This is a genomic window from Microbacterium maritypicum MF109 (assembly GCF_000455825.1).
Taxonomy (GTDB): domain Bacteria; phylum Actinomycetota; class Actinomycetes; order Actinomycetales; family Microbacteriaceae; genus Microbacterium; species Microbacterium maritypicum_A.
The window spans coordinates 1-57,671 of sequence record NZ_ATAO01000035.1; the positions used below are offsets into that span (position 1 = coordinate 1).

Genomic DNA, 57,671 nt, shown 5'->3' on the forward strand with positions numbered 1-57,671 from the left:
CTTCGACATCGCCGCCTGACGACGACGCCCGCCTGACGACGACGCCGGCCTGATCACGCGGTGCCTGATGACGCGGTGCCTGATGACGCGGTGCCTGATGACGTCGATGCGTGACGTCGGCGCCTGTGCTCTCGAGGCTCAGCGATGCCTGCGGACTCAGGCCCTGCGGACTCCGGCCCCGTCGCCACCGGTCGCACCGACTCCGGCTCTGCGCAGACGGTCGGCGACCAGAATGCCGAGGGCCGTGCCGCCCACGCAGCTCGCGATGGTCACGGCAAAGAACGCGATCTGGGCGAAGAACGACATCGACCCGAGATCGAACCATGCCCACGCGGAGATCGGGTACACGATGCCGACCGTGACCGCACCGAGATAGTGCATCCACGTGCCCCAGTAGCGCCAGAGCACGAAGAGGAACGGCAGCTCCGTGAATGCCGCCCACCAGAGATTGGTCAGCACGGTGCGGAAACCATACCCGGAGAACGGCACCATGACGAGGCCGGCGATCAGGGCAACGAGCAGGCCGACGAGTGGGCGACGCAGCAGCCGCAGCGCGATCACCGACGGCAGCAGCCAGAGACCGGCGAGCGCCATGCCCACGAACGGGAGCGGCCCGGTCAGCACGGTCGAGAACCAGTTCATCGGTGCGAGCAGCACCGCTCCGGCGACGCCGAGTGCCGCGCAGGTCAGCAGGATGGCGGTAGGGAAGCGGAACCGTCCGCCGGTGCGGGGCGTCCGGCCCGCGGCATCCGCGCTCACGCCAGGGGCTCCGCGGCAGCTTCGCGGGCGGCCTTCGACGCGGGGGAGGCCGCACCGATCTTCCAGTATCCGCAGAAGCTCACGGCGTTCTTGTCCACCCCGCGCTCGCCGACGAGGTGTTTGCGGGCACCCGATGCGAGCGCCTGCTCACCCGCCGCGTACGCATGGAACGGGGCCTCCGGCAGCGCGGTGCGGCCGAGCGTCTCCAGCGCGAGGGAGCCGGGGGCGACATCGTGCGGGCGCACGATCCACACCACCTCGATGCCGGCGGGGCGGGCGAACTCCAGCGCATCCTCCTCGCTCGGCGTCTCGACGATCGCGATGCCGACGGCGTCGAACGGCAGCGAGGCGCAGATCGAGGAGATCGCGGGCAGGGCGGTCTCATCGCCGACCAGCACGACACGATCCGTTCCGCGCTGCGGATTGAAGGTGAGGCCCTCGTCGATGATCAGCACGTGCTCGCCCGGCCGGCAGGCCTCGGCCCACCGAGACGCCGGGCCGGCCGTTCCGTCGGCCGCCGAGCCGTGCAGCACGAAATCCACGTCGATCTCGGCGCCGGCGTCAGCCGTGGCCGATCGATATGCCCGCACGCTGTAGTTGCGCATCACCGGACGTTCGCCGTCGGGGATGCGCAGGAACTTCAGGTAGCCGAACATCTTGTTGGCCTTCGCCGGCACCCGGTCGAGGCCCGCGTCGCCGCCGATGGGCAGGAACAGCCGGAACCACTGGTCGAACCCCATCGGGCGGAACTTCTCGATCTCGCCGCCGCCGAGGGTCACCCTGATCCAGTGCGCCGACAGGCGTTCCGTACGCAGCACCACCAGGTGGATGAGCTCGGTGGTCTCGGGCTTGACCATCTTGCTGAATGCCATCGGGTGCCTTTCAGGGAAGCTGCCAGGGGAAGAAGGCGACGAAGATGGCCGCGGATGCCAGCAGGGTCGCGATGGTGAAGACGGTGTCGCGTGTGCGGAACGGGACGAGGTGCCGCTCGGTGCGGGTGGGATGCGCACCGAACGCGCGCGAGTCCATCGCCAGCGCCACCCGCTCGGCGTGACGGATCGCGCCGGCGAGAAGCGGCACGATGTAGCCCCACCCGCGGGCGATGCGGGCGAACGGTCCGCGTCCGCCGTGGTAACCGCGCACCCGGTGGGCCGCCCGGATCACGGCGAGCTCATGCCCGAACCGCGGCACGAACCGGAACGCTGCCAGTGCCGTGTAGCCGATCCGGTACGGCACCCGCAGCTGCTGCACACTGGCGCGCACGAGGTCGGGCCCACTGGTCGTGAGCCCGCCGACGAGCGCGAGAGCGACGATCGATCCGAGCCGCAGCGCCGTCGCGAAGCCGATCAGGAGCGCTCCGCTGTAGAGGGTCCAGTCGCCGATCCGCAAGACGGGGGAACTGCCCGCGACGAGTCCGGTGTCGACCCACACGGAGAACCCGATGCCCACCAGGAGCATGCCGGCCGGGAGCCCGAGCAGCAGGAGAGCGAGGAGCCGAACCGTGAGACGCGCCCCGACCAGGATCAGCGCGTAGGCGAGAATCAGGAAAGCGGCGGGCGTCGCGAGGTCGCGCACGAACACGAGCAGGACCATCGCCGGCGCGAACCCGGCGACCTTCGCGAGCGGATTCAACGCATACAGGAACTGCCGCCGCGACGTCGCCGTGATACGTGCGTACGGATCGAAGGTCGTCGCGGTCACGCGGTCGCCCCGAGCCCGGCCGAGGCCAGCACGCGCTGCAGCGGGGGCAGGCGCAGCCCCGCGTCGGCGAACAGCCGCTCGTCCTGCAGCAGGGTCGCAGTCGGACCGGCCGCACGCACGCGCCCGTCGGCGAGGACCACCACATGACTTGTGTGCTCGGCCACGAGCTGGAGGTCGTGCGTGACGATCACGATGGTCGTGCCTTCAGCGCGCAGGCTCTGCAGCAGGTCGAGCAGCTCGGCGGCTCTGGCGCGATCCTGTCCGAACGTGGGCTCGTCGAGCGCCAGCACCCGCGGGCGGGTGATCAGGGCCGTCCCCACCGACAGTCTTCGCTTCTCGCCGCCGGAGAGCAGGAACGGATGCACGCCCGCCTTGTGCTCGAGGCCGAAGCGGGCCAGCATCTCGCCGACCCTGGTCGAGATCTCGTCATCCGGTACGTGCCGCAGCCGCAGTCCGTGGGCCAGCTCGTCGAACACCGTGGGGGCGATGAACTGGTGCTCGGGATTCTGGAAGACGAACCCGATGCGCGCGGCGAGGTCGCGCGGCGATGCGGTGCCCGGATCGATCCCGTCGACCCGCACCTGGCCACGAGGCGGTGGCACGACCCCTGCGAGCGCCTGGATCAGCGTCGTCTTGCCCGCGCCGTTCGCACCGACGATCGCCGTGAGGCTGCCCGGTTCGAGATCGAGATCGATCCCGTGCAGGATCTCGGTGCGGCGTCGGCGCACGGTCAGCCCGCGAGCGCGGATGATCGGCTCGACACGTGCCGTCGCCTCGCCGGAGGGTGGAGAGATCTCGTCGGCTGCGCGCCGAGGGGTGGAGGGCGAGACGTCCTCACGATCGAGCGCTGCGGCGAGCTCCTGCGGCGACAGCGGCAGGAGGGCGAGCGAGAATCCCCGTTCCCGAAGGCGGAGTGCCGCCAGGGTGACAGCGGGAAGCCACACTCCCATCCGGACCAGCTCATCCGCGTGGTCGCGGATGACTTCGGCCGCCGGCCCGTCGAAGGCGACCCGGCCGTCGCCGTCGAGCACGATCGCGCGCGTGACGAAAGCCATCGCCGCGTCGAGGTTGTGCTCCACGAGCAGGATCGCGCGGTCGCCGGTCGCGACGACCTCCGAGAGGGCGGCGTACACGTCGTCGATGCCCTGGGGATCGAGGTTCGCCGTCGGCTCGTCGAGCACGATGAGCGGAGAGCCCATCGCCAGGGCTCCGGCGATCGCGAGTCGCTGCCTTCCGCCGCCGGAGAGGTGGTCGGGGTTCTCGTCGCGCCGTTCCCAGAGTCCGACCCGACGCAGTGCCTCCTCGACGCGACTTTCGACCACGTCGAGCGGAAGCCGCAGGTTCTCGGGGCCGAACGCGACCTCGTCGTAGACGCTGCCGGTGACGATCTGCGCATCGGGATCCTGGAAGACCATCGCGACGTGTGTGCTCAGCGTGGCCGTCTGCGCGCTGGCAGTGTCGATGCCCCCGGCTTCGACGGTGCCGACCAGCGTCGCGGGGAGGGCGTGGGGGATCAGTCCGTTGAGCGCGAGGGTGAGCGTCGACTTGCCGGAACCGGAGGGACCGAGCAGGAGCACGACCTCTCCGGCATCGATGTCGAACGTCACGTCGCGCGGCGAGGGGTGCGCCGCATCGGCGTGGGTGAGGGAGAGGTCACGCACGCGGAGCAGGGGCGCGGATGGGCGCACGGCGAAGTCCCGGGTCGGCGGATCGTACGCTTCTAACTTAGCTGAGCCTTACCTGATTCTCCATGCGGGTCGAGCGCCTATCGACGGGCGACGCCCGCGCGACTGAGCGCGGAGCCGATCGCGAGGCCGACCGCGGTCCACGCGATCGGTCCGAGCACCGAGATCGCGAGGTAGAGGATCTGCGCCCACAGCGGCATGACCGCGAGGTGGGCGGCGAAGAACACCACGACGGCCACGAACATCCCGATGATCGCCGCCGAGATGAAGAACCGCCACGGCCCCCAGGAGCGATAGCGGGTGAGGGCGGCCACCCCCTCCTGGATCAGGCCGAACAGCAGTGCCGTGCCGATGAAGCGCAGCGCCCACGCCGGGTTGAAGGCGCTCGCGATCAGCGCGGCGAACACATGAGTGATCAGCGCGACGAGCGGAAGGCGCAGCACCTCCTGCGCGATGATGCCCGGCAGCACGTGCGAGCCGAGCACCAGGCCGTAGAGGAACAGCAGGGGGCTCGCCAGCAGCACCGGCGTCACCCATCCGGCGATGCCCGCGAGGATGCCCGTCGCGACTCCGATCGCCGCGCAGACGAGCAGTACTCGGGTCGACAGGACGGAGGTACGGGCCACCTCTCCAGCTTACTGTCGACCTATCGGGAGGGCGGCCGTGGATAACCCTGGTCGATCGGCGAATGCCGACTGGTCGATCGACCAGATCTCGCGTCGATCGCTGAGGGCGGGACTATGTTGGCCGCGGTGCAGCAACGCGGTTGCACCGTGATCATCGGGAGCACCACATGGGTCGAACACCCCTCCGGATGGCAGCGGCCGCCACCCTGGCCACGCTGTTCATCGCATCGACAGCAACCACCGGCTACGCCGCGACGGAGGAGGTGACGCACCCCGTCCCCGTCGCAGGAACCCCCGGACATTACATCGTCGTGATGAAGTCGGATCCGCTCGCCACCTATGAGGGCGACGTGAAGGGACTGAAAGCCACCAAGCCCGCGGAAGGCGAGCAGCTCGAGACGCAGTCGCAGGATTCGCAGCGCTACGTCGAGCACCTCCAGACCGAGCAGACCGACCTCGTCAGCGACATCGGCGTGACCCCCGACACGACGTATCAGGTGGTGCTGAACGGGTTCAGCGCCGACCTCAGCGGCGAACAGGTCGATGCGCTCCGTGCCTCGAAGGACGTGCTCGGTGTCTACCCCGACGAGATCCGCCACCCCGATGCGCAGACCTCGACCGACTACCTCGGTCTCGGCGACGACCGCAAGGGCCGCGGAGGCGTGTGGCAGCAGACCGGAGGAGTCGAGAAGGCCGGAGAAGGCGTCGTCGTCGGTGTGATCGACACCGGCATCGCCCCCGAGCACCCCTCCTTCGAGGGCAAGAAGATCAAGAAGCAGAAGCAGCAGAACACTCGCAACAAGGGTGGTCAGCCCTACACCGACGGCACCTACGTCTACTTCGACAAGTCCGACGGCGGCCAGTTCCAGGCCGCGATGGTCGAGGGCCAGGACTGGGACAAGAGCGACTACTCCTCGAAGCTCATCGGCGGACAGTACTTCTACGCCGGAGCCGAGGCCGCCGGGTTCGACTTCCAGTACGACTACCTCTCGCCGCGTGACGGCGACGGCCACGGCTCGCACACCGCGAGCACTGCCGCGGGCAACTTCAAGGTCAAGGCCAGCATCGAGAACGTCGATTTCGGGACGGTCTCGGGAGTCGCACCGGCCGCGAAGATCTCGGCCTACAAGGCCTGCTACGTCGGCCCCGACACGTCGACCAAGGACGATGACATCTGCGCGCAGAGCGACCTCATCGCCGCGATCGATCAGGCTGTCGCCGACGGCGTCGACGTGATCAACTACTCCATCGGCGGCGGCGCCGCCAGCACTGTGATGGCCCCGGAGGACCTCGCATTCTTCAACGCCGCAGCTGCCGGCGTCTTCGTCGCGACCAGCGCCGGCAACGACGGCCCCGCCCCGGTCACGGCTGACCACGCATCGCCCTGGTACACGACCGTCGCCGCCTCGACCATCCCGACCTGGGAGGGCACCGTGCAGTTCGACGGGTTCGCGCAGGCCGGAGCCTCGGTGAGCGTGCCGTTCGGTCAGAGGGTCACCGGCCCGTCCATCGCCGCCGTCGATGCCTCCGCAGCAGGAGCGAAGGATCCGCAGCTCTGCCTGCCCGGCACCCTCGATCCGGCCAAGGTCGCCGGACACATCGTGGTCTGCGACCGTGGCGGCAACGCCCGCGCCGAGAAGTCGCAGGTCGTGAAGGATGCCGGGGGCATGGGCATGGTCCTCGTGAACGTGCCCGGTGGCGCCGACTCGCTCGACAACGACTTCCACTCGGTGCCGACCGTGCACCTGAACGCGGTGCACCGCGCCGCGGTGCTCGCGTACGTGCAGGGCGGCGTGGATCGTCCGATCACGCTCGTCGGGGAGAACACCACGGGCGTCACCACCCCGACGCCGCAGATCGCAGGCTTCTCGAGCCGTGGACCGATGCTGGCAGACGGCAGCGACGTGATGAAGCCGGACATCGCGGCTCCCGGCGTCGCGATCCTCGCGGCGACCGAGAACGCTCCGGGCGAGAAGCCGACCTTCGGCATCCTCTCCGGCACGTCCATGGCCTCGCCGCACGTCGCGGGTCTCGCGGCCCTGTACCTCGGTGAGCGCCCGAAGGCGACGCCCGCTGAGATCAAGTCGGCGATGATGACCACCGCCTACGACACGGTGCTGCCCGACGGATCGAAGAACACGAACCCGTTCGAGCAGGGTGCGGGTCAGGTCGATCCGAAGCGGTACCTGAACCCGGGTCTGCTCTACCTCAATGGTGTGAAGGACTGGGCGGCGTTCCTCGACGGGAAGGGGCTGTCGGACTTCCCCGGCATCGATCCCATCGACGGCAGCGATCTGAACCAGGCGTCGATCTCGATCGGCTCGCTGACCAGCGCGCAGACCGTCACCCGCACGGTCACCTCGACCGAGAAGGGCACGTTCACCGCCAAGGCCTCCGTGCCGGGAGTGAACATCAAGGTCACGCCGCAGCAGCTGAAGTTCGATCGCCCCGGTCAGACGAAGACCTTCACGGTCACGTTCGACAACGCGAGCGCTCCGGTGGAGCAGTGGGCCACGGGTTCGCTGACCTGGACGAGTGCGAAGAACTCGGTGCGCTCTCCGATCGCGCTGTTCCCGGTCACGGCCGATGCTCCGGCCGAGGTCACGGGCAGTGGTGTCGACGGCAGTACGTCGGTGGACATCACCCCCGGTCTCACCGGAGATCTGGCGCTCGGACTCTCAGGTCTGACTCCGTTCGAGCTGCTCGCCGATGCGGACAACCCGGTCGAGGGTCACTCGGGTGACGAGAAGTCGGGTGATGCGAACAAGGACGTGTCGTGGATCGTGAACGTGCCGGAGGGTACGACGCTCTCGCGGTTCGACCTCGACTCTTCCGATGACAAGGGCAGCGATCTCGACCTCACCGTGTACCGCGTGGTGAGCCCGGACGACCTGCAGTACTACCAGCGCTGGCGCTCGGCGACCGGCTCGGCGGATGAGCAGGTCACGATCCCGTCGCCGACGGCGGGTACGTACCTCGTGGTGGCCAACATCTACTCGACGACGGGCCCGATGACGTGGGACATGACCTACGCCAACGTGCTGCCCGACGGCGAGGGAGACCTGACCGCCACGCCGAACCCGCTCGCCGCGGTCCGCGGCACGCAGACGTCGTACGACCTCAGCTGGACCGGCCTGGCCGCCGGCACCCGCTACCTCGGGGTCGTGCAGTACGGCGAGTCGGATGTCCGCACCGTGCTGACGGTCGACGTGCCGCAGGCGAAGGCTCCGGAGACCCCGGCGCCCGAGACTCCGGTACCCGAGACTCCGGCGCCCGAGACTCCCGCGCCGGAGACCCCGGCTCCGGAGACGACCGCGCCGGCGACTCCCGCACCGCAGACGTCAGCGCCGGCGACTCCCGCACCGCGAGGGGAGAAGCGGGAGTAATACGGAAGCACGACAGCACGGCACCTCGTGGTCGAAGGGCCACGGGGTGCCGTGCTGTCGTGTTGCGCGGGCGCATCCGTTCACCGCGTGAACGGCGCCGCTCGTCGCAGCACCTGCTCCCTCGGTCCTCTCCGACGGCGTCGTCTTCCTAACGTGGGGGAACGCAACGTCGCGTACCCCGAGGAGACCCCCATGACCGCACCTTCGTCGCGCCGCCGCGACGGCGCCGGACTCGTCGACGACGAGCCCGTGATCGTCACCGATCCGAAACTCCCCTCCGTCGCCCTCACCGAAGAGCATCACGAGAAGGCGAACCGCTGGACCCTGCCGAAGATCATCCTGTGGGCCGCGATCGCCCTGCTGGGTGCCGTCGCCTGGACCATGCTCGCGATCGTGCGCGGCGAGACCGTCAACGCGATCTGGTTCGTGTTCGCGGCGGTCTGCACGTACCTGATCGGCTACCGGTTCTACTCCAAGGTGATCGAGAAGTACATCACCCGGCCCGATGACCGCAGGGCGACTCCCGCCGAGGTCAAGCAGGACGGCAAGGACTACGTCCCCACCGACCGCCGTGTGCTCTACGGTCACCACTTCGCCGCGATCGCCGGCGCCGGCCCGCTCGTCGGACCCGTGCTCGCCGCGCAGATGGGGTACCTGCCCGGCACGATCTGGATCATCGTCGGCGTCGTGCTCGCCGGCGCCGTGCAGGACTACACGGTGCTCTTCTTCTCGATGCGCCGCGGCGGCCGCACGATCGGTCAGATGGCCCGCCAGGAGCTCGGCAAGATCGGCGGCACCGCGGCGATCATCGCATCGCTGCTGATCATGCTGATCATCGTCGCCATCCTCGCCCTCGTCGTCGTCAACGCGCTCGGCGAGAGCCCGTGGGGCGTCTTCTCGGTCGCCATGACCATCCCGATCGCCCTCTTCATGGGCGTGTACCTGCGTTATCTCCGCCCCGGCAAGGTCACCGAGGTCTCGATCATCGGCTTCGCCCTGCTGATGGCGGCGATCATCGGCGGCGGATGGGTCGCCGGCACCGAGTGGGGTCAGGCGATCTTCCACCTCGACCGCACCACCATCGCCTGGGGCATCATCGTCTACGGCTTCATCGCCGCCGTGCTCCCGGTCTGGCTGCTGCTCGCCCCGCGCGACTATCTGTCGACCTTCATGAAGATCGGTGTGATCGTCATGCTCGCCGGAGCCATCGTGCTGGTGCGCCCCGAGATCACGGTCCCCGCGGTCAGCATCTTCGGCGAGAACGGCATGGGTCCGGTGTTCGCCGGTCCGCTCTTCCCCTTCCTGTTCGTGACGATCGCGTGCGGGGCGCTCTCCGGGTTCCATGCGCTGATCGCCTCCGGAACGACCCCGAAGCTCATCGAGAAGGAGCGCCAGACGCGCTTCATCGGCTACGGCGGCATGCTCATGGAGTCGTTCGTCGCGATCATGGCCCTCGTCGCCGCGATCTCGATCGACCAGGGCATCTACTTCGCGATGAACGCACCGACGGCGGCGACAGGCGGCACGGTCGAAGGGGCCGTCGCCTTCGTGAACTCGCTGGGGCTGACGGGGGTGAATCTCACGCCCGAGATGCTCACCGGCACGGCGGCCGCGGTCGGCGAGGAGTCGATCGTGTCCCGCACCGGTGGCGCCCCGACGCTCGCCCTCGGACTCGCGCACATCATGCAGCAGGCCCTCGGCGGTCAGGCGCTCATGGCGTTCTGGTACCACTTCGCGATCATGTTCGAGGCGCTGTTCATCCTCACCGCAGTGGATGCCGGTACACGCGTCGCCCGCTTCATGCTGCAGGACTCGATCGGCGCCTGGTTCCCCAAGTTCCGCGACGTCTCGTGGCGCCCCGGCGTCTGGATCTGCACGGCGATCATGGTGGCCGGATGGGGCGCGATCCTCATCCTCGGTGTCACCGACCCGCTCGGCGGCATCAACACCTTCTTCCCGCTGTTCGGCATCGCCAACCAGCTGCTCGCCGCGATCGCGCTCGCCGTGGTGCTGGCCATCGTCGCCAAGCGCGGCCGCAGCTACTTCAAGTGGTTGTGGATCATCGCCCTGCCGCTGGCGTTCACCGCGGTCGTGACCATCACGGCGTCGCTCTACAAGATCGCCTCTCCGGTGCCGGCCATCGGCTACTGGGCGAACCACTTCCGCTACGTCGCGGCACGCGACAGCGGAGACACCTCACTCGGCGAGCCGCAGGTGCTCGACGCGGTCATCCGCAACACCGCCGTGCAGGGCACGCTGTCGATCATCTTCGTGACCCTGGCGATCATCGTGATGGTGACCGCTGTGATCGTCACGATCAGGGCCATCCGCAACGGCGGCGGCGAGAACACCGAGGAGCCGCCCGTGGCCTCGCGCCGCTTCGCCCCGGCCGGATTCCTGCCGAGCGCCGAAGAACGTGAGCTCGAGAAGCAGTGGGAGCCGATCCTCGCCGACGAGCGCAAGGCGTCGACCCACTGATGTCGATCCCCCTGAGATGGCCGACACCATGAGGCGGACGGATGCCGCGACCACCCTGCTGCGGACGCTGCTCAGCGCCGCGGCGCGGGCCGGTCGCGGCATCCGCTGGTACATGACGAGCCTGATGGGCGACACCGCCTATGCGACCTACGTCGCCCATCAGCGTCGACAGCATCCGGACGAGGAGCCGCTGACCGAACGGCAGTTCTGGCGGCAGCGGATGGACGACCAGGATCGCAACCCCGGTGCCCGCTGCTGCTGAGCGCAGCCACGCCGGTGCCTAGGCTGGGACCATGACCGACGTCGTTCTCGCAGCGATCCTCGGCGTGCTCGGCGGCATCGTCCTCTCGGTGCTCCTCCTGCTCGCACGCCGACTCGCGCGCGGGGCCGCCGACCTCGGAAGCGACGCCGAACAGGCCGCCCTCACCGCACTGCATCAGGCGAGCCTGGCGGCGCCGCATCTGCGCGCCGGACTCTCGGATCCCGATGTGGTCAAAGCCGCGCGTCACCTGCGAGTGCTGCTCGGCAGCGCGGCGGTCGCGATCGTGAGCGCGGAAGGCACGGTGTCGTTCGACGGTCCGTCCGATGGACTCGAATCCGCGGCCCGCCGCATCGCCGCCCAGGTCGGGGCCTCGGGGCGGAGGCAGGTGTTCCCGGCGCAGGGCAGGGAGGACGACCTGGAGGCGGTCGGGGCTCCGATCCTCGTCGACGGCCGCGTGGTGGGCGTCGTCGTGGCCTTCGCGGCACCGGTCAGAGCCGCGCTCGTGCGGGCGGCGGAAGAAGTCGCCGACTGGTGCGGGGCCCAGGTCGAACTCGGCGGACTCGATGCGCAGCGGACGCAGCTGGCCGAGGCGGAGCTGCGCTCGCTGCGGGCGCAGATCTCCCCGCACTTCATCTACAACGCCCTCACGGCGATCGCCTCGTTCATCCTCACCGACCCCGCGCGGGCCAGGGAGCTGGTGCTCGAGTTCGCCGACTTCACGCGCTACTCGTTCCGCCGTCAGGGCGAGTTCACGACGGTCGCCGAGGAGCTCGGCAGCATCCACTCCTATCTGGAACTGGAGCGCGCCCGCTTCGGTGATCGGCTCCGCGTGACCCTGCAGATCGCCCCGGAGACGCTGGCGACCGTCATCCCGTTCCTCTCGGTGCAGCCCCTGGTCGAGAACGCGGTCCGCCACGGGCTCGAGCCGGGTGAGGGCGGGGGAGAGATCCGCATCGCCTCGCGCGACGACGGCACCCACACCGAGATCACGGTCGAGGACGATGGCGTCGGCATGGATCCGGAAGCCTTGCGGACCACGCTGACGGCCGGTGACGACGGTGTGCACGTGGGGCTTCGCAACGTCGACACCCGGCTCCGCCAGCTGTATGGTGCCGACGGTGGACTGGTCGTCGAGACGAACACCGGCGCCGGTACCCTGGTGCGCATGCGGGTCCCGAAATCTCAGCCGCAGCACGACCCGGACGCCGACTGACGATCATGACGAACAGCGCCCCCTCGATCGACGTCCTCGTCGCGGATGACGAGCGTCCAGCCCTCGACGAGCTCGTCCACCTGCTCGGCACTGACGCCCGCATCGGCGAGATCCTCACCGCGTCGTCGGGCGCGGATGCGCTGCGGCTGATGTCGGAGCGCGCGGTGCGGATCGCGTTCCTCGACATCCACATGCCAGGGTTGACCGGGATGGAGCTCGCGCGGGCGCTGCTGACCCTCGCCGAACCTCCGGCGGTCGTGTTCGTCACCGCCGACGAGGCGAAGGCGGTGGAGGCGTTCGAGCTGCGTGCCGCCGACTATCTGCTCAAGCCCGTGCGCCTCGAGCGTCTGCGGCGGGCGGTCGACCGGGTGGTCGAGCTCGGGGACGCCGCGGCATCGGGCGACGACGAGATGCTGCCGGTCACGGTCGGCTCGGTCGTGCGGTTCGTGAAACGCAGCGACGTGCGCTGGGTGCGGGCGCAGGGGGACTACTCCCGACTGCACACCGGAGATGGGACGGGTCATCTGGTGCGCATCCCGATCTCGGAGCTGGAGGCGCGATGGGCGGATGCCGGGTTCCTCCGCATCCACCGCTCTTCGCTCGTGCGCATCGCCGCCGTGACCGAGGCGCGGCTGTCGGGGTCGGAGCCCACCGTGTCGATCGGTGCGACGTCTCTCCCGGTCAGCCGGCGACTGGTACCCGCGGTGCGCGACGCGCTGCTGCGCGGAGAGGGGGCAGGATGACCGAGAAGCCGAAGCGGGTTCGTGTGACGGCCGACCTGCCCGATCGGAGGCCGACCACCTTCACCCGCGGCATCGCGCTCCCCGGCTCGCCCGTCGACGAGGCGGATGCCGTGTATGCGCGCGCCCTGATGCGCAGTCAGCTCCGGCTCGCGCTCGGGACCGTCGCGGGGTTCGTCGTCGTGGTGATCGCGCTGACCCTGACGATCGCTCTCGTCCCCGAGGTCGGACAGGTCGTGGTCTGGGGCCTGCCGCTGTCGTGGCTGCTGCAGGCCTACGCGTTCTATCCGATCATCCTCGTGTTCGCGGTGCTCTACGTGCGCACGGCCGCCCGCAACGAGCGCCGATACCGCGCGCTCCGGGATCGCGAATGAACGCGGTGCTCGACCTCATCGGCGTCGCGCTCGTCATCGTCGCGACCCTGCTGATCGGCATCTACGGCCTGCGCATCTCGCGCACGACGGGGGACTTCTTCGTGGCGTCGCGCACCGTGCGGCCGGTGTGGAACGCGTCGGCGATCAGCGGCGAGTACCTCTCAGCCGGCACTTTCCTCGGACTGTCGGGTCTCGTGCTGCTCGACGGCGCCCGCGGCTTCTGGTTCCCGATCGGCTATGCGGCCGGCTACCTGCTGGTGCTCGCGTTCGTGGCGGCGCCGCTCCGACGCAGCGGCGCCTACACGATCCCGGACTTCATCGAGGCGCGGCTGGAGTCGACGTCGGCCCGGCGCGTGACCAGCATCGCGGTGCTGGTGATCGGCTGGCTCTACATCGTGCCGCAGCTGCACGGAGCGGGGCTGACGCTCCTCGTCGTGGCCGGCCTTCCGGAATGGGTGGGGGCCGTGACCGTCGCGGTGCTCGTGGCGGCGGCGGTCGCCGCGGGCGGCATGCGGGCCATCACCTATGTGCAGGCGTTCCAGTACTGGCTCAAGCTCACGGCGCTCCTGGTGCCGGTGGTGTTCATCGCGTTCGCCCTCAGCGGCGGTCCGCACGACGTCGATCCCGCGCTGGTCTTTCCCGTCGAAGCCGGGCCCTCGGGTTTCGACGCCTACGAGACGGCATCCCTGTTGCTCGCACTGCTGTTGGGGACGATGGGGCTCCCGCACGTGCTGGTGCGGTTCTACACGAGTCCGACCGGGGTGTCGGCGCGGCGGACCACCGTCATCGTGATCGGCATGGTGAGCGCGTTCTATGCGGTGTCGAGCACGATGGGGCTGCTGGCGCGCATCGCCGCTCCCGACCTCGCGGTTCCCGGTGTCGCCGACACGGTGGTGCTGCTGTTGCCGTCGCGCGTGTTCCCCGGAGCGTTCGGCGAACTGCTGACCGCGCTGATCGTCGCGGGGGCGTTCGCGGCGTTCCTGGCGACATCGGCCGGCCTCGTGGTGTCGCTCGCCGGCGTGATCAGTCAGGACGTGTTCTCCGGCTCGGTGCGGTCGTTCCGCCTGTCGGCCGTGCTCTGTGCGCTGGTGCCGCTCGTGGTGGCGCTGCTCACGGCACCGGCCGGCCTCGGGTCGAGCGTCGGCGTGGTGTTCGTGGTGGCGGCGTCGACGCTGTCGCCGGTCGTGCTGTTGGGAGTCTGGTGGCGAGGGCTCACCGCCCGTGGCGCGGTCGCCGGGATGCTGTCGGGCGGGATCGCCGCCGGACTCGCGCTGCTGGTGCACGCGGCGGTCGGGGGAGTCGGAGTGGCCGCGCCCTACCTCGCGCAGCCCGCCGCCTGGACGATCCCGCTCGCCACGGCCGTGACGGTCGTGGTGTCGCTCTTCGATCCGCGGGGACCGTCGCCGCGCACGGAGCGCTTCCTCGCTCGTGTGCACACGCCCGAGCGCGGCTGAGTCAGAGTTTCCGGCTGCGCGGCATGAGCCGCACGTCAGGGAGCGGCGGAGCGGGGATGCGCACGTCGTGACCGTCGACCGCGCCGAAGCGAGGGGATGCCGCTCCCGTCACGGACTCCGCTTCCCACTCTTCGCGCGCCTCGACGATCTCGTCATGCGAGCGGCCGGCGAAGTTCCACCACATCACGATGTCGTCCTCGAAGGGCGCGCCGCCGAGCAGGAACAGCAGGGCCCCCTCGGTGCTCGACACCTCGACGGTGTCGCGGGAGTCGCCGAGGTAGAGCAGTGCGTTGCGATCGAGCGGATGCGCGGCCACCACGGCATCTCCCTCGACGAGCATGAGGGCGTGCTCCCAGTCGGAGCGCAGCGGCAGAAGCACACGCGAGCCGGGAGCGAGCACGATCTCGGCCCCGACGATCGGGGTGTGCACCGTGGCGGGTGAGCGCACGCCGGCGAACTCGCCGAGCACGACGGTGGCTTCGGCATCCGCTCCCTCGTCGGCCGAGACGGTGAGTGCGGGCAGTGCGGTGTGCCGTTCGAACCCGGCAGCGCCGTGGCGGGCCGAATCCGGGAGCGCCACCCAGAACTGCAGCGCATCGAGGGGGACGGGATCCTCGCCGATCGAGTACTCCGAGTGCGAGATCCCGTTGCCCGCGGTCATCAGGTTCAACTGCCCGCGACGCAGGTCGGCGTCGCTGCCGAGCGAGTCGCGGTGACGGATCTCTCCGACGAGCGGCCAGGTCACGGTCTGCAGACCGATGTGGGGGTGCGGCTCGACCCGCATCTTCGTGTCGGCCGGTCCGAACCGGTCGAGGAAGCACCAGGCGCCGATCGTGGGCAGGTTCCGGTGCGGCAGCGCGCGCAGCACGTTCATGCCGCGCACCCCGCCGAGCGGCACCTCGCGGGGCTCGAGGATGAGGCGGTGCTGCCCGATCATTCCGCTCGGCCCGTCGGGTCCTCGTCCGCGGTTCCCACAGGTGCAGAGGGGGTCTTCGGCCAGCGGATCTCGGCGCCGGGGATCTCGTGCGTCTCGAGGTACTTGGCGATGTACGGGCACAGCGGGACGATGGCGTCACCCCGTCCCGCCGCATCCGCCAGCGCCGCCGATGCGAGCGTGCCCGCCAGGCCCTGGCCCTGGAACGCCGGGTCGATCTCGGTGTGGATGAAGCGGATGGATCCGGGGCGCAGATCGTACGCCGCGAAGCCCGCGAGCACGTCGTCGGAACGGATCTCGTAGCGCGATTCCTCGTCGTTGCGGGTCACGGTGATGGCGGTCATCGGCTGCTCCTTCGAACGGATGCCTCCAACCTACGCCCCGCGTGCGCGGTCGGGCCCGGCGAAAACCCAGGCCGTCTGCTGCCGCACCGGCGCGTCGGAGTGCGACACTCCGTGGGGGAGGCGGGTGGCCTGGGTTTCGGCAGCCCGGGCGGTCGAGGGTGTGGAGGAAGCGCCTCCCGCGTCGGCGGGGGTCGTTACGCTGGAGGGATGCCGCAGACTCCCCGTGACCCGTACGCGGACCTGCCGTACGCCGACGAGCCCTACGACGACGGCTGGGAGTCGTCCGCCCCGCCCGAGCCGATGGACTGGGAGCCGCAGGGGGCGGGCTACGAGCCGCCGCTCGACTGGGGTCAGGGTCCGGTCACGCCGGTGGCCCCCGCATCCGCGGCTCCGGCCGCTCGTCGCGCGACGCCGAGCCGGTACGCGACCGCGCGCGAGGCTCTGCACACCGTCTTCGGCTACGACGAGTTCCGCGGCGACCAGGCGGCGATCGTCGAGCAGGTCATCGCCGGCGGAGACGCCGTCGTGTTGATGCCGACCGGTGGCGGAAAGAGCATCACCTACCAGGTGCCCGCCCTCGTCCGTGAGGGCACGGGCCTCGTGATCAGCCCGCTCATCGCGCTCATGCACGACCAGGTCGATGCCCTGCGGGCCAACGGTGTGAAGGCCGCCTACCTCAACTCCACCCAGGCGATCGACGAGCGTCGCGAGGTCGAGCGGGCCTACGTCGCCGGCGAGCTCGACCTCATCTACGTCGCCCCCGAGCGTCTGTCGAACGCGCAGACCACGGCGCTGCTCCAGCGCGGAACGCTCAGCGTCATCGCGATCGACGAGGCCCACTGCGTGTCGCAGTGGGGTCACGACTTCCGTCCCGACTACCTGGCTCTCGGCGACCTGGGCGAGCGGTTCCCCGGGGTGCCGCGCATGGCGCTCACGGCGACAGCGACCGCGGCGACGCACAAGGAGATCACCGAGCGGCTGCACCTCGAGGGTGCCGCCCACTTCGTCGCGAGCTTCGACCGCCCGAACATCCAATACCGCATCGTGCCCAAGGTCGACCCGCGCAAGCAGCTCGTCCAGTTCATCCGCTCGCAGCCGGAAGGCGCGGCAGGCATCGTCTACGCGCTCAGCCGCAAATCGGTCGAGCAGACGGCGACCTCCCTCGCCGCCCAGGGGTTCGATGCGCTGCCGTACCACGCGGGTCTGCCCGCCGAGGTGCGGGCGGCCAACCAGGCGCGCTTCCTCCGTGAAGACGGCGTGGTCATGGTCGCGACCATCGCGTTCGGCATGGGCATCGACAAGCCCGACGTGCGCTTCGTCGCGCACATCGATCTGCCGAAGTCGGTCGAGGGCTACTACCAGGAGACCGGTCGCGCCGGCCGCGACGGCGAGCCCTCTGTGGCGTGGATGGCGTACGGTCTGGGCGACGTCGTGCAGCAGCGCCGGCTCATCGACCAGAGCCCCGGCGACCGCACGTTCAAGATGCGGATGGGTCAGCACCTCGACGCGATGCTCGCGCTGTGCGAGACCGTGGAGTGCCGCCGGCAGAACCTGCTGGGGTACTTCGGTCAGGAATCGCAGCCCTGTGGCAACTGCGACACGTGCCTCGAGAACACCGAGACGTTCGACGGGCTCGTGCCCGCGCAGAAGCTGCTCTCGACGATCGTGCGGCTGAAGCGTGAGCGCAATCAGGCGTTCGGTGCCGGCCACCTGATCGACATCCTCCGCGGCGCCTCGACCGAGCGCATCCGGCAGCAGGGACACGAGAAGCTCGCGACCTACGGCATCGGCAACGACCTCTCCGATCAGGACTGGCGCAGCGTCGTCCGGCAGCTCCTCGCTCGTGGCATCCTGGTCGCGCAGGGCGACTACGGCACCCTCGCTCCCGGAGAGCAGGCCGCCGGAGTGCTGCGCGGCGAGACGGCTGTACCGCTGCGCAAGGACACGATCGGGCGTCCGACCTCGTCCGGTCGGGCTCGCAAGGCCAGTGCCGCCGATGCCCTGGACGCCGGAGACCGGGGTCTGTTCGAGGCGCTGCGCACCTGGCGGGCCGAGACCGCCCGCGAGCAGGGCGTCCCCGCCTACATCGTGTTCGGGGACGCGACCCTGCGCGCGCTCGCGGAGCATCGTCCTGCCTCCCTCGCCGACCTCGACGGGATCACCGGTATCGGTGCGAAGAAACGCGAGGCGTACGGCGAGGGCGTTCTCGCGGTCATCGCCGCGGCCTGATCTGAGCCCTGACCATCACCGCCCGACTCCGCGCGCGCTCAGCGCGGAGGCAGCACGTCGTCGAGATGTGCGCGCAGGTGGGTGGTGATGTCGAGCCGCTCCCTGTCGTACAGCCACTGGTACTGCAGGCCGTCCCACATCGCGATGAGCCAGGTGGCCTCGTGCGCGGGGTCGCGGTGCGCCGGTAGGTCGCCGTCGACCTGGGCGAGCCGGAAGAGCTCGGTGAAGTAGTCGAGGGCGTTCGCGAACCGCATCGCGAAGTAGTCATGCGCGGGGTGGGTGGCGGGCACGGCCTCGCACGACAACACCGCATACACCTCGATCAGACCGGGTTCCTCCTGCGCGCTGAGCGCGGCACCGTCGGGGATGCCGCGCAGCAGCTCGCCCGCTGACGCGGCGCCGGCGAACCCCTGGTTCTGGTTGATGGCGCTGTCGCGTTCGGTCAGGACGGCGCTGAGCAGCAGTTCCTTCGACGGGTAGTGGTGCAGCAGCGTCGACTTCGACACCCCGACCGCGGTCGCGATGTCCTGCAGGCTGGTGTCGCCGTAGCCGTCGCGGGCGAACAGGCGGGTCGCATCGGCGAGGATCTGCGCGCGACGACGACGGCCGACCGCATAGCCGGGATCGACGTCGGCTGCAGCGGTCGTGCGCAGTGCGGGCAGGGGCCCCGCCGGGTCAGAGGTGTCCGACGAGGGCTCGTCGTCGGGGTTCCGCCACCCGAGCGGCAGTGCCCAGAGGTTCTCCCGCTCCTCGAGCATCTCCACCACGTCGACCCGATCAGGCAGATACTGCGACAGCAGCTGCAGCCCGTCCCATCCGGCGGTGTGTCGCACCGTCTCCCCGTCGACATCGCGATCGGCCGCGATGACGCCGTGGTGCTTCGCGTCTTCCAGGACGTCGATGCTCAGCGAGCGGAGTCGGCAGTACCGGGCGCGCATCCGCTCGTGCGCAGGGTGTCCGGGAGCAGAGGCTTCGCCCGTGAGCGCGGCGAACAGCTCGAGGTAGCCTGCGGTGCGCGCGTTCCGTTCGGCGATGCCGGAGAACACCAGCTCGCCCGGCTCGGAGGCGGCCGAGATGGCGCTGAACACGGTCTCGTTCTCGGCTTCGAGCTCGGCGACCACTTCGCCGAGCAGGTCGTCCTTCGAGGCGAAATGGCCGAGGAGCCCTGGATGGCTGACGGAGGCCGCGGTGGCGATATCACGCAGAGACGTCGACCGGTAGCCGCGGGTGACGAACAGGTCATGTGCGGCGGTGAGGATCCGCTGGCGCGTGGCGGCAGCGCGCGCGTGCCGGGAGCCGGTCGCCGTCGTCGTCATCGCATCCTCCTTCCACATCCTATCCTCGCTCATTACCAATCGGTCTGGTTTCAGTTACCAGATGGTCGAGATTGGTGTATCGTCATCCCAGACCGCATCGCCCGAAGACGTGCGGTGAATCGAAAGGACTGTCATGACAGAGCTGTCATCCGCCGCCACGGCGGCCGCGGTCGGCACCACCGGGTTCAAGGCCCCCGGAACCACGCCGCCGAAGACCCCGCGCGGCTACACGCCGGGCCTCGCCGCCGTGAACTTCGGCGTCTACCTCGCCCTGCTCACCCCGGTCATGGTGTCGATGGCATTCAAGATCCAGCACATCGACCCCGTGAACACCGAGGGCAGCCTCGGACTCGTGATGGGCGTGGGCGCGATCTTCGCCCTGATCGCGAACCCGCTCGTCGGCCGGCTCTCCGACCGCACCACCTCGCGCTGGGGCATGCGTCGTCCGTGGATCCTCAGCGGCGCGATCGTGGGGCTCGGCGGCTTCCTCCTCATCGGCTCGGCGACCTCCGTGTGGATGGTCCTGCTCGCCTGGTGCCTCGTGCAGACCGCGATGAACGCCGTGCTGGCCGCGGCCAACGCCACGCTGCCCGATCAGGTGCCGGTCACCAGCCGAGGCAAGGTCTCCGGCATCATCGGCATCACGACCCCGATCGGCATCCTCGCCGGCAGCTTCCTCGTGAACTTTCTCCCCGGCGACTTCGAGCGCTTCGTCGTCCCCGGCGTGATCGCCCTGATCCTCGTGATCGTGTTCGTCCTGATCCTCAAGGATCGCCGCCTCACCGAGAAGCCGGCCGACAAGTTCACGGTCGGCATGTTCTTCGGCTCGTTCGTGTTCAACCCGCGCACGCACCCCGACTTCGGCTGGACCTGGCTCACCAAGTTCTTCGTGATGTTCGGCTATGCCGGTATCGCCACCTTCCTGCCGCTCTACCTCGTCACCAAGTTCGGCCTCGACGAGCAGGGCGCGGTCGGCATCATCCTGGCCGCCAACCTCGCCTCGATGGCGGCGATGGCGATCTCCTCGCCGCTGGGTGGATTCCTCTCCGACAAGATCGGCAAGCGTCGCCCCTTCGTCGCGATCGCCGGCGTGATCATGGTGGTCGGGCTGGTCATCCTCGCCGTCGCCCCCGACGTCACGACCGTCATCATCGCGCAGGCGATCATCGGACTGGGCGCCGGGTCCTTCCTCTCGGTCGACCTGGCCCTCGCGACCGAAGTGCTGCCCAACCCCGACGACGTGGCCAAGGACCTCGGTGTGCTGAACATCGCCAACGCTCTGCCGCAGTCCATCGCCCCGGCCATCGCCCCCGGCATCATCGCCATCGGTGCAGCCACACCGCTCGGCGGCTACACCACCTGGTACCTGTTCGGCGCGGTCGTCGCGCTGGCCGGCGCCGTTCTCGTCTACCGCATCAAGGGAGTCAAGTGACCATGACCGAGACCATCACCGCACGCCCGTGGCTCGACACCGACCTCCCCGTCGACGAGCGGGTGCAGCTGCTGCTCGACGCCATGACGATCGAGGAGAAGGCGGGACTCTTCTTCCACACCATGATCGCCATCGGCGACCTCGAAGAACCGAATCCGGTCTTCGCGACCCCATCGGCCCGCGAATTCCTCGAGACCAAGCGGATGACGCACTTCAACCTGCTCGGCGCCGCGCCCACCGGCCGCGAGATCGCCGCATGGCAGAATGCGCTGCAGCGGCTGGCGGCATCCACGCGTCTCGGTATCCCGGTGACGCTGTCGACCGACCCGCGGCACTCGTTCAGCGAGAACCCCGGTGCGTCGATCCTCGCCGGCCCCTTCTCGCAATGGCCCGAGACCCTCGGCCTCGCCGCCACCCGTGACGAGGCGCTCGTCGAGCGCTTCGCCGACATCGCCCGACAGGAGTACACGGCGGTCGGGCTGCGGGTCGCGCTGCACCCGCAGGTCGACCTCGCGACCGAGCCGCGGTGGGCGCGGCAGACGGCGACCTTCGGCGAAGACGCGGAACTGTCGGGAAAGCTCGGCGCCGCCTACATCCGCGGATTCCAGGGCGCGTCGTTCGGCCCCGGCTCCGTATCGACCATGACGAAGCACTTCCCCGGAGGCGGTCCGCAGAAGGATGGCGAGGACCCGCACTTCCCCTACGGCCGCGAGCAGATCTATCCTGGCGGCGAGTTCGAGCTTCACCTGAAGCCGTTCGAAGACGCGCTCGCCGCGGGGACCCGGCAGATGATGCCGTACTACGGGATGCCCGTCGGCACGGAGTACGAGGAGGTGGGATTCGGGTTCAACAAGTCCGTGATCACCGGCCTGCTGCGTGAGCGCTACGGCTTCGACGGTCTCGTGTGCACCGACTGGGGCCTGATCAGCGACTCCGAGATCTTCGGTCAGCCCTTCCCCGCACGTGCCTGGGGCGTGGAGGATCTCACGCCGCGCGAGCGCATGAAGAAGGTGCTGGAGGCCGGAGCCGACCAGTTCGGCGGCGAAGCGAACCCGGAGCTGCTGCTCGAGCTCATCGCCGACGGTGAGGTGACCGAGGAGCGACTCGACGTCTCGGCTCGCCGCATCCTGCGCGAGAAGTTCGAGCTCGGGCTGTTCGAAAACCCGTACGTCGACGAGGACGCGGCCGACGAGATCGTCGGGCGAGCCGATTTCCGAGCCGCGGGGGAGGCCGCCCAGCGCGCCTCGATCACGGTGCTCATGAACGACGGTGCCCTGCCGTTGGCCCCCGGCCGCAAGCTCTACGTCGAGGGCGTCGACGCGACGGTCGCTGCATCGTTCGGGGAGATCGTCACGACGCCGGAGGAAGCCGACCTGGCCGTCATCCGCCTGCAGGCTCCGTTCGAAGAGCGCGAGACGATGTTCGAGAACTTCTTCCACGCGGGCTCTCTCGCGTTCTCGGACGATGTGGTCGCGCACGTCCGCGCGGTCGCCGCCGTCGTGCCGACCGTCGTCGACGTGCTCGCGGATCGTCCGCCGATCCTCACCCCGATCGTCGAGGCCGCGGCCGCGGTGACCGTGAACTGGGGGGCCTCGAGCGCCGCGCTCCTCGACGTGCTCAGCGCCGCGTTCCCCGCCCAGGGCAGGCTGCCGTTCGACCTGCCGCGGTCGATGGACGCTGTCGAAGCCTCCCGTCCCGATGTGCCGTTCGACACCGCCGATCCGCTGTTCCGGTTCGGTCACGGGCTCTCGCTCTAGTCCGGTCGCACCGTCCGGAAGACCGCCCCGCAAGCTTCGGCATGCGGGGCGGTTCGGCGTCCCGGCATCCTCTCGCCGGGAGCATCCCGTCGCTGCACGGTCACCACGTTTCGAAATGTCTCGCGCGAAGACGTTCACCGGACGATTTCTGGACGAATGCTGGACTTCTCATTCGGGATCCCGTAAGATTGAGCGCAACATCGCTCGGCCGACAGAAGTCGACCCGTGGGGGGGCCATGTGACGCGGAAGATCGCATCACACGGGAGTAGCGAATGGAATTGCAGGAGAGGACTCTGCGGCGACGCAGAGCGGTAGGAGGAGGCATCGCCGGCGTCACCGTCGGCGCGGTGATCCTCGCGAGTGCACTGGTGCCGACGGCGGCGAATGCGCTGGACGCGGCGAATCCGAATGATCCGTCTGTCGCGCAGGGGCAGATCATCCAGCTGCCCGCCGCCCTGCTCGGCGGCCTCGACATCGCGGCGCTCGGACACACGCTGACGAGCAACCCGGCGGCCCCCGGCTCTGAGCTCGGCGGGCTGGACGTCGGGCTGCTGGAGGCGCTGAGCATCGACGTGGGCACGCTGAACGTGCCGCTCCTGACCGACGGCACCCCCGGGACGCCCGGTCTGCTGCGACTCGGCGATCTGGGCGCAGCGCAGAGCTTCAGCTCGTCGCCGACCCAGACGCAGTCGATCGCCTCATCCGGGACCATCACCTCGGGGGGCGCGATCGACACCGGCGCCATCGACGGCAGCGTGAACCCCGGCACCCTCGAGCTCACCGACCTGTTCGACCAGCTCGCCGTCGCCGGACTCACCGACGCGGTTCTCGACCAGGCGTCGGTCGGCATCGGCGCACTCGCATCGCGTGCCGAATCCAACGCGGGAACGGTCACCTCCCAGTACCGCATCGCGGATCTGAACCTCGATCTGCACAGCAACCTGGTCGCCGGGCTCTCGGGCACACTCGCCTCCGCGATCCAGGGCACCGTCACCCCCGTGAGCGATCTCGCCGGCCCCGGCGGAGCGCTGACCGCACTCACCACGACCATCGTCAACACGATCAATGCGATTCCCGACGTGCCGCTCGTCGCGGCGTTCACCGCGACCGGAGGAACGGTCGCGATCGCCGGACTCGACACGGTCGGACAGACCGTGACCACGCAGGTGCTGCAGACGCCGGTGGAGAACACCACGGGCTCGGTGCTGGTCGATCTGAACACCGGGACGGTGTCCGTCGATCTCGCCAAGATCCTCGTCGAGACCGGGGCGGGGGCCGACCTCAACTCCCTGCCGGCGAACACCCCAGTGCTGTCGGCCACGACGATCTCCGCGATCCAGCAGGGCATCACCTCCGCCCTCACCGGTACCCACCCGAACAGCTTGAACGGCAAGGTCTCCACCATCCTGAAGTCGACGTTGGACGCGCTCCAGGTGACGCTGACCGTCGGGGTGGATCTCACGGTGCCGCTCACCGGAACGCCACTGGTGTCAGGGGATGTGACGGTCAAGGGCTCGCTGGCGCAGTTCGCCGGCACCGCGACGCCGGTTCCCGTGGTCGCGACCGACATCAGCCTCGCCGGTCTCAACATCGGCGTCCTGCTGAACCCGGTGGTCGCTGCCGTCACGAATGCGGTCGCCACCACGACGGGTCCGCTCGTGAACACCGCGCTGAACAGCGTGATCCCGCTCGTGCAGCCCGCGCTCGCCGCGATCACCGGACCGGTGCTCTCGACGCTCGATCCCGTTCTGCAGGGCGTGCTGGCGCAGGTCGCGACCATCACCATCAACGAGCAGCCGGCGACAGGAGACATCCCCGGAGGGAGCTTCACCGTGCGCGCGCTCGGCGTGAATCTGCTCCCCGCCGTCGGGGGCGGGGTCTCGCTCGACCTCGGATCGTCGACGGTGAAGGCCGCGGTGGCGGCCGTCCCCGCGATCGACGCGGCCGCCACGGTCCAGGCGGGAACCGACCTCCCTGTGACGGGCTCGGGATGGCCTGCGAACACGCAGGTCACCATCCAGGTGACCACCGCCGGCGGCGGCATCGTCAACGACCCGTTGCCGGTCACGACCGATGCCAACGGCGCCTTCACCTTCGCGTACGGGATTCCGGTGGCGACGCCGCCGGGCACCGGCTACATCGTGACGGCGACCGACGGCACCAGCACGGCGACGGACACCACCGAGGTCACCGCTGCGGCAGCCATCGACGCAGCACCCGCGGTGCAGGCGGGCACGGATCTCGGTGTCTCGGGAACCAACTGGCCCGCGAACACCCAGGTGTCGGTGCAGCTGCGGGCCCCCGGCGGCGGTGCGAACATCGGTGGTCCCGAACTCGTGACCACCGACGGCTCCGGCACGTTCACGCTGGCCTATCCCGTCCCGGCGGGAACGCCGGCGGCGACCGGATACGAGGTCACGGCATCGGTCGGCGCCCAGACGGCGACCGACACCACCGAGGTGACGGCTGCGCCGGTCGCGTCGATCGACGCAGCCGCGACCGTCCAGGCGGGCACGAGCCTTCCCATCACCGGCACGAACTGGCCTGCGAACACGCAGGTGTCGGTGCAGCTGACGGCTCCCGGCGGGGGCGCGAACGTCGGCGGGCCGGTCACGGCGACCTCCAACGCATCCGGCGAGATCACGCTCGACTACCCGGTTCCCGCGTCTGCGGCGCCGGGCGCGGCGTACACCGTGACCGGGACGGCAGGAGCGGTCACCGCGATCGACACCACCGAGGTGACGGCGGCGGCGACCGTCGATGCGGCGGCGACCGTGCAGGCAGGGACGTCGCTTCCGGTCACCGGAGCGAACTGGCCGGCGAACACGCAGGTGTCGGTGCAGTTGACGGCTCCCGGCGGCGGGAACGTCGGCGGTCCGGAGACGGTGACGACGGATGTGTCCGGCGGCTTCACGCTGGACTATCCGGTGCCGGCCTCTGCGACTCCCGGAGCAGGCTACACCGTGACGGCGACCGTCGGCACCCAGACCGCGACCGACACGACCGAGGTCACGGCCGCGGCGGCCGTCGACGCAGCGGCGACGGTTCAGGCAGGAACGTCGCTTCCGGTCACGGGGACGAATTGGCCGGCGAACACGCAGGTGTCGGTGCAGCTGACCGCTCCCGGCGGTGGTGCGAACGTCGGCGGTCCGGAGACGGTGACCACCGACGGCACGGGCGGCTTCACGCTCGACTACCCGGTGCCGGCCTCTGCGACCCCCGGCGCGGGCTATACCGTGACGGCGACCGTCGGCACCCAGACCGCGACCGACACCACCGAGGTGACGGCGGCGGCCGCGATCGACGCGGCGGCGACCGTGCAGGCCGGCAGCGATCTGCCTGTCACCGGGACGAACTGGCCGGCCGACACCGAGGTGTCGGTGCAGCTGACCGCTCCCGGTGGTGCGGCCATCGGCACGCCTCGAACCGCCACGACCGGTGCTCTCGGCGGCTTCGCACTCGACTACCCGGTTCCGGCCGGCACACCCGCAGGGACCGGCTACACGGTCACGGCTTCGGTGGGCGCGCAGACGGCGACCGACACGACAGAGGTCACAGCGGCTCCGGTCGTGGTGGATGCGGCGGCGCAGGTCCCCGCGGGCACGAACCTGGCCGTCACCGGTTCCGGGTGGCCGGTGAGCTCCTCGGTGTCGTTGCAGCTGACGGCTCCGGGCGGCGGCGCCGACGTCGGCGGTCCGGTGACCGCGACCACGGATGCCTCCGGTGCCTTCACGGCGAGTTATCCGGTTCCGGCCGGCACCACGCCGGGAACGGGCTACACGCTCACGGCGACCGCGGGTGCGGTCACCGGATCGGACACCACCGAGGTGACTGCGGGCGATCCGGGCGACGTCAACACGAACGCGGCAGCCTCGGCGTCCGCCTCGGCTGACGCGACGGCAGACGGCGACCCGTCGGCTCAGGCAGCTGCGGAAGCCGCTGCCCTCGCGGATGCCACCTCCGCCGCCTCGGCGGCAGCGACGGCTGATGCCACGTCGGCGGCTCAGGCCGCGGCGACGACCGATGCCTCGACCACCGCGACCACGGATGTGACCTCCGCGGCCAACGCCTCGGCGGCCGTCGCGGCGCAGGCGGCCGCGCAAGCGGACGCGTCGGACGACGCGAACGCCGCGGCATCGACGGCGGCGGAGTCGAACTCCTCGGCCTCGTCGGAATCGGCAGCGACCACGGATTCGTCCACGGACGCATCGTCTGAGGCTTCGGCGAACACGAACGCGACAGCCTCGGCATCCGCTTCGGCGAACGCCGACGCCACCACCGCCGCGGTCGCCGAAGCGTCCGCGCAGGCCGCGGCCTTCGCCGACGCCACGGCGGAGGGATCGGCTGCGGCCGACCCGGCGGCGGAAGCGGCATCGGAGGCAGCGGCGACCGCGACCTCGTCCACGGCGGCGACGGCGGATGCCACCTCGGAGGCGAACGCCGGCGCGGCGATCGCCGCTCAGGCGGCAGCGCTGGCCGACGCCACGACGAACACCGCGGCCGACACATCGGCCACGTCGGATGCGAGTACGAGCGCGGCGTCGAACGCGAGCGCGGCAGCCATCGCGAACGCTTCGACCGATGCGTCTTCGGATGCGGTCGCCTCGGCGGACGCATCGGCGGAGATCAACACCAACGCCTCCGCGTCGGCGTCGGCCTCTGCGCAGGCCGACGACGACAGTAACGCCTCGGCGGAAGCAGCGGCAGTGGCTGCGGCACTCGCAGACGCGACCAGCCAGGCATCCGCTGCGGCGGACGTGTCGGCCAACGCCGCGGCCCAGGCAGCGGCGACCACCGATGCCTCCACGGATGCCTCGACCACGGCCACCACAGCGGCGAATGCCTCTGCGGCGGCAGCGGCTCAGGCGGCAGCGCAGAACGACGCGACCTCCACCAGTGCGGCGGATGCCTCGGCTTCGGCCGATGCGGATCCGAACGCCTCGGCGGCAGCGGCGGCGAACGCCTCGTCGTCGGCCACGGCATCGGCATCGGCTGCAGCTGACGCCTCGGCCGAAGCCACGGCTGCGGCATCCGCCGATGCCACCGCCAACGCCTCGGCGGACGCGGCGGCCGACCCGACCGGGAACATCGCCATCGCGCTCAAGTCCCCGGTGCTGGAGCGTGGCAAGCAACAGACCGCGGTCGGCACGGGGTTCAGGCCCGGCGAGACGGTGACGGGTGTCATGACCTCCGCCCCCGTGGCGCTGGGAACCCAGGTCGCGAACGCGCAGGGCACGGTCACCTTCACCTGGACCGTTCCCACCGACACCGATCTCGGAACCCACACCGTGACGCTGACCGGAGCGACGTCCGGCAGCGTATCGGCCTCGTTCCAGGTGGTGGCGTCGGGTCTGGCCACGACAGGCGGACAGGTCCAGGGCGGATGGATCGCTCTGGCCGCACTGCTCCTCATGCTCGGCCTGGGGGCGATGAGACTCGCGAGATCCCGACGGCCCCAGGTGCAGACGGAGTGATCGCGATGCAGGAACGCTGAGTGGTCGGGACCGTTTCCCCACGGCGGTCCCGACCCTCGGCGGTACGGAGGGAAGTGAATGAGCACGAAACTCGAGTCCTCACCGGAGACCGACGTGTCCGCGTCGGGTGACACGGCCGTGGTGCGTCCGCGTCCGACCTGGTGGGTGAAGCTCATCGCCTTCGCCGCCTGCCTCCTGACGTTGTGGCATATCGGGGCGTCCTTCCTGTGGATCGCGCCGTACTCGGCCCTGCGGGAGATCCCCACACAGGAGGTGCTGGCCGGGTACATGCTGCCGATGTTCGGACAGTCCTGGAGCGTCTTCGCGCCGGAGCCGATCAACGGCGACTACCACTTCAACGTCCGTGCCGTCATCGAGAAGGACGGCGAGCAGGTCGAGACCGGCTGGGTCAGCGCCACCGACGTCGAGCTGTCGATGATCCGCTACAACCTCTTCCCGCCCCGCGCCGGTATCCAGTCCAGCGAGGTGGCGAGTGGACAGATGAACGCCTACAACAAGCTGAACGCCGATCAGCAGGCCGTGGTCGGTCTTGACTTCGCGAAGGACGACGGGGAGGAGTGGATGGTGCGCTCGTTCGAGAAGCTCGAGGGCGACAACCCGTCGACGGAGGCGTACATGGCCGAAGAGCACCTCTCCACCGCGTACGCGACCCAGGTGGCCTATGCGATCTGGGGTGCGGATGCCGTGGTCAAAGTGCAGTACCGCGTGAGTCGTCAGAACGTGGTCCCGTACGAGGATCGCAACGATCCGAGCGCACAGCGGCCCGATCCGACGTTCTCGACCACCGGATGGAGACTTCCCATAGAAGAGGAAGGGCAGAGCCGTGAGAACTTCGCGGACACCTTCCGCGCCCAGTTCGAGAGGATCCAGCCGTGAGCGCGCCGACGAGGACTGCGCCGCGGAAGCCCGGCGCGAAGCAGGACGTGACGAAGAAGGAAGCCCCGCCCCGGAGCACGACGACCGCGCCGGCGCCGGTGTCCACGCCTCCCGCTCCTCCTCGTGAACCCGCGCCCGCTCCTGCGAGCACTGTGCCCCCGCGGTCGTTCCTCACCCGGCTGCTGACGTTCGCCTCGTCGATGATCGGCGGGCTCTGGGCGATGGTGCTCTCGGCGATCGACCGCATCTCTGCTTTCGTCGGCGACTGGCTCTTCAACGGCAAGAAGGCACTCTACGGGCTCGCGGTCACACGCATCCTCTTCGGCGTCACCGCCATCGGCCTGCTGGCCTCGAACTTCAGCACCCGCCTCTACACGTTCGGATCCGGATCGGCCTGGAACGGCGAGCTCGCCGAGCCGGTGAGCGAGTTCCCGAAGATCTGGGTGTTCAGCGCCTTCCATGCCGCGATGGGCAACGACGTGCTGTACACGGCGCTCTACCTCCTCCTCGGAGTGCTCGCGGTGCTGTTCGTCCTGGGCTGGCGGTTCCGGATCGTGCTCCCGATCTTCTTCTGCCTCTGGGTGGGCTTCATCGAGGCCAACGACATGGTCGGCGATCAGGGCGACAACATGTTCCGCATCGCCCTGCTGCTGCTGTTCTTCGCCGACCCCGCGGCCCGGTGGTCGCTGGACGCGAGGCGTCGGGCGAAGTCGGGGGAGTGGTTCGCCCCGAACAGCCAGCCGGCGCTGCTGGGAACCATGTTCCACAACCTCGCCCTCGTCGCCCTCACCGCGCAGGTGTGCTTCGTGTACGCCTCGGGGGCGCTGTACAAGGCCGGGGGTGCCCCGTGGGAAGAGGGGTACGCGATCTACAACCCGCTGCAGACGGCACGGTTCGGCACCTGGCCGGTGCTCAGCGACCTCGTCACCGCCTGGGGGCCGATGGTCACGATCGCGAGCTGGGGGTCGATCATCCTGCAGGTCGCCTTCCCCCTCATGCTGTTGACGCGTCCGACGCGGCTGATCGGCCTGCTCGGCATCCTCTCCTTCCACATCGGCATCGCGGTGCTCATGGGACTGCCGTGGTTCTCGCTCACGATGATCGCGATCGATGCGATCTTCATCCGTGACCGGACCTGGGGGCGGTTGAGTGCGGGGACGAGGCGGCGCTGGCGGGAGGCCGGGGTCGAGCGGCAGCCGACGACGCCGCGAACGGTGAGCCCCGACGCGGAGGCGCAGGCGCGGACTGTGGTCTGACGACAACGCGGCGGGGAGATGTGCCCGCCGGCTGTTGGAGGAAGTGGACAGAGCACTTCGCCCGTGGTTGTGGCAGACCTACCATGGCAGTATTCCCACTTCCCTCTGAGAGGAACGCTCATGGTCGACGCCGCCGTCCGTCCGAAGACGACTCGCCCCTCCACCGACACCGCGGATGCCCACCTGCGCCTGGATGTCGCCCGCGTCAACGACGCCCTGATGGGCACGTGGGGTGACGTGCGCCGCCAGGCCCGCGAGATGATCAAGGACTCGGCGTTCTGGCGCAAGGACGAGCTCGGCAAGGACGAGCACCGCGAGCGCGTGCTCAGCCAGCTGCACCTGCTGGTCGAGAACAAGGCCGTGCACCGCGCGTTCCCCAAGTCGCTCGGCGGCGAGGAGAACAACGGCGCCAACATCGCCGGCTTCGAGGAGCTCGTGGTGGCCGACCCCAGCCTGCAGATCAAGTCGGGCGTGCAGTGGGGGCTCTTCGGCTCGGCGATCCTGCAGCTCGGCACCGAGTCGCACCACGCGAAGTGGCTCCCCGGGGTGATGGACCTCTCCATCCCCGGCGCCTTCGCGATGACCGAGATCGGTCACGGTTCCGACGTCGCGGCGGTCGGAACGACCGCGACCTACGACCCCGAGACGGAGGAGTTCGTCATCAACACCCCGTTCCGCGGGGCGACGAAGGAGTACCTCGGAAACGCGGCCCTGCACGGGGTCGCGGCGACCGTGTTCGCGCAGCTGATCACGAACGGCGTGAACCACGGCGTGCACTGCTTCTACGTGCCGCTGCGCGGCGACGACGGCGTCGATCTTCCCGGCATCGGCCGCGAGGACGACGGCCTCAAGGGCGGACTCAACGGCATCGACAACGGGCGCCTCTCGTTCGACCACGTGCGCATCCCACGCACCAACCTCCTCAACCGCTACGGCGATGTCGCGGCCGACGGCACGTACTCCAGCGCGATCGACAGCCCCGGCCGCCGCTTCTTCACCATGCTCGGCACCCTCGTGCAGGGGCGCGTGTCGCTCGACGGCGCGGCATCCTGGGCCTCCGCTCTCGGTCTGCACATCGCGATCACCTACGCCACCCAGCGCCGTCAGTTCGACGGCGCGGACGGGCAGGAGGTCGTGCTCATGGACTACGGCAAGCACCAGCGCCGTCTGCTCCCGCGTCTGGCCACCACGTACGCGCAGATCTTCGCGCACGACGAGTTCCTGCAGAAGTTCGATGGCGTCTTCTCCGGTCGCACCGACACCCCGGCCGACCGCGAAGACCTCGAGACGCTGGCTGCGGCTCTCAAGCCGCTGTCGACCTGGCACGCGCTCGACACGCTGCAGGAGGCTCGTGAGGCCACCGGCGGCGCCGGTTTCATGTTCGAGAACCGTCTGGTGGGTCTGCGCGCCGACCTCGACATCTACGTGACGTTCGAGGGTGACAACAACGTGCTGCTGCAGCTCGTCGGCAAGCGTCTGCTCACTGACTACGCCAAGCAGTTCCAGGGCAAGGACGCGGCGGCGCTCGCGAAGTTCGCTGTCGGGATGACGGCGGGCAAGCTGTTCCACGGCGCCGGCCTGCGTCAGCTCGGTCAGGCCGTCTCCGACTTCGGACAGGTGAGCCGCTCGGTCGAACGGGGCCTGCGCGAGGAGCAGCAGCACGACCTGCTCGCGGGCCGTGTGCAGCAGATGGTGGCCGACATCGCCTCGCGTCTGCGCCCCGGCGCGAAGGACAAGGCACTCGGTGCCCGCCTGTTCAACGAGAACCAGGCAGAGCTCATCGAGGCGGCCCGCGCGCACGGCGAACTGCTGCAGTGGGAGGCGTTCACCGACGCCGTGCGCCAGATCGACGACGAGGACACGAAGAAGGTGCTCACCTGGCTGCGTGACCTGTTCGGTCTGCAGCTCATCGAGAAGCATCTCGCCTGGCACCTCATCAACGGACGGCTGTCGACGCAGCGCGCCGCGGCCGTGTCGAGCTACATCGACCGCCTGTGCACCCGCCTGCGCCCGTATGCGCTCGACCTCGTGAACGCGTTCGGCTACGAGCCCGAGCACGTGCGTGCCCCCATCGCGAGCGGTCTGGAGAAGCAGCGTCAGGATGAGGCCCGTGCGTACTACGCCGACCTCGCGGCGACCGGCCGGGCGCCGATCCAGGAGAAGGCGCTGAAGAAGAAGCAGCGCTGACCCCGCCCGCGGTTCATGGTCCAGGAATCCCGCCCCGTCTTCACGATCGAGGCGGGATTCCTGTGTCGGGTGTCGTTCTCAGGGCGCCGCGGTGAGGTCCACGCCGCGCGCGGCGGCCAGCGCCTGGAGCTTCTCGGCGGCATCGGTCTCGACGCACACGCATGCCTGCAGCCCCACCGCGTCTTCGTCGCGCAGGAGGTAGTAGCTGTCGGTGTCGGTCAGCTGCGCGCCGCCGGCATCGAAGAACAGCCACCGCACCCGGACGAGCACGAGACGGTCGGAGAGATCGCGGCGCTCGCGCAGCTCGAATCCGACGGAGGCCAGCCCCAGTCGCTGGTAGATCGGATAGGACTGCCGCAGACCGTCGATCATGGCGTCGCGGGATTCCAGCACACCAGAGGAGCGGTCGTTCACGATCGTCCCCGGCGTCGACCACAGCCCCGCCGCGGTCTCGGCATCGAACGCGGTGAGGCTGTCCGCGTAGCGGGTGAGGTACTCGGAGATCCTGTCGTCGGTGGTGGTCATGGCGCGAGCCTAGACGCGGCCGAGCGGAGCGCCCCCGGCCTTGACAATCGCCGATCCGCGCGGATGGCCGATTCCCATTCGGGGCTGGGTAGTCTCGGCAGGTACCCGATCCGAGGAGTCCGAGATGTCTGCCGTGAACGCCTATGCCGCACCCCGTGAAGCGGCCCCGCTCGAGAAGACCGTGATCGAACGGCGCGAGCTCGGCCCAGTCGACGTGCTGATCGACGTCGCCTTCGCCGGGATCTGCCACTCCGATATCCACACCGTGCGCGGCGACTGGGGTCCGCAGCAGTATCCGCTCGCTCCCGGGCATGAGATCACCGGCACGGTGGCGGCAGTCGGCGCGGACGTCACCCGGCACGCAGTGGGCGACCGCGTCGGCGTCGGATGCCTGGTGAACTCGTGCGGCGAGTGCCGCAACTGCCTGCGCGACGAGGAGCAGTTCTGCACACAGGGGGCCGTGCTCACCTATGGCAGCACCGACCGTGACGGCACCGTCACCCAGGGCGGGTACTCCGAGCAGGTCGTCGTGACCGAGGCCTTCGTCCTGCGCATCCCCGATGCTCTGGCGCTGGATGTCGCTGCACCCCTGCTGTGCGCCGGCATCACGACCTACTCGCCGCTGCGGCACTGGAACGTCGGACCCGGCACTCGTGTCGCGGTCGTCGGTCTCGGCGGACTCGGGCACATGGGCGTGCAGATCGCGCACGCGCTCGGCGCCGAGGTGACCGTGCTCTCGCAGACCCTGAGCAAGAAGGACGACGGTCTGCGTCTCGGTGCCGACCACTATCGCGCCACGAGCGACCGCGAGACCTTCCGCGACCTGCGGTCGTCGTTCGACGTGATCCTCAACACGGTGAGTGCCGTGATCGATCTGCGCTCGTACCTGAGCCTGCTCGACGTCGGCGGAGCCATGGTGTGCGTCGGTGCTCCCGGCGAGCCCCTCGAGGTCGGCGTGATGTCGCTGATCGGCGGACGCCGCTCGCTCGCCGGCAGCAACATCGGCGGCATCCGCGAGACTCAGGAGATGCTCGACTTCTGTGCAGAGCACGGCATCGCCGCCGAGATCGAGACCATCCCCGCCTCCGACATCAACGCGGCCTATGAGCGCGTGCTGGCGTCGGACGTGCGGTACCGGTTCGTGATCGACGCGGCCACGTTCGGTTGAAGGCGGTGTCGGTCACCGCGGCTAGCCTGAGCGGATGACCTCTCTTCTCACGGGCCCCGACGCCCGCGACCGCTGCGCCTGGGTGGGCGACGACGACGAGTACCGCCGCTATCACGACGAGGAGTGGGGCACGCCCCTGCACGGCGATCGTGCGCTGTTCGAGAAGATGGCGCTCGAGGGCTTCCAGGCGGGGCTCTCGTGGATCACGATCCTGCGCAAGCGACCGCGGTTCCGCGAGGTGTTCGCAGGATTCGAGCCCGGGATCGTCGCGGAGTACGACGAGTCCGACGTCGAGCGTCTGATGGGCGATGCCGGCATCGTCCGCAACCGCGCGAAGATCGAGGCGACCATCGGCAACGCCCGCATCGTCCGGGGCATGGCCGAGGGCGAGTTCGACGCGCTCATGTGGTCGTTCGCTCCGACGGCCGCGGGTGATCGCCCGGCATCCTTCGCCGACGTCCCGGCGGTCACGCCGGAATCGACCGCGCTGAGCACAGAGCTGCGCCGTCGCGGATTCCGCTTCGTCGGGCCGACCACGATGTACGCGCTGATGCAGTCGGGCGGGATGGTCGACGACCACATCTCGGGGTGCTGGCGAGCCTGACCCTCGGCGATGGGCAAATATCCCCATCGAGCAGTATTCCAGGACGCAGTTAGGATGAACGGGTGCTCGGTGGGCCCGTCGGGACTGCACAGGAGCAATCGAAGAGTGTCACCCTGGGGGGGAACCGGGAATGAAGGCGTTGTCATGGATGCGCGCACGACCGAAGACGCTGGCGTCGGCCGCCGGCGTCACCGTCGGCGTCATCGCCATCACCACGATGGCTTTCACCTATGAGGGATTCCCGACCACCAAGGTCGATCTGAACGACGGCGGCGTCTGGATCACCAAGACCTCGAGCCTGCTCGTCGGGCACTTCAACAACGAGTCGACCGTCCTCGACGGTGGCCTGCGCACCACGGGTGAGAACTACGACATCCTGCAGGACACGAGCAACATCCTCGTCGTCGATGAGAACGCCTCGACCCTGACCGCCGTCGATCCGGCACGCGTCTCGCTCAACGACTCCGCGAAGGTCCCCTCCTCCTCGAAGGTCGCGCTGGGCAACCGCACGGCCGCGATCCTCGACCAGAAGACCGGCGAGCTCTGGGTCGTTCCGGCGCAGGGTGTCTCCTCCTTCGAGGCCGAGGTCAACGAGCCGGTGGCGGAGCTGGGAGCCGGTGCCGACGTGGCGGTGGCCAAGGACGGCACCGTCTTCGGACTCGCGCCGGAGCGCGGCGAGGTCGTCACCGTCCCTGTGGACAACGAGGGGGAGGCGCTCGACGCCTCCGCAGCCTCGGTCGGCGATCTCGATGCGGCCGCGAAGCCGACCATCACAGCCGTTGGACGCACACCGGTCGTGCTCGATCGCGCCGCCGGGGTCGTGACCTCGCCCGGTGGCATGCGCACCGAGATCCGCGGTGCCGACAAGGCGGTCCTGCAGCAGTCGTCCGAGAACACCGACGCGGTGGCGATCTCGACTGCGAACGCCCTCGTCAGCGTCCCCCTCGACGGCAGCGAGCCGACCGAGGTCGACGCGGGGGGCGACGGCACCGCGGCCGCTCCCGTCTGGCTGCGCGGATGCACCTACGGCGCGTGGGCCGGCACGGCGACCTTCATCCGCGAGTGCCCGGGCACGACCAACGACGTCAACGCCCAGGTCGAGGGCGCCGAAGACGCGAAGAGCCTCGTGTTCCGTGTCAACCGCGACGTCATCATCCTCAACGACGCCGTGGGCGGCGCGGCCTGGCTGGCCAACGAGAGTCTGCAGCGCGTCGACAACTGGAACGACCTCACCCCGCCGGAAGGCGAGACCGAGAACGAGGACGACTCGACCGAGGAGACCGTCGAGACGACGCTCCCGGAGCGCAAGGAGGAGAACACTCCTCCGATCGCCGAGGACGACACCTTCGGCGTGCGCCCCGGTGTCACGACCATGCTCCCGGTGCTCGACAACGACAACGACCCCGACGGCGACGTCCTGGTCGCCACGCTCGCCGAGGCCCAGCCCGCGATCGGCACGATCCAGCAGGTGCAGAACGGCGGATCACTGCAGATCGCGGTCGAGGAGGGCGCGTCCGGCTCGACGACGTTCACCTACGAGGCCGATGACGGCCGCGGTGGCAAGGACACGGCGGCCGTCACGCTGACCGTCTTCGACAAGAGCGTCAACACCGCCCCTGTCCCCAAGCGCAGGACGACCTTGACGGTCGAGACCGGCGGCACGATCTCGTACAACATCCTCCCGGACTGGATCGACCCGGAGGGCGACGACGTCTACCTCAAGGACGTGGTCGCCGCTCCCGGAGACGAGGTCGACTTCAACACCGACGGTCAGATCACCTACAAGGCCACGGCGAGCCAGCAGGGGCACAAGGAGGTGCAGGTCACGGTCGCCGACGGATACGGCGAGACGGCCACCGCCACGGTGATCCTCGACGTGCGGCCGGAGGGCTCGACGAAGCCGAAGACCAACGCCGACCACGTCGTCACCCGCGTCGGCGAGCAGGTCACGGTGGCGCCGCTCGCCAACGACACCAGCTCGGGCCGAGAGCTGCTGCGTCTCGGGCGCGTGAACGAGGTCCCCGGCGCGACCATCGTGACCGACGGCCCCAACAAGACGTTCACATTCACCGCCGATGCCCCCGGCACCTACTACGTGCTGTATCTCGCGACCGCCGGTCCCGAGAACGGCGAGGGGATCGTGCGCGTCGACGTGCTGGAGGCGAGCGAGACGGATCTGCCCCCTGTCGCCGTGCGCGACGTGGCGCTGCTGCCGACCGGTGGTGACGTGCTCATCGGTGTGCTCGCGAACGATGTCGACCCCGCCGGCGGTATCCTCGTCGTGCAGTCGGTCTCGATCGAGGACGACTCCGGCGTCTCGGTGTCGGTCATCAACCATGAGACCCTCCGTATCACCGACCAGGGATCGCTCACCGATCAGGCTCGCATCAAGTACCGGATCTCGAACGGTTCCAAGTCGGCCGAGGGCGAGGTCGTGGTGATCCCGATCCCCGCGCCCGACCAGCTCCTCCAGCCGGTCGTGAACGACGACACCGCGATCGTGCGTGCCGGCGACGTCGTCACCATCCCGGTGCTCGACAACGACACGCATCCGAACGACGACGTCATGCACGTCGTGCCCGAGCTGGTCGAGCCCCTCGTCGACCCGGAAGACGGCGAGGCGTTCGTCTCGCAGGACACGATCCGCTTCAAGGCCGGACCCGTCGCGAAGACGGTCTATCTGACGTATGAGGCCGTCGACTCCCGCCAGCAGAAGGACGCCGGCTACGTCACGATTCAGATCCTCCCCGTCGACGCGGACACCAACGCCGCTCCACGCCCTCAGGATCTCGTTGCGCGCGTGCTCGCCGGATCCACCGCGAACATCGCCGTGCCTCTGGACGGCATCGACGCCGACGGCGACTCGGTCGAGCTGATCGACATCGCCTCCAGCCCCACGAAGGGCCGCATCACCGAGACCGCGCAGAACTACTTCACCTACGAGGCGTTCGACGACTCCTCCGGTGTCGATGTGTTCCGCTATCGAGTGCGCGACCGCCTCGGCAAGGAGGGCATCGCCACGATCCGCGTGGGCATCGCTCCGGGCGAGCAGGTCAACCAGAGGCCCTTCGCGGTGAAGGATGCCGTGGTCGTGCGACCCGGCCGTGAGATCTCGGTACCGGTGATGCTCAACGACTCCGACCCCGAGGGCGACAAGATCAGTCTCGTCAAGGACGGTCTCGAGGTTCCGACCGACACGGGGATCACGGCCCGCGTCTCGGGTGACCGCGTGCTGGTGCAGGCGCCGAACCGCGAGCTCGAGACGTCGCTGCAGTACACGATCCGCGATGCGCGGGGCGCGGAAGCCACCGCGGCCCTGCAGATCACGGTCGACGAGGACGTGCCGTTGCAGGCGCCCGTCGCGCGAGACGACCGCGTGCGCCCGACCGACCTCACCGACGGCACGATGAGTGCCGACCTCGACATCCTCAAGAACGACGAGGACCCGGACGGCACGACCGACCGCCTCAAGCTCGCGCTCGGTGAAGGCGCCACGCAGCTCGAGAACGGCAAGGTGCGGGTCACCGTGACGGAGAACCTGCAGCTCATCCGCTACACGATCACCGACCAGGACGAACTGGCCGCATCGGCCTTCATCTTCGTTCCCGCCGAAGCGGACCTCCGGCCGATCCTCGACTCGACGAAGCCGCTCGAGGTCATGAGCGGCGAGACCAAGGAGATCCCCCTCTCGAAATTCGTCACCGTCGCCGGCGGCGGTACGGCTCGGATCACCGAACACGCCAAGGTCACCGCCGTGTATGCGAACGGCGACGACCTCGTGAAGGACGAGACGACGCTGGTCTACACCTCGGCCGACGGGTACTTCGGACAGGACTCGCTCACCTTCGAGGTCACCGACGGCACGGGCCCCGACGACCCCGAGGGCCGCACGGCGACGCTGAGCATCCCGATCAACGTGCTGCCGCCGGAGAACCAGCAGCCGGTGTTCACGGGGGCAGAGGTCATCGTCGCCCCGGGGGAGAAGGCGTCGACGCTCGACCTCGCTGCGCTCACGACCGATCCCGATCCGGAGGACGAGGGCACGCACAGGTACAAGTACGTCAGCGGCGCCGGCAAGGGCATCACCGCCAAGATCGATGGCTCGAAGCTGCTCGTGGAAGCGTCGTCGGATGTCGAGAAGGGCACGGTCGCCTCGCTCAAGCTCGAGATCACCGACGGAACGACCGAGGCGGTCGAAGGCACCGTGACCGTGCGCGTCGGCGCGTCGACCCGCCCACTGCCCGCGGCCAACACCGACACGATCTCGGAAGCGGATCAGGGCAAGAGCATCACGGTGCCCGTGCTCGCGAACGACTACAACCCGTTCCCGGAGACGCCGCTCAAGCTGATGACGGCCGCCACGGAGTCGGGCTCCGGCGGCGCGGCCGTCAAGGGCGATCAGGTGGTCGTCACGCCCGACCCCAGCTTCGTCGGGACCATGGTCGTGCGCTATCGCATCCAGGACGCGACGAAGGATGCCGAGCGCGAAGCCAACGGGCAGATCATCGTCACGGTGCAGGGTGTTCCGGACGCGCCGGGAACCCCTCTCGTCTCGAGCGTGCAGGACCGTACCGTCGTCGTCTCCTACGGGGCGCCGGCGAACAACGGCGCCGAGATCACGAAGTACACGGTGAAGTCCGTCAGCGGCAACCCGTACTCGAAGGAGTGCCGCTCCACCACCTGCACGCTGGACGGCTTGACCAACAACGTCGAATACACCTTCCAGGTGACCGCGACGAACCGCGTCGGCGAGTCGAAGCCGTCAGGCTCGTCGGCGGTCGCCCGTCCGGACGCTCGGCCCGACACCCCGAACCCGCCGACCCTCGCCTTCGGCGACAAGTCGCTCAAGGTCTCCTGGGCCACCCCGACAACTCCCGGATCTCCTGTCGAGAGCTACACGCTGGAGATCTCCCCGGCTCCGCCGTCCGGGGTCTCGCAGAAGCAGGCCACCGGGAACTCGATGACCTGGGAGGGGCTCGAGAACGGCGGCATCTACCAGGTGCGCGTGCAGGCTCACAACCGCGCGCCCGAGCCGTCGAGCTGGAGCGGCTGGTCGGCGTCGGAGGTACCGGCAGGTCCTCCGATGCCCGCGGCCGCCCCCACCGTCGCGCAGCTGCAGGCCGTGGGCAGCCAGGCGCAGATGCAGGTGAGCTGGGTGCCGGGGAATCCCAACGGTGATCCGATCGACTCCTTCGAACTGCAGGTATGGGAGGGCGGAACGCTCCGCAACACACTCACCCCGGGGGCGTCCATACGGTCGCAAGCGGTCTCGGTCCCGACATCAGAGGTGCCGTACACCTACCGCATCCGTGCCCAGAACAAGGCGGGCTGGGGCGACTGGAGCCCCATGTCGGCACCGCGCCGCGGTGTGAACAAGCCCGACGCTCCTGTTCTCTCGGCCGTCACGCCGGGCGATCGCTCGCTCACTCTCACCTGGTCGCGGAGCGCCCTCAACGGCGCGAAGACGACCGAGGTGCAGTACCAGTACTCGATCAACGGCGGCAGCAGCTGGGCGGCGATGCCGGGCAACAACGTGGTCACCGGACTCGCCAACGGAACCAACTACAACGTGCGGGTGCGCGCGGTCGCGACGGTCGACGGGTCGACGTACGCGAGCGATCCCTCCGGACAGATCGTCGGCAACCCGTACGGTCCGCTGAAGCAGCCGGCGGTCAGCGCTTCGCAGAACCCCACCAGCGTCACCTTCAACTGGGACGCGGGGCCCGCCGCGAACGGCCGCTCCATCAAGACCGTCCGCATCCGCATCGACGGCGGCGGCTGGCAGAACGTCGCCGCCAGCGGCAGCCGTACGGTCGGCGACGGGTACAGCCAGCGACACACGATCGACGTCGAGGTCACCGACCAGGCAGGCCAGCAGATCACCCGATCCGCGGAGCAGACGTCCGGACCGAAGCCCGACCCGCGCGCCTGGGTCACCTCGACCGGAAACGCGAACGGACAGCCCAACTGCAACGACGGCACGTGCGCATACTTCTACCTCACCGGCCGCGGCTTCCCGGCGAACTCCAGCATGTGGGTGCAGTGCGCCAGCAACGCGCCGCCTCCCTACGGCGGCACATTCGGCGGACGGACCGTCACGACCGACGGCAACGGCAACATCGATCAGCAGCTCGGCTGCTACCTCGGCATGCGCCGCGGGACGATCGAGGCCTGGGTCGTGATGGACGGCAAGGAATACGAACACAAGGTCTGGCAGTGATGCCGCGCGACACCTCTCCACGAGAACAAGGAACGACACCCTCATGACAATGACCCCCGAGCAGGCCGCCTGGTTCCAGGGCACCTTCCAGCGCCTCGTCGAGAACATCGACAAGGCCGTGCAGGGCAAGCAGGAGATCGTCGGCCTCGTGCTGGCCTCGATGCTCGCCGAGGGCCACGTGCTCCTCGAGGATGCACCGGGAACGGGCAAGACCAGCCTCGCCAAGGCGCTGGCCGCGACCGTGCAGGGCACCAGCGCGCGCATCCAGTTCACGCCCGACCTGCTGCCGTCCGATGTCACCGGCGTGACGATCTACGATCAGCAGTCGCACCGCTTCGAGTTCCACAAGGGCCCGATCTTCGCGTCGATCGTGCTCGCCGACGAGATCAACCGCGCATCGCCCAAGACCCAGTCGGCGCTGCTCGAGGTCATGGAGGAGTCGCGCGTCACAGTCGACGGCGTCACGCACGAGGCCGGTCGCCCGTTCCTCGTGATCGCGACGCAGAACCCCATCGAGCAGGCGGGCACCTACAAGCTGCCCGAGGCGCAGCTCGACCGCTTCCTGATCAAGACGTCGATCGGCTACCCCGACCTCGCCGTGACCGAGAGCATCCTCGCCGGTGCCTCTGACCGCAACCCCTCGGCCGGCCTGTCCGCGGTCATCACCACGAGCGCGGTGGCCGATATGGCCGACCTCGCCGCGACCGTGCACGTCGAGCCCGCCGTGCTCCGTTACGTGGCCGAGCTCGCCGAGGCCACGCGCGAGGACGGCGCCATCCGCCTCGGCGTCTCGGTGCGCGGGGCGATCGCGATGGTGCGCATGGCCAAGGTGTGGGCAGCGGCCCAGGGGCGCCACTTCGTGCTTCCCGACGACATCAAGGCCCTCGCCCGCCCGGTCTGGCAGCACCGCCTGCTTCTCGACGCCGAGGCCGAGTTCGCCGGCACCAGCAGCGACACCGTGATCGCCCGTGTTCTCGACGCGGTGGCAGCGCCTCAGGCCCGAGTGGCGGCCTGATGACCGCGGAGGCCCTTCCGGTGTCGACGCCGCAGATGGAGCGCGACGCCGGTTGGCGTGACATCGCGGCCGTCCTCGGTGCGCGCGCCCTGACGCGCCTCCGCAAGATCACCTCCGCCGTCCGCCCGCTGGCCTGGGTGCTGATGGCTCTCGCCGTCGGCTTCTGGGTGCTCGGCCAGACCGCCGGATGGGCGGAGTTCACCATCGCCGCCGTCGTCATCGCGATCGCCGTGGTCCTGTGCGCGCTGTTCCTCATCGGCCGCACCGCCTACGACGTCGCGCTCGACCTCGCCCGCACCCGTGTGGTCGTGGGAGAGCGCGCGGTCGGTGCCCTGACCCTCGCCAACCGCGGCACCAGGGCCATCCTCCCGTCTCGTGTGGTGCTCCCCGTCGGTTCCGGACGCGGCGAGTTCGGCATCCAGCGACTCGCGCCGGGGGAGGAGGCGGAGGAACTCTTCGCGATCCCCACCCAGAAGCGCGGCGTGGTCAAAGTGGGGCCGGTGAGCGTCGTGCGCGGCGACCCGCTGGGCCTGTTCGAGCGGGCTCACCGTCGTGACGACCCTGTCGACCTCTTCGTGCACCCGCGCACCGTGCTGTTCGACGGTCAGTCGCTCGGCTACCTGCGCGACCTCGAAGGGCTTCCCGCAGCGGATCTGTCTCGCGACGATGTCTCGTTCCACGCCCTCCTGGAGTACCAGCCGGGCGACGACCTGCGTCACGTGCACTGGCGGTCGACGGCCCGCACCGGCACCATGATGGTCCGGCAGTACGAGGAGACCCGACGCTCGCACTTCGTGATCGGGCTCTCGCGCTCGCTCGCCGACTACGCCACCGAAGACGACTTCGAGCTCGGGGTCTCGGCTGCGGGGTCGATCGGCCTGCGCGCTCTGCGCGACTCTCAGCGCGTCGACATGCGCGTGCAGGGCCGGGAGCTTCCCGCGGGCACCGGCAAGCAGCTGCTCGACTCGCTCTCGGCCGTGGAGAACAGCAAGCCGAAGGAGGGTGGCATCGCCGAGCTCGCGGGCGTCGTGGCCGCCACCATGCCGTTGGCGAGCGTGGTGGTCCTGGTCTGCGGCGCTCGGGTGAAGTCCGACGATCTCCGCCTCGCGTGCGCGCGTCTGCCGTTCGGCGCCCGTGTCCTCGTCGTGGTCGCCGACACCACGGCCTCCGCCCCGGCGCTGCGCCGCATCGGCGATGCCGACGTCGTCACGGTGGGTGCGCTCGAACAGGTCCCGCTCGCTCTGCAGAAGGTGCTCGCATGACCGGGTCCTCCGCCGCGTTCGGCGACCTCCCCCTCCGCCGTTGGATCCTCGACCTGGGAGCGACGGCGCTCCTGGTCCTCACGGCCCTCGTGGGCTTCTGGCCGACGTTCGCCGGTCCGTCGTTCCTGCCCGCCGCCATCGGTGGAATCCTGATCGGCCTGGCGATCGCGGTCATCACGACCTGGCGCCGTTGGGGCATCCTGATCATCGCGGGTCTCACGATCGCCGCGTACTTCGTGTTCGGCGGAGCCTTCGCTCTGCCGCAGACATCGATCCTCGGCTTCATCCCGACCATCGAGACGCTGCAGAAGCTCGCGCTCGGGACGGTCACCGCGTGGAAGCAGATGCTCACCACGGTCGCCCCCGTCGCGGCGGCCGACGGACACCTCGTCGTCCCGTTCCTGCTGGCGCTGGTCGTCACCACCGTGACCGCCTCCCTCGCGCTCCGGCTGTCGCAGGTGGCGTGGGCCCTGATCCCCGCCGGCGTCCTGCTCATGCTGGTGATCGCTCTCGGTACCCCGGAGCCGGCATTCCCCCTCGTCCAAGGACTCGTCTTCGCGGTCGTGAGCATGTCGTGGCTCGCCCTTCGCCAGTTGTGGGCGCCCCAGAACACGGCGATCTCCGTCAGCGAGGTCGATCCCTCCCGCGCCGCGCACATGCGCACCCGGCGTCTGCTCGCCGGGGTGGCCGTGTTGGCGATCGCCGGCGGCGCGGGGGTGGCAACGAGCGCCGTCGCGAACCCGGCGCAGCCACGACACGTGTTCCGCGACGTGATCATCCCGCCGTTCGACATCCGGGACTACCCGAGCCCCCTGCAGGCGTTCCGGAAGAACGTGCGCGACGAGGCGGACCAGACGCTCTTCACGGTGCAGGGCCTGCCCAAGGGCGCGCGCGTGCGCACCGCGGTCATGGACCAGTTCGACGGGATGGTCTACAACGTCACCGACGGCGGGCCCACCTCGTCGAGCGCCTTCAGCCCCCTGCGCTCGAACATGTCGCCGGATGCCGAGGGCGTCCCGGTGACTCTCAACGTCGAGATCGGTGCGTATCGCGGAGTATGGATGCCCACCGCGGGCGAGCTGTCCGAGATCAGGTTCTCCGGCGACGATGCCGAGCAGCTGCGCCGCGGCACCTACGTGAACACCGAGACGGGCACCGCCGTCTCCACCACGAAGCTGACGAAGGGTGACGAGTACACGGTGGATGCCGTGATGCCGAACGTACCCGACGACGAGCAGCTCGCCGAGGTGCCGTTCGGCAAGGTGTCGATGCCGAAGCCGAGCAACGTGCCGGAAGAGCTCACGGCCCTCGCCGCCGAGACCATCGCCGGTGCCGAGACGCCGATCGAACGGGTGCGGGCCCTCGAGAACTTCCTCTCCAAGGAGGGCTTCTTCAGCCACGGGCTCGAGGGAGAGGTCATCTCCCGCGCCGGCCACACCGCCGAGCGCATCTCGACGCTCGTCGGCGGGGAGCAGATGATCGGTGACGACGAGCAGTACGCCGTCGCCATGGCGCTGCTCGCCGGGCAGGTCGACATCCCCGCCCGGGTGGTCATGGGCTATTACCCCGACGAGGACAAGGCAGGCGAAGCCACGTTCGCCGCCACCGGCGACAACGTGCACGCCTGGGTCGAGGTCAACTTCGAGGGACTCGGGTGGATGGCGTTCAACCCCACCCCGCCCGAAGACCAGGTGCCGAACGACCAGAACACCAAGCCGCGCGTCGACCCGAAGCCGCAGGTGCTGCAGCCCCCGCCTCCGCCGCAGGAACCCGTCGACCTGCCACCCACCCTGCCCGACGACCGCGAGGCCGAGGACGAGAGCCTGAACCTCGCGGGCATCATCGGGGCGATCCTCGTGATCGGCGGCATCTCCCTCGGAGTGATCGCACTGCTGGCATCGCCCTTCATCGTGATCGGCGCGTGGAAGGCGGCGAAGCGTCGTTCCCGCCGCGCGGCCGCGCGCACCGCCGACCGCATCAGCGGCGGCTGGGACGAGCTCACCGACCGTGCCGTCGACTACGGCGCCCGCATCCCTCCCGGAGGCACGCGGATCGAAGAGGCGGCGGTCGTGGCGTCGTCGCTCACGGTCCCGCAGGTCACCGCCCTCGCCGAGCGGGCCGACGCCGACGTGTTCGGCCCCGCCGAGCCGAGCCCGGAGGATGTCGAGTCGTTCTGGCACGAGGTCGACGACATCGTCGGCGGACTGGGCAAGGAGGCCGGCTTCTGGAAGCGCCTCCAGGCGCGACTGAGCGTCCGCTCCCTGCTCGGCGGCACCGCCATCTCGAACGGATTCCAGAACCTGAAGGACGCGGCGGCCGTGCGCGTCCGCCGCGAACCTGGCACCATCAAGAACAGCACGACGCCCCCGTCCCCCGAGAGCGAGACCTCATGACGCAGCCCGCGCCCGACCAGATCGCGCCGGTCTCCCGTCGCGCCGTCGCCTATCTCATCGACGCCTTGATCGCCGGGGGCCTCGCGATCGTGCTCGGCGGCGGACTCCTCGTCGCCGTGTCGCTCGCCGGCAGCGTCGAGGCCGGCCTCGGAGTCCTGCTGATCGGCGGCCCCGTGGTGGGCCTGGTGCTGCTCGGCTGGTTCTTCGTCTACACGGTGATGCAGGCGGGGGCCGGCTCGATCGGCATGCGCGCTCAGAGTCTGAAGCTCGCCTCGGCCGCGGACGGGAGTCCGCTCGGCTTCGGACGCACGCTGCTGCGCAACGTCATCTTCGGCCTCGCCGCCTCCGTCGTCGTGGGGTACTTCACCCCGCTCTTCGACGGCTCCGGACGGTTCCAGGGGTGGCACGACAAGGTCGCCGGATCCCTGATGCTGGACGCGCGGGTACCGGCGCCCGTCAGGGCGGACGCCGCGGCGCCCGCTTCGGCTCCGACGGTGCGGGGAGCCGCGGTCGCGCCGGCTGCGGCTCCGACGGCGCAGGCGCCAGCGATCCCCGGTCTCCCGCAGCCGCCGGCAGCAGCCCCGGCTGCGCCCGCCTCTCCGGCACCGGCCTCCATCCCTCCGCGACCGGCCGCCCCCGCGGCGCCCGTCGCCGAGGCAGGATCGCTCATCGCCTTCGTTCCCGGCATCACGCAGGACGCCCCCGTGCGGTCCGCGCCGGCGGTGGAGCCCGAACCCGAGATCGACGCGACCATCCAGCAGCACCCGGTGGCTCCCGTCGCACCGCCTGCGCCGCCAGTGCCCCCGGTGCCGGCAGCCGCGCCTGTCCCGGACGCCTCGGCTGTTCCTGCGGCTCCCTCCTCGGCTCCCTCCTCGGCGGTCGTCGAGGAGGACGATCTCGAGGACACCAGGATCAGTGTTCCGGGGCATCGCCTCGTCTTCACCTGGGATGACGGCACGCGAGTATCCGTCTCACGACGCACGGTGTTCGGGCGCAACCCCGCTCCGGAAGAGGGAGCCACGCTCGTCCCCGTGCGCGACGAGACGCTCTCCCTCTCGAAGACGCACTTCGAGGCCGCAGCGGAGACGTCGGGCGGGTGGGTGATGGATCGCCATTCCACGAACGGCATGACCATCGTGCGCGCAGGACAGCGGATCGCCTGCCCCGCGGGGCAACGCGTGCCCGTGCGTCTGGGCGACGCCATCGAGATCGGCGACCGCATCGTCACGATCGGCGGCTACGCGTGAGGCCGGGACTCATCGTCTCGACCGGATCCGCGACGCATCCGGGGCTTCGGCGTGCGCTGAACGAGGACGCACATCTGGCGGCCGCTCCGATCTTCCTGGTCGCCGACGGAATGGGTGGCCACGAGGCCGGAGAGCGCGCGAGCGCCGCCGTGATCGCCGAGTTCGCGCGGTACATCGGACGTTCGGCGCTCGTGCTCGACGATGTCCGCCACGCGCTGTCGCTCTCGAGGGAGAGCGTGGAGGAGCTGTCCACCTCCGGCAACGGCCGCGCGGGGACCACTCTCAGCGGAGTGGTGATCGCGTCCGTCGACGGCATGGGGTATTGGCTCGCGCTCAACATCGGAGACTCGCGCACCTACCGCTTCGCCGACGGCGAGCTCGAGCAGATCAGCGTCGACCACTCCGTGGTGCAGGAGCTGATCGAGTCGGGCGAGCTCACGACCGAGGACGCCGTCTCCGATCGACGCCGCAACATCATCACCCGGGCCATCGGCGCGAGCAGCACGGGAGACGCCGACTACTGGATGTTCCCCGCAGAACTGGGCGACCGCATCCTGGTGTGCTCCGACGGACTCACCTCCGAGGTGCCGGACGCGCGCATCCGCGAGGTTCTGAACGCCGAGTCGGATCCGCAGCGGGCCGCTGATGTGCTCGTCGACGAGGCCGTCAGCGCCGGGGGCAGGGACAACATCACCGTCCTCGTCGTCGATGCCGTCTCCGTCGCCTCACGGCCGGGCACGCTGATGGCCACCGACACGGACATCGACCAGGACACACGTCCACGAGAAGCCGCAGCAGGAGGGGTTCGCTGATGCAGACCATCTACCGACCGGGACAGTGGTACCTGATCGTCATCCCGGGAGCGCTCGTCGCGCTGCCCCCCGACGTCCCGGGCGATGTCGTCGCGCGGCTGTGGGAGCGGATGCCGGAGGAGAAGACGCTCGCGACGGTCGTCGATGTGCTCACCGCACACGCGGGAGGCTCGTTCACGTCGCTGCCGTCCTTCGTCGCCGCCGTCGCCGAAGGTGCCGATGTGCGCATCGCCCTGCGAGGCGCGGTCTCCGCCCAGGTCGCGACCCCGACCGACTCGTTCGAGCTGTCCGGCGCTGAGGTCACGACCTGGAACGAGCGATTCCTCGGCGGTGCGTCGAAGATCGAGATCACCGTCGAGGCCCCGACCGACGCCGACGGCCTGCCCGTGCAGAGCGGCATCGTGCGTGCCGCGGCCGTGAGCGCCGAGCTCGAGCCGAGCGACGCCGATCCGCTCACCTCCGTGCTCGGGCCGTCGCCCGTGGTCGGCGCCGTGCTCTCGGAACCGGCTCTGCCCGAGGCCGTCGCCGCCGAGCCGGTCGTGCCGGAGCCCGAAGCGGAGCCCGAGCCCGCACCCGAGCCGGAGCCCGCACCCGAGCCGGAGCCCGCACCCGAGCCGGAGCCCGCACTCGAGCCGGTCGTGCCGGAGCCCGAGGCCGAGGAGCCGCTTCCCCTCATCGAAGACGCCTTCCTGCCGCCCACGGAGGTGACGCTCGCGCCACCGGTCGACGACGACTTCGACCAGCTGTGGGGTGCCACCGTGCACTCGGTCGGCGGGGCGGCACCGGTGGTGCCGGTCCCCGTCGAGGGCGACCACGACGGCGCCACCGTCTCGGCAGCGGACCTCCGTGCTCTCCGCCAGCAGCCGCCGGTCGCGAACGACGCGCCGACGGAGGTGCTCGATGTCGCGCCGGCACCGGCCGTGGCCTCGGTCGGCCGCATCCGGCTCTCCACCGGTCAGGTGGCCGCCCTCGACCGCACCGTGATCATCGGGCGCCGGCCGCGGTCGACACGTGCGAGCGGGGCGAACCTCCCGCACCTGATCGCCGTCGAGAGCCCCCAGCAGGACATCTCACGCAGCCACCTCGAGGTCAGGCCGGAGGGAGACACCGTGGTGGTCATCGACCTGCACACCACCAACGGGTCCACGCTCCTGCGCCCGGGCGCCGACCCCGTGCGGTTGCACCCCGGGGAGCAGACGCTGGTGCTCTCCGGCGATGTCGTCGACCTCGGCGACGGCGTGACCGTCGCCTTCGAGGATCTCCCGTGACGCGTCGCCCGTCGCCGCCGCCGGATCTTCCCGGCTTCACCTATGTGGAGCCGTTGGGCACCGGTGGCTTCGCCGACGTGTTCCTCTACGAGCAGGAGATGCCTCGCCGCCGCGTCGCGGTGAAGGTCCTGCTCGCCGATCGCATCTCGAGCGGCGCCGCGCAGGAGTTCGCCGATGAGGCGAACGTCATGGCCATGCTCTCGACGCACCCCGCGATCGTCACGATCTACCAGGCCGGGGTCGCCGGCGACGGGCGCCCCTATCTGGTGATGGAGTACTGCCCGCGGCCGAACCTCCAGCTGCGCGCACGGAAGGACCCGTTCTCCGTCGCCGAGGCTCTCCGGGTCGGCGTGCAGGTGGCCGGCGCTGTCGAGACGGCGCACCGCGCAGGCGTGCTGCACCGCGACATCAAGCCCGCCAACATCCTCGTCACCGAGTACAACCGGCCGGCGCTCACCGATTTCGGCATCGCGTCGACGACGGGCGCGACGGGTGAGGCGTCGGGCATGTCGATCCCGTGGTCGCCACCGGAGTCGTTCGCCGAGCCGCCCCAGAGCGGGCCGCGCACGGACGTGTGGGCGCTGGGGGCGACGCTGTACACCCTGCTCGCCGGACGATCACCGTTCGAGCGCCCCGGGGAACGGAACTCCAGTGCCGACCTCATCGAGCGCATCGAGCGCGCCGCCCTGCCGTCTCTGAAGCGGCCGGACTCCCCGGAGAGCCTGCAACGACTCCTCGAGCGCTCGATGGCGAAGAATCCCGACGATCGCTTCCCGAGCGCCGTGGCGTTCGCGCGAGCGCTGCAGAAGGTGCAGATCGAGCTCTCCCACTCGGTGACCCCGATCGACATCGTCGACGATCACCCGCCGGCGGAAGACCTCGACGACGACGGCGACGGTCTCACCCGGGTGCGGGAGATCGTCAGCATCGATCCCGACATGGCCTCGTTCACCCGCCCGTCGGCGACGACGCAGCGGAAGGAGCCTCCGGCCGCGCTGCAGGGGGTGCCGCGCTTCGACGCGCCGGTCGCCCAGGAAGCGGCGGTCGAGCAGACGCAGCTGCGCACGCCGTCTCCCGTTGCTGCACCTCCGACCGTGCCGGGCGCCGACGACCGGACCATCGCCCGTGCGCCGATGGTCGTGGCCCCGGACGCCGCCGTGCCGCTGACGATGGTTCCCGGAGTCCCCGTCGAGGCCCCGGTCGCACCCGAGCCGCCCCGCAGTCGGAAGGGGCTGTGGATCACCCTCGCCGCCGCGGGAGTCGTGCTCGTGATCGGCGGCATCGTCGGACTCAACCTCCTGGTCGCGGGTATCGCGCCCGAACCGCAGGAGACCGCGGAAGCCGTCGATCCGAAGGACGTCGGAACGGACGTGGTGCCGAAGGTGACGGAGCTCGCCGGGACGCGACAGGGCGAACAGGTGGTCTTCACCTGGACGAACCCGAGCCCGCTCGACGGCGATTCATACATCTGGACCCCGGTGGCGGTCTCGGGCGAGGTCGATCCCCAGCAGACGCCGGATCCGACCGCCACGGTGCCCGCCGCGGCGGGGACCGTCTGCATCGACGTGATGCTGCGACGCGACGACGGGCGCGCGTCCGAGACCGTGCGGGGGTGCGTGGAGTGAGTGGTGAAGGCGGCGTGACCGTCGAGTTCGCGGGGGAGTACTTCCCGATCCGTCGGGGCGGGCGGTTCATCGTCGGGCGCGAGGGAGATCTCGAGCTCGACGACAACCTGTTCCTGCACCGGCACTTTCTGGAGATCACCGACGCCGACGGGTTGTGGTGGCTGTCGAACGTCGGCACGCGACTCACGGCGACCGTGACCGATTCGGCCGGTGGCGTGCAGGCCTGGCTCGCTCCCGGTGCCCGCCTTCCGCTGGTCTTCGAGACCACGACCATCGTGTTCAGCGCGGGACCGACGACCTACGAACTCACCTTGCATGCGGCGGAGCCGACGTTCCGTGCGACCAGGCGCGAGCACGACGACGGGGGTGCCTCCACGATCGGCGACGTCCCGTTGACCCTCAGCCAGAAGCTCCTCATCCTCGCGCTGGCGGAGCCGCAGTTGCGCAGGGACGGTACGGGTATGAGCGAGATCCCGACGTCGGCGAAGGCCGCGGAGCGCCTCGGCTGGACCGTCACCCGCTTCAACCGCAAGCTCGACAACGTGTGCGACAAGTTCGACCGGATCGGTGTGCCCGGAATGCGCGGCGGACAACGCAGCTTCGCGACCAACAGACGTGCGCGCCTGGTGGAGCACGTGATCGCGTCGCGACTGGTCGGCAAGAGCGACCTGCCGTTGCTCGACACCGCGCACGCCGTCGACGAGGTCGAGGGAGAGCAGGAGTGATCTGGGAGATCGACGACCACGCTCCCGAGGTCGAAGGGCTCGACGCGCACGGACGCCCGGATCCCGCGTACGCGGAGGCCCTCGGTCTCCGCACAGCAGGGCGAGGGCCGCGCGTGCTCGCCGCGCTGATCGAGTGGGCGGTGGCCGTGCTCATCGCGCTCCCGGCGATCATCGCGCTCACCCCGGTTCTGGCGCAGGTCGTGGCAGGGCAGTTCGACGCCGAGAAGTTCTTCGCCCGCGGTGACCTGGTGTGGCTCATCGTCGCGGCAGCCGTATCGCAGGGCTTGATGATCGCCTATATCGTCGTCCAGCTCGTCCTGCACGGACGCAAGGGAGTGACGCTCGGCAAGGCGATCTGCGGCATCCGCTCGGTGAACGTCCGAACCCTCGAGCGCCCCGGTTTCTGGCGCGGAGCCGTGGTCCGCTTCCTCCTCGCCTACGCCTCGTTCATCGTCCCGGTCATCGGTCCGGTGCTGGTGATCATGCTCTCCCCGCTGTTCGACATCGAGAGGCGAGGACGCGGCTGGCTCGATCTCGCTGCCGCGACCTGGTTCGTCGACGTGCGCGGCGGGTTGAATCCCTACGATGCGAAACGCATGCGCATCGCGCGCAAGCGCGTGAAGACGCCCGAACACGAGGAGAAGGCTCCGCTGCCGTCACTGGCGACGCCGGTGCATCGCGACGCGCCGGCCGAGTACGTCCCGAGTGCGCGCCTTTCCGGAGGCGTCATCGGTGCGCACCGCTCGGCCGCGGCGGCTGCGACGGAGCAGGCAGAGCCATCTGGAGCCGGCTCCATGGTGTCGGCGGCGCCGCCGTCGCTCGCGACGGGCGCACCGGCTCCGGCAACGTTCTCCCCGGCTCCCGCCCCGGCGCCCGCTCCGGCTCCGGTCCCCGCTCCGGCACCGGTCGCGGCGCCCGCCCCGCCCGCGGCGGAACCGCCCGCCCTTGCAGCACCTGCACCTGCGCCTGCTGCTCCCGCACCCGCGGGCGTCCGTGCGATCCTCGTGCTCGACACGGGCGAGCGCATCGAGGTGCGCGGCACCACGCTCTTCGGGCGGTCTCCGAGTGCGGCCGCCGGCGAGGGGGAGGCGCTGCTCGTGCCGGTGATCGACGACACTCGCTCGGTGTCCAAGACGCACATCGCGGTGATGCCGGCTCGACGAGGTGTCTTCGTCGTCGACCGGGCGTCGACCAACGGCAGCGCGATCATCCGGGGCGGTGCGGAGACGGTCCTCCCGGCCGGACACCCCGCCGAGCTGAAGACCGGCGACACGGTGCGCTTCGGCGACCGGTCCCTCCAGGTGGAGTGGGCATGACCCTGAGTAGTGAGATGCGCCCTCGGCGCGGTGAGGACGAGCGATGAGAGTCAAGCTGACCCTGCGTCGACCCGCAGCACCCCTGACCGATGTGGTCGTGATGGCCGACTCGACGGCGACGATCGCCGACGTCGCGCGTCAGATCGCCACGACCGACCCCGCACGCAGTATCGCCGCGGCTCCGGCCGACGTGCTCACTCTCTCGGTGGCGCCGCCGACCAGCGAGCAGCTCACCATGCTCAACCCCGACCTGCTCGTCGGTGACGCTCCGATCGGCTCCGGCTTCCTCGCCGAGGTGGTCAACGTCGGCCCGAACCGGGTATCGGTGGGAGGAGCCGGCACGCGCCCGGCCGCCGTGCTCACGGTCGTCGCCGGTCCCGCCGCGGGCCAGGAGTTCCCGCTGCCGATCGGTCACTTCCTGATCGGCCGTGATAGCGCGAACGACGTCACGATCGCTGATCCGCTGGTCTCGAAGCGGCACGCTCGTATCGAGGTCGCCGCGACCTTCGTCGAGCTGGTCGATCTGAACTCGGCGAACGGGATCCTCGTCGACGGCGGACTCGTGCAGCGGCTCCGCGTGATTCCCGGACAGAGCTTCGCGCTCGGCGACTGCGAGTTCGTCGTGCACATGGTGAGCGACTTCGACGGATCGGCCAGCGGCGACCCGGTGCTCGAGCGCGGGGGTGCTCTGATGTTCAATCGCAGCCCCCGCGTGGAGGAACGGTTCACGGGGCAGGAGCTGGATGAACCGCGCTACCCACGCGACCAGCCGTCTCGGCTCTTCCCCTGGCCCATGCTCGTCGCGCCGATCCTGTTGGCCGTGACGATGTTCAGCATCACGCAGCGTCCGGCCTCTCTGCTCATCGCCGCCGCCTCCCCGATGATGATGTTCGGTAACTTCATCTCCCAGAAGACCAACATCGGTCAGCGTCTGCGCAAGGAGGCGGAGTCGTTCGAGGAGCAGTTCGAGCGGCTCGAGGAGACGCTCTACCACTCGCACCCGAAGGAGCGGGAGGTGCGGCAGAACGAGGTTCCCGCCGTCGCCGTCGTGTTCGATGAGGCGATGCGCCTCGGACCCCTGCTGTGGACGCGTCGACCGGAGCACTGGAATTTCCTCGCCCTGCGCCTCGGCGTCTGCGAGAGCGAGGCGCGCACGCGCATCAAGCGCACCGAGACCCCGGAGGCGCTCGTCGAGTACGTCGAGCGCGTCGACCGCCTCGAGGAGCGGTACCGGATGATCGACGACGTCCCCATCCTGGAATCGCTCCAGAGCGTGGGATCCATCGGCGTCGCGGGGCCGACGTCGCTCGCGAGCGATGCGCTGCGCGGGATCGCGGTGCAGCTGTTCGGTACGCATTCCCCCAATGAGCTGGTGACCGTCGCCCTCACCGAGCCGGGCTGGGCGAACGAGCTCGACTGGCTCAAGTGGCTGCCGCACACCTCGAGCGAGCGCAACCCGTTCAAGGAGATGCCCCTCGCCGATTCCGCCTCGACAGGCACGGCGCTGCTCAGCGGCCTGGAGGAGATCGTGCTGCGTCGCTCGCGGGAATCGAAGTCCGCGCGGCCGCCGTACGGCGCCGACTGGGATCCGATGCGCTACGGGACCGACGTCAAGCGGGCAGCAGAGGACGCGACGTTCCCCGGCCAGACGGCCATCCTGGTGATCATCACGAACGACGCTCCCGTCGACCGGGCGCGACTGACCCAGATCCTCGAACGCGGCGCCGACGTCGGCGTGTACGCGCTCTTCGTCGCTCCGGTCGTCGAGGCGCTGCCCGCCGCGTGCCGCACGTTCGTCGATGTGAGCGCCGGCCTCGCCGATGCCGTGGTCGGTACCGTCCGCAGCGGCGTGGACTACCGCGGGGTGCAGGTCGAGGGCGTCTCGCACGCCTACATGACCATGTTCGCGAAGCGCCTCGCCCCGGTCGTCGACTCCAGCACGGTGATCGAGGATTCCTCCGACATCCCGAACTCCGTCAGCTTCCTCTCGCTGGTGGGCAACGAGGTCGCCGAGGATGCGAGCGCCGTGATCGACCGGTGGCGTCAGAACAACACCATCATCGATCGCTCCGGTGCTCCGCAGTCCCGACTCAAGAAGGCCGGAAACCTGCGCGCCATCATCGGGCAGTCGCAGACCGACGCGATGACCCTCGACCTGCGCTCCCAGGGGCCGCACGCGCTCGTCGGCGGGACGACCGGTGCCGGCAAGAGCGAGTTCCTGCAGGCGTGGGTGCTCGGCATGGCCGCGGCCCACAGCCCCGATCGCGTCACATTCCTCTTCGTCGACTACAAGGGCGGTTCCGCGTTCGCGGACTGCGTCGACCTGCCGCACACCGTGGGGCTGGTCACCGACCTGAGCCCGCACCTGGTGCGTCGCGCCCTCACCAGCCTGCGCGCCGAGCTGCACCATCGCGAGCACCTCTTCAACCGCAAGAAGGCGAAGGACCTCCTCGAACTCGAGAAGCGTCGCGATCCCGAGACGCCACCGGCCCTGGTGCTGGTGATCGACGAGTTCGCCGCGCTCGCCGGAGAAGTGCCGGAGTTCGTCGACGGCGTCGTCGACATCGCCCAGCGCGGTCGTTCCCTCGGCATCCACCTGATCATGGCCACCCAGCGCCCCGCGGGCGTCATCAAGGACAATCTGCGCGCGAACACGAACCTGCGCGTCGCGCTGCGGATGGCCGATGAATCCGACTCGAAAGACGTCGTGGACGATCCGGTGGCGGCGACGTTCCCGCCCTCGCTGCCCGGACGCGGCATCGCGAAGACCGGTCCGGGTCGCCTCGTGCCGTTCCAGTCCGCCTACGCGGGCGGGTGGACGACCGATGAGGCGCAGGTCGCCGAGGTCAAGGTCGCCGAACTCCGCTTCGGCTCGATCCAGACCTGGGAGGCCGAGCAGGCTCCCGAATCCGACGCCCACGATGAGGATCTCGGACCCAACGACCAGAAGCGCATCGTGGCGACACTCGTGAACGCGGCACGCGAGGCCCGCATCCCCGCGCCTCGGCGTCCGTGGCTCGACGACCTCGAGGGCGCCGTCGATCTGCGCGACCTCCCGGTGCTCGGCGACGGGCAGGTGCTGCTCGGCAAGATGGATGTCCCGGAGCGGCAGCTGCAGGAGCCCGCGTACTTCCATCCCGACAAGGACGGGTCGCTTCTCGTCTACGGGACCAGCGGATCGGGCAAATCGACGGTCCTGCGCACGATCGCGATCGCGGCGGGTTTCGAGCCCGCGCATTCGAACGTCGAGGTGTACGGCCTCGACTTCGGATCGGGTGCGCTGAAGAGCCTCGAGATGCTGCCCCACGTCGGCTCGATCATCTCCGGCGACGACTCCGAGCGCGTGCAGCGCGTGCTGCGTTCGTTGGCCGCCGTGCTCGACGACCGCGGCAAGCGCTTCAGCGCCGCCAACGCTTCCAGCCTGACCGAGTACCGGGAGATCACCGGAAAGGATGAGGCCCGCATCCTGATCCTGATCGACGGGTTCCCGCAGTTCCGCAGCGAGTGGGAGTCGACCACCGCGCGGATGCCGTTCTACCAGACGTTCATGCGCATTCTCGGAGAGGGGCGCCCGCTGGGCGTGCACGTGATCGCGAGCGCCGACCGTTCGGGCTCCGTGCCCACCGCGGTCAGCGCCAACGTGTCGCGGCGCGTGGTCCTGCGGCTCTCCGACGAATCCGGGTACGCGATGCTCAACGCGCCCAAGGACGTGCTCGACGAGCGTTCGGCTCCCGGTCGCGCGATCGTCGACGGGCGGGAGACGCAGATCGCGACGCTGGGCGGCACCCCGAACGTGGCTGAGCAGACCAAGCTGTTGGAACAGCACGCGACGGCTCTGCGCGCGGCCGGGGCGAGGGAGGTGCCGGAGATCGGCGCCCTGCCGACCCGCCTGTCCGTGCGCGATCTCCCGGATCGTCTGGGCGAGTTCCCGGTGCTCGGCGTCGCGGAGGACACGCTGGCCGCACGCGACTTCGACCCTGTCGGCACCTTCGTGGTCGCCGGTCCGCCATCGTCGGGCAAGACCACCGCGCTCAAGGGGATCATCACGTCGATACGGCGGTTCGACCCCGAGGTCAAGCTGTTCCACTTCGGCGGTCGCCGAGCCCAGCTCAAGGGCTACGTCGACTGGACGCGGAGCGCGGTCACCCCGGAGGACGCGAAAGAGCTCGCGAAGGAGATCGCCGAGATCGCCGTCGACGAAACCATTCCGGTGCGCATGCTCGTCATCGTCGAGGACGTGCCCCAGTTCGCGGACGGCCCCGCCGAACGCGAGATGAAGGCGCTCTTCCAGGCGATCAACCGGAGCGATCACCTGCTGGTGGGCGACGCCGACGTCACCCAGGTGACGAGCGGCTTCGGATTCATCGGCGACTTCAAAGCCGGGCGCAAGGGCATTGTTCTCAAGCCGGATGCGTTCGACGGCGATGCGATCTTCAAGGTCCCGTTCCCCAAGGTCAAGCGCACGGATTTCCCGGACGGTCGAGGCATCTTCGTACAAGCGGGACGCCAGGTCACGGTACAGCTGCCACTCATCGAAGGAGACACATGGACGCCAGTCCGCTGAGCGCGAGCGCGCACACGCATCGGTTCCGAAGGAGGGGCGAACGATGACGGTCACCTTCGACGACGCCGCGCTGCGCGCGCGCGTGGATCCGGTGCGTGCGCGGCAGGAGAGCCGTGAGCGTGTGACGAGGGAGGGGCGCCGGTTCGGCGTGGTGCTCGGTTCCGGCTGGGTCGTCTTCCAATCGGTCGTGCTGGTCGTCGGCGCCGGTGCACTCGCGGCCCTGGCCGTCGTGGCCGTGCAGTTCATGTTCGGTGCCGACGGCGCCGATCTGACGACCGTCGTTCTGGCTGTGCTGATGGTGCTGCCGCTCGCGGTCGGCCGCATCCGATCCCACCTCCGGGGTCCGCGCGAGCGGGAGATCGAGGAGTACCGCCTCGAGCAGTTCACCGCGGCGAACGGACTCACCTATAGCACCGGCGAAC

General features: G+C 69.7%; 37 protein-coding genes (1 of these 37 running past the window's edge). 28 read left to right on the forward strand and 9 right to left on the reverse strand.

What is annotated here, in order from left to right; translation table 11 throughout:
* Positions 1-156: 156 nt before the first annotated feature.
* The 5 genes from L687_RS24585 to L687_RS24605 form a co-directional block, all read right to left on the reverse strand.
* Positions 157-759 carry an ECF transporter S component gene (locus L687_RS24585; RefSeq protein WP_021198453.1) on the reverse strand — a complete coding sequence of 201 codons (603 nt, stop codon included), beginning with the start codon at positions 757-759 and terminating at the stop codon, positions 157-159.
* A complete protein-coding gene (locus tag L687_RS24590; protein ID WP_021198454.1) occupies positions 756-1,631 on the reverse strand; it encodes a siderophore-interacting protein in 876 nt (291 codons plus the stop codon). Before L687_RS24590 ends, L687_RS24585 begins: the two co-directional genes overlap by 4 nt.
* A 10-nt stretch (positions 1,632-1,641) precedes the next feature.
* The gene (locus L687_RS24595; protein WP_021198455.1) at positions 1,642-2,460 is read right to left on the reverse strand and encodes an energy-coupling factor transporter transmembrane component T; all 819 of its coding nucleotides are present in this window, start codon (positions 2,458-2,460) and stop codon (positions 1,642-1,644) included.
* Positions 2,457-4,148, reverse strand: coding sequence for an ABC transporter ATP-binding protein (locus L687_RS24600; protein WP_021198456.1), 1,692 nt, complete (start codon positions 4,146-4,148; stop codon positions 2,457-2,459). The genes L687_RS24595 and L687_RS24600 overlap by 4 nt, the downstream gene beginning before the upstream one ends.
* A gap of 77 nt (positions 4,149-4,225) precedes the next feature.
* Entirely contained in the window at positions 4,226-4,771 is a 546-nt protein-coding gene (locus L687_RS24605) for an ECF transporter S component (RefSeq protein ID WP_021198457.1), read from the reverse strand.
* A gap of 167 nt (positions 4,772-4,938) precedes the next feature.
* Between L687_RS24605 and L687_RS24610 the strand changes: the two genes are divergently transcribed.
* From L687_RS24610 to L687_RS24635, 7 genes are all read left to right on the forward strand, one after another.
* Positions 4,939-8,157 carry a S8 family serine peptidase gene (locus L687_RS24610; RefSeq protein ID WP_084487242.1) on the forward strand — a complete coding sequence of 1,073 codons (3,219 nt, stop codon included), beginning with the start codon at positions 4,939-4,941 and terminating at the stop codon, positions 8,155-8,157.
* Positions 8,158-8,349: 192 nt separating this feature from the next.
* A complete protein-coding gene (locus L687_RS24615; RefSeq protein WP_021198459.1) occupies positions 8,350-10,635 on the forward strand; it encodes a carbon starvation CstA family protein in 2,286 nt (761 codons plus the stop codon).
* Between the two features lie 16 nt (positions 10,636-10,651).
* Complete coding sequence (locus L687_RS42065) at positions 10,652-10,897, forward strand: YbdD/YjiX family protein (RefSeq protein WP_021198460.1); 246 nt, start codon at positions 10,652-10,654, stop codon at positions 10,895-10,897.
* Positions 10,898-10,928: 31 nt separating this feature from the next.
* A complete protein-coding gene (locus L687_RS24620; protein ID WP_021198461.1) occupies positions 10,929-12,110 on the forward strand; it encodes a sensor histidine kinase in 1,182 nt (393 codons plus the stop codon).
* Positions 12,111-12,115: 5 nt separating this feature from the next.
* Entirely contained in the window at positions 12,116-12,853 is a 738-nt protein-coding gene (locus L687_RS24625; RefSeq protein WP_021198462.1) for a LytR/AlgR family response regulator transcription factor, read from the forward strand.
* Positions 12,850-13,224, forward strand: a complete 375-nt coding sequence (locus L687_RS24630) for a hypothetical protein (RefSeq protein ID WP_021198463.1) — start codon at positions 12,850-12,852, stop codon at positions 13,222-13,224. The genes L687_RS24625 and L687_RS24630 overlap by 4 nt, the downstream gene beginning before the upstream one ends.
* A complete protein-coding gene (locus L687_RS24635; protein ID WP_021198464.1) occupies positions 13,221-14,678 on the forward strand; it encodes a sodium/solute symporter in 1,458 nt (485 codons plus the stop codon). The genes L687_RS24630 and L687_RS24635 overlap by 4 nt, the downstream gene beginning before the upstream one ends.
* A gap of 1 nt (position 14,679) precedes the next feature.
* On the opposite strand, the gene L687_RS24640 is transcribed toward L687_RS24635, so the two are convergent.
* Together L687_RS24640 and L687_RS24645 are read right to left on the reverse strand one after the other, a co-directional pair.
* Positions 14,680-15,615, reverse strand: coding sequence for a pirin family protein (locus L687_RS24640; protein ID WP_021198465.1), 936 nt, complete (start codon positions 15,613-15,615; stop codon positions 14,680-14,682).
* Positions 15,612-15,956, reverse strand: coding sequence for a GNAT family N-acetyltransferase (locus tag L687_RS24645; RefSeq protein WP_021198466.1), 345 nt, complete (start codon positions 15,954-15,956; stop codon positions 15,612-15,614). Before L687_RS24645 ends, L687_RS24640 begins: the two co-directional genes overlap by 4 nt.
* 207 nt (positions 15,957-16,163) lie before the next feature.
* Here L687_RS24645 and recQ point away from each other — a divergent pair, with 207 nt between their 5' ends.
* Positions 16,164-18,185, forward strand: a complete 2,022-nt coding sequence (gene recQ, locus L687_RS24650) for a DNA helicase RecQ (protein ID WP_021198467.1) — start codon at positions 16,164-16,166, stop codon at positions 18,183-18,185.
* Positions 18,186-18,223: 38 nt separating this feature from the next.
* Here the strand turns inward: recQ and L687_RS24655 are convergent, their stop codons facing one another.
* Complete coding sequence (locus tag L687_RS24655; RefSeq protein ID WP_031206716.1) at positions 18,224-19,501, reverse strand: TetR/AcrR family transcriptional regulator; 1,278 nt, start codon at positions 19,499-19,501, stop codon at positions 18,224-18,226.
* A 133-nt stretch (positions 19,502-19,634) separates the two neighbouring features.
* Here L687_RS24655 and L687_RS24660 point away from each other — a divergent pair, with 133 nt between their 5' ends.
* The 6 genes from L687_RS24660 (at position 19,635) to L687_RS24680 (ending at position 32,505) form a co-directional block, all read left to right on the forward strand.
* The gene (locus L687_RS24660; RefSeq protein WP_021198469.1) at positions 19,635-20,933 is read left to right on the forward strand and encodes an MFS transporter; all 1,299 of its coding nucleotides are present in this window, start codon (positions 19,635-19,637) and stop codon (positions 20,931-20,933) included.
* Between the two features lie 2 nt (positions 20,934-20,935).
* Entirely contained in the window at positions 20,936-22,690 is a 1,755-nt protein-coding gene (locus L687_RS24665; RefSeq protein ID WP_031206717.1) for a glycoside hydrolase family 3 protein, read from the forward strand.
* A gap of 273 nt (positions 22,691-22,963) precedes the next feature.
* Positions 22,964-28,165 (forward strand): choice-of-anchor G family protein, encoded by a 5,202-nt coding sequence (locus L687_RS41745; protein WP_021198471.1) that lies wholly within the window; start codon positions 22,964-22,966, stop codon positions 28,163-28,165.
* A gap of 78 nt (positions 28,166-28,243) precedes the next feature.
* Positions 28,244-29,062: a DUF5819 family protein gene (locus tag L687_RS24670; RefSeq protein ID WP_021198472.1), complete on the forward strand. Its 819-nt coding sequence runs from the start codon at positions 28,244-28,246 to the stop codon at positions 29,060-29,062.
* Complete coding sequence (locus tag L687_RS24675; protein ID WP_021198473.1) at positions 29,059-30,318, forward strand: HTTM domain-containing protein; 1,260 nt, start codon at positions 29,059-29,061, stop codon at positions 30,316-30,318. Before L687_RS24670 ends, L687_RS24675 begins: the two co-directional genes overlap by 4 nt.
* 120 nt (positions 30,319-30,438) lie before the next feature.
* Positions 30,439-32,505 (forward strand): acyl-CoA dehydrogenase family protein, encoded by a 2,067-nt coding sequence (locus L687_RS24680; protein ID WP_021198474.1) that lies wholly within the window; start codon positions 30,439-30,441, stop codon positions 32,503-32,505.
* A 78-nt stretch (positions 32,506-32,583) separates the two neighbouring features.
* On the opposite strand, the gene L687_RS24685 is transcribed toward L687_RS24680, so the two are convergent.
* Complete coding sequence (locus L687_RS24685; RefSeq protein ID WP_021198475.1) at positions 32,584-33,030, reverse strand: hypothetical protein; 447 nt, start codon at positions 33,028-33,030, stop codon at positions 32,584-32,586.
* A 124-nt stretch (positions 33,031-33,154) separates the two neighbouring features.
* On the opposite strand from L687_RS24685, the gene L687_RS24690 reads away from it, so the two are divergent.
* The 14 genes from L687_RS24690 to L687_RS24750 form a co-directional block, all read left to right on the forward strand.
* Positions 33,155-34,198, forward strand: coding sequence for an NAD(P)-dependent alcohol dehydrogenase (locus tag L687_RS24690; protein WP_021198476.1), 1,044 nt, complete (start codon positions 33,155-33,157; stop codon positions 34,196-34,198).
* A 34-nt stretch (positions 34,199-34,232) separates the two neighbouring features.
* The gene (locus L687_RS24695; protein ID WP_021198477.1) at positions 34,233-34,802 is read left to right on the forward strand and encodes a DNA-3-methyladenine glycosylase I; all 570 of its coding nucleotides are present in this window, start codon (positions 34,233-34,235) and stop codon (positions 34,800-34,802) included.
* 148 nt (positions 34,803-34,950) lie between these two features.
* Positions 34,951-41,022: an Ig-like domain-containing protein gene (locus L687_RS24700; protein ID WP_167540682.1), complete on the forward strand. Its 6,072-nt coding sequence runs from the start codon at positions 34,951-34,953 to the stop codon at positions 41,020-41,022.
* A 43-nt stretch (positions 41,023-41,065) separates the two neighbouring features.
* Positions 41,066-42,037 (forward strand): AAA family ATPase, encoded by a 972-nt coding sequence (locus L687_RS24705; protein ID WP_029258893.1) that lies wholly within the window; start codon positions 41,066-41,068, stop codon positions 42,035-42,037.
* Entirely contained in the window at positions 42,037-43,299 is a 1,263-nt protein-coding gene (locus L687_RS24710) for a DUF58 domain-containing protein (RefSeq protein WP_021198480.1), read from the forward strand. The genes L687_RS24705 and L687_RS24710 overlap by 1 nt, the downstream gene beginning before the upstream one ends.
* Complete coding sequence (locus L687_RS0120790; RefSeq protein ID WP_040569581.1) at positions 43,296-45,692, forward strand: transglutaminase family protein; 2,397 nt, start codon at positions 43,296-43,298, stop codon at positions 45,690-45,692. The genes L687_RS24710 and L687_RS0120790 overlap by 4 nt, the downstream gene beginning before the upstream one ends.
* Positions 45,689-46,939 carry an RDD family protein gene (locus L687_RS24715; RefSeq protein ID WP_021198481.1) on the forward strand — a complete coding sequence of 417 codons (1,251 nt, stop codon included), beginning with the start codon at positions 45,689-45,691 and terminating at the stop codon, positions 46,937-46,939. Before L687_RS0120790 ends, L687_RS24715 begins: the two co-directional genes overlap by 4 nt.
* A complete protein-coding gene (locus L687_RS24720; protein WP_021198482.1) occupies positions 46,936-47,751 on the forward strand; it encodes a PP2C family protein-serine/threonine phosphatase in 816 nt (271 codons plus the stop codon). The genes L687_RS24715 and L687_RS24720 overlap by 4 nt, the downstream gene beginning before the upstream one ends.
* Positions 47,751-49,019, forward strand: coding sequence for an FHA domain-containing protein (locus L687_RS24725; protein ID WP_021198483.1), 1,269 nt, complete (start codon positions 47,751-47,753; stop codon positions 49,017-49,019). Before L687_RS24720 ends, L687_RS24725 begins: the two co-directional genes overlap by 1 nt.
* Entirely contained in the window at positions 49,016-50,644 is a 1,629-nt protein-coding gene (locus L687_RS24730; RefSeq protein WP_021198484.1) for a serine/threonine-protein kinase, read from the forward strand. Before L687_RS24725 ends, L687_RS24730 begins: the two co-directional genes overlap by 4 nt.
* A 14-nt stretch (positions 50,645-50,658) precedes the next feature.
* Positions 50,659-51,369: a hypothetical protein gene (locus tag L687_RS24735; RefSeq protein WP_021198485.1), complete on the forward strand. Its 711-nt coding sequence runs from the start codon at positions 50,659-50,661 to the stop codon at positions 51,367-51,369.
* Complete coding sequence (locus L687_RS24740) at positions 51,366-52,685, forward strand: RDD family protein (protein ID WP_021198486.1); 1,320 nt, start codon at positions 51,366-51,368, stop codon at positions 52,683-52,685. The genes L687_RS24735 and L687_RS24740 overlap by 4 nt, the downstream gene beginning before the upstream one ends.
* Before the next feature lie 43 nt (positions 52,686-52,728).
* A complete protein-coding gene (locus L687_RS24745) occupies positions 52,729-57,249 on the forward strand; it encodes an FtsK/SpoIIIE domain-containing protein (protein WP_021198487.1) in 4,521 nt (1,506 codons plus the stop codon).
* Between the two features lie 43 nt (positions 57,250-57,292).
* Positions 57,293-57,671, forward strand: partial view of a hypothetical protein gene (locus L687_RS24750; protein ID WP_021198488.1) — the start only. Its footprint extends 680 nt past the window's final position; only the first 379 of its 1,059 coding nucleotides appear in the window; the start codon lies at positions 57,293-57,295; its stop codon lies beyond the right edge, outside the window.

Coding starts and splice junctions, on each gene's coding strand:
- L687_RS24590 (WP_021198454.1), bottom strand. CDS start 1,631: ATGGCATTCAGCAAGATGGTCAAGCCCGAGACCACCGAGCTCATCCAC.
- L687_RS24610 (WP_084487242.1), top strand. CDS start 4,939: ATGGGTCGAACACCCCTCCGGATGGCAGCGGCCGCCACCCTGGCCACG.
- L687_RS24615 (WP_021198459.1), top strand. CDS start 8,350: ATGACCGCACCTTCGTCGCGCCGCCGCGACGGCGCCGGACTCGTCGAC.
- L687_RS42065 (WP_021198460.1), top strand. CDS start 10,652: ATGGCCGACACCATGAGGCGGACGGATGCCGCGACCACCCTGCTGCGG.
- L687_RS24620 (WP_021198461.1), top strand. CDS start 10,929: ATGACCGACGTCGTTCTCGCAGCGATCCTCGGCGTGCTCGGCGGCATC.
- L687_RS24625 (WP_021198462.1), top strand. CDS start 12,116: ATGACGAACAGCGCCCCCTCGATCGACGTCCTCGTCGCGGATGACGAG.
- L687_RS24630 (WP_021198463.1), top strand. CDS start 12,850: ATGACCGAGAAGCCGAAGCGGGTTCGTGTGACGGCCGACCTGCCCGAT.
- L687_RS24635 (WP_021198464.1), top strand. CDS start 13,221: ATGAACGCGGTGCTCGACCTCATCGGCGTCGCGCTCGTCATCGTCGCG.
- L687_RS24640 (WP_021198465.1), bottom strand. CDS start 15,615: ATGATCGGGCAGCACCGCCTCATCCTCGAGCCCCGCGAGGTGCCGCTC.
- L687_RS24645 (WP_021198466.1), bottom strand. CDS start 15,956: ATGACCGCCATCACCGTGACCCGCAACGACGAGGAATCGCGCTACGAG.
- recQ (WP_021198467.1), top strand. CDS start 16,164: ATGCCGCAGACTCCCCGTGACCCGTACGCGGACCTGCCGTACGCCGAC.
- L687_RS24655 (WP_031206716.1), bottom strand. CDS start 19,501: ATGACGACGACGGCGACCGGCTCCCGGCACGCGCGCGCTGCCGCCACG.
- L687_RS24660 (WP_021198469.1), top strand. CDS start 19,635: ATGACAGAGCTGTCATCCGCCGCCACGGCGGCCGCGGTCGGCACCACC.
- L687_RS24665 (WP_031206717.1), top strand. CDS start 20,936: ATGACCGAGACCATCACCGCACGCCCGTGGCTCGACACCGACCTCCCC.
- L687_RS41745 (WP_021198471.1), top strand. CDS start 22,964: ATGGAATTGCAGGAGAGGACTCTGCGGCGACGCAGAGCGGTAGGAGGA.
- L687_RS24670 (WP_021198472.1), top strand. CDS start 28,244: ATGAGCACGAAACTCGAGTCCTCACCGGAGACCGACGTGTCCGCGTCG.
- L687_RS24680 (WP_021198474.1), top strand. CDS start 30,439: ATGGTCGACGCCGCCGTCCGTCCGAAGACGACTCGCCCCTCCACCGAC.
- L687_RS24685 (WP_021198475.1), bottom strand. CDS start 33,030: ATGACCACCACCGACGACAGGATCTCCGAGTACCTCACCCGCTACGCG.
- L687_RS24690 (WP_021198476.1), top strand. CDS start 33,155: ATGTCTGCCGTGAACGCCTATGCCGCACCCCGTGAAGCGGCCCCGCTC.
- L687_RS24695 (WP_021198477.1), top strand. CDS start 34,233: ATGACCTCTCTTCTCACGGGCCCCGACGCCCGCGACCGCTGCGCCTGG.
- L687_RS24700 (WP_167540682.1), top strand. CDS start 34,951: ATGCGCGCACGACCGAAGACGCTGGCGTCGGCCGCCGGCGTCACCGTC.
- L687_RS24705 (WP_029258893.1), top strand. CDS start 41,066: ATGACAATGACCCCCGAGCAGGCCGCCTGGTTCCAGGGCACCTTCCAG.
- L687_RS24710 (WP_021198480.1), top strand. CDS start 42,037: ATGACCGCGGAGGCCCTTCCGGTGTCGACGCCGCAGATGGAGCGCGAC.
- L687_RS0120790 (WP_040569581.1), top strand. CDS start 43,296: ATGACCGGGTCCTCCGCCGCGTTCGGCGACCTCCCCCTCCGCCGTTGG.
- L687_RS24715 (WP_021198481.1), top strand. CDS start 45,689: ATGACGCAGCCCGCGCCCGACCAGATCGCGCCGGTCTCCCGTCGCGCC.
- L687_RS24725 (WP_021198483.1), top strand. CDS start 47,751: ATGCAGACCATCTACCGACCGGGACAGTGGTACCTGATCGTCATCCCG.
- L687_RS24745 (WP_021198487.1), top strand. CDS start 52,729: ATGAGAGTCAAGCTGACCCTGCGTCGACCCGCAGCACCCCTGACCGAT.